The sequence below is a fragment of the Acinetobacter sp. UC24323 genome (assembly GCF_024151445.1).
Classification (GTDB): domain Bacteria; phylum Pseudomonadota; class Gammaproteobacteria; order Pseudomonadales; family Moraxellaceae; genus Acinetobacter; species Acinetobacter baumannii.
On record NZ_JAHIBY010000002.1, the window covers coordinates 340,080 to 397,750 of the forward strand.

Annotated in this window: 50 protein-coding genes (2 of these 50 cut by a window edge); 19 read left to right on the forward strand and 31 right to left on the reverse strand. The window is 39.0% G+C overall.

Going from position 1 to position 57,671, the window contains the following annotated elements; genetic code table 11:
- From pstA to KNQ97_RS04330, 5 genes are all read right to left on the reverse strand, one after another.
- Nucleotides 1–762, reverse strand: partial view of a phosphate ABC transporter permease PstA gene (pstA, locus tag KNQ97_RS04310; protein ID WP_000107954.1) — the 5' portion only. 636 nt of this gene lie to the left of the window's left edge; only the first 762 of its 1,398 coding nucleotides appear in the window; the start codon lies at nucleotides 760–762; its stop codon lies beyond the left edge, outside the window.
- Nucleotides 759–2,138 (reverse strand): phosphate ABC transporter permease subunit PstC, encoded by a 1,380-nt coding sequence (gene pstC, locus KNQ97_RS04315; RefSeq protein ID WP_001050725.1) that lies wholly within the window; start codon nucleotides 2,136–2,138, stop codon nucleotides 759–761. Before pstC ends, pstA begins: the two co-directional genes overlap by 4 nt.
- 100 nt (nucleotides 2,139–2,238) lie before the next feature.
- Nucleotides 2,239–3,270, reverse strand: a complete 1,032-nt coding sequence (locus tag KNQ97_RS04320) for a substrate-binding domain-containing protein (RefSeq protein ID WP_001238909.1) — start codon at nucleotides 3,268–3,270, stop codon at nucleotides 2,239–2,241.
- Nucleotides 3,271–3,725: 455 nt separating this feature from the next.
- Nucleotides 3,726–5,105, reverse strand: a complete 1,380-nt coding sequence (locus KNQ97_RS04325; RefSeq protein WP_000339843.1) for an amino acid permease — start codon at nucleotides 5,103–5,105, stop codon at nucleotides 3,726–3,728.
- 140 nt (nucleotides 5,106–5,245) lie between these two features.
- Entirely contained in the window at nucleotides 5,246–6,967 is a 1,722-nt protein-coding gene (locus KNQ97_RS04330; RefSeq protein ID WP_000469459.1) for an alpha-keto acid decarboxylase family protein, read from the reverse strand.
- Between the two features lie 134 nt (nucleotides 6,968–7,101).
- Here KNQ97_RS04330 and KNQ97_RS04335 point away from each other — a divergent pair, with 134 nt between their 5' ends.
- Nucleotides 7,102–7,587, forward strand: coding sequence for an Lrp/AsnC family transcriptional regulator (locus tag KNQ97_RS04335; protein WP_000357090.1), 486 nt, complete (start codon nucleotides 7,102–7,104; stop codon nucleotides 7,585–7,587).
- A 71-nt stretch (nucleotides 7,588–7,658) separates the two neighbouring features.
- Here KNQ97_RS04335 and KNQ97_RS04340 read toward each other — a convergent pair whose 3' ends face one another.
- The 3 genes from KNQ97_RS04340 to KNQ97_RS04350 form a co-directional block, all read right to left on the reverse strand.
- On the reverse strand, nucleotides 7,659–9,089 hold the full coding sequence (locus KNQ97_RS04340; protein ID WP_253611920.1) for an aldehyde dehydrogenase family protein: 1,431 nt from the start codon (nucleotides 9,087–9,089) through the stop codon (nucleotides 7,659–7,661).
- Between the two features lie 276 nt (nucleotides 9,090–9,365).
- Nucleotides 9,366–10,898: an aspartate aminotransferase family protein gene (locus KNQ97_RS04345; protein ID WP_000227395.1), complete on the reverse strand. Its 1,533-nt coding sequence runs from the start codon at nucleotides 10,896–10,898 to the stop codon at nucleotides 9,366–9,368.
- Between the two features lie 2 nt (nucleotides 10,899–10,900).
- Nucleotides 10,901–12,274, reverse strand: a complete 1,374-nt coding sequence (locus KNQ97_RS04350) for a diaminobutyrate--2-oxoglutarate transaminase (protein ID WP_000117540.1) — start codon at nucleotides 12,272–12,274, stop codon at nucleotides 10,901–10,903.
- 467 nt (nucleotides 12,275–12,741) lie between these two features.
- Here KNQ97_RS04350 and KNQ97_RS04355 point away from each other — a divergent pair, with 467 nt between their 5' ends.
- Nucleotides 12,742–13,443: an SIMPL domain-containing protein gene (locus KNQ97_RS04355; RefSeq protein ID WP_075400021.1), complete on the forward strand. Its 702-nt coding sequence runs from the start codon at nucleotides 12,742–12,744 to the stop codon at nucleotides 13,441–13,443.
- 54 nt (nucleotides 13,444–13,497) lie between these two features.
- Here KNQ97_RS04355 and KNQ97_RS04360 read toward each other — a convergent pair whose 3' ends face one another.
- On the reverse strand, nucleotides 13,498–14,130 hold the full coding sequence (locus KNQ97_RS04360; protein ID WP_031987760.1) for a TetR/AcrR family transcriptional regulator: 633 nt from the start codon (nucleotides 14,128–14,130) through the stop codon (nucleotides 13,498–13,500).
- Nucleotides 14,131–14,251: 121 nt separating this feature from the next.
- On the opposite strand from KNQ97_RS04360, the gene KNQ97_RS04365 reads away from it, so the two are divergent.
- The gene (locus KNQ97_RS04365) at nucleotides 14,252–14,716 is read left to right on the forward strand and encodes a hotdog fold domain-containing protein (RefSeq protein WP_000246244.1); all 465 of its coding nucleotides are present in this window, start codon (nucleotides 14,252–14,254) and stop codon (nucleotides 14,714–14,716) included.
- A 32-nt stretch (nucleotides 14,717–14,748) separates the two neighbouring features.
- Here the strand turns inward: KNQ97_RS04365 and KNQ97_RS04370 are convergent, their stop codons facing one another.
- Both KNQ97_RS04370 and KNQ97_RS04375 read right to left on the reverse strand, forming a co-directional pair.
- Nucleotides 14,749–15,843, reverse strand: a complete 1,095-nt coding sequence (locus KNQ97_RS04370) for an acyl-CoA desaturase (RefSeq protein ID WP_001057073.1) — start codon at nucleotides 15,841–15,843, stop codon at nucleotides 14,749–14,751.
- Between the two features lie 12 nt (nucleotides 15,844–15,855).
- On the reverse strand, nucleotides 15,856–16,926 hold the full coding sequence (locus tag KNQ97_RS04375; protein ID WP_103236176.1) for a ferredoxin reductase: 1,071 nt from the start codon (nucleotides 16,924–16,926) through the stop codon (nucleotides 15,856–15,858).
- A gap of 140 nt (nucleotides 16,927–17,066) precedes the next feature.
- Between KNQ97_RS04375 and fabR the strand changes: the two genes are divergently transcribed.
- Nucleotides 17,067–17,762: an HTH-type transcriptional repressor FabR gene (fabR, locus tag KNQ97_RS04380; protein WP_021511048.1), complete on the forward strand. Its 696-nt coding sequence runs from the start codon at nucleotides 17,067–17,069 to the stop codon at nucleotides 17,760–17,762.
- Nucleotides 17,763–17,928: 166 nt separating this feature from the next.
- Nucleotides 17,929–18,945: an AI-2E family transporter gene (locus tag KNQ97_RS04385; protein WP_001191208.1), complete on the forward strand. Its 1,017-nt coding sequence runs from the start codon at nucleotides 17,929–17,931 to the stop codon at nucleotides 18,943–18,945.
- 56 nt (nucleotides 18,946–19,001) lie between these two features.
- On the opposite strand, the gene rapA is transcribed toward KNQ97_RS04385, so the two are convergent.
- From rapA to KNQ97_RS04415, 6 genes are all read right to left on the reverse strand, one after another.
- Nucleotides 19,002–21,839, reverse strand: a complete 2,838-nt coding sequence (rapA, locus tag KNQ97_RS04390) for an RNA polymerase-associated protein RapA (RefSeq protein ID WP_025467756.1) — start codon at nucleotides 21,837–21,839, stop codon at nucleotides 19,002–19,004.
- A gap of 144 nt (nucleotides 21,840–21,983) precedes the next feature.
- Nucleotides 21,984–22,622 carry an RluA family pseudouridine synthase gene (locus tag KNQ97_RS04395; RefSeq protein WP_001279315.1) on the reverse strand — a complete coding sequence of 213 codons (639 nt, stop codon included), beginning with the start codon at nucleotides 22,620–22,622 and terminating at the stop codon, nucleotides 21,984–21,986.
- Nucleotides 22,623–22,754: 132 nt separating this feature from the next.
- The gene (locus tag KNQ97_RS04400) at nucleotides 22,755–23,459 is read right to left on the reverse strand and encodes an acyl carrier protein (protein ID WP_253611921.1); all 705 of its coding nucleotides are present in this window, start codon (nucleotides 23,457–23,459) and stop codon (nucleotides 22,755–22,757) included.
- 61 nt (nucleotides 23,460–23,520) lie between these two features.
- Nucleotides 23,521–24,819, reverse strand: coding sequence for a glutamate-1-semialdehyde 2,1-aminomutase (gene hemL / locus KNQ97_RS04405; RefSeq protein ID WP_000059226.1), 1,299 nt, complete (start codon nucleotides 24,817–24,819; stop codon nucleotides 23,521–23,523).
- Nucleotides 24,820–24,861: 42 nt separating this feature from the next.
- A complete protein-coding gene (thiE, locus tag KNQ97_RS04410; RefSeq protein ID WP_001214807.1) occupies nucleotides 24,862–25,473 on the reverse strand; it encodes a thiamine phosphate synthase in 612 nt (203 codons plus the stop codon).
- 115 nt (nucleotides 25,474–25,588) lie between these two features.
- The gene (locus tag KNQ97_RS04415) at nucleotides 25,589–25,972 is read right to left on the reverse strand and encodes a DUF962 domain-containing protein (RefSeq protein ID WP_086321423.1); all 384 of its coding nucleotides are present in this window, start codon (nucleotides 25,970–25,972) and stop codon (nucleotides 25,589–25,591) included.
- Between the two features lie 165 nt (nucleotides 25,973–26,137).
- Here KNQ97_RS04415 and KNQ97_RS04420 point away from each other — a divergent pair, with 165 nt between their 5' ends.
- Complete coding sequence (locus KNQ97_RS04420; protein ID WP_253611922.1) at nucleotides 26,138–27,601, forward strand: CYTH and CHAD domain-containing protein; 1,464 nt, start codon at nucleotides 26,138–26,140, stop codon at nucleotides 27,599–27,601.
- A 35-nt stretch (nucleotides 27,602–27,636) separates the two neighbouring features.
- On the opposite strand, the gene KNQ97_RS04425 is transcribed toward KNQ97_RS04420, so the two are convergent.
- Nucleotides 27,637–28,269 carry a hypothetical protein gene (locus KNQ97_RS04425; RefSeq protein WP_001149998.1) on the reverse strand — a complete coding sequence of 211 codons (633 nt, stop codon included), beginning with the start codon at nucleotides 28,267–28,269 and terminating at the stop codon, nucleotides 27,637–27,639.
- A gap of 103 nt (nucleotides 28,270–28,372) precedes the next feature.
- On the opposite strand from KNQ97_RS04425, the gene KNQ97_RS04430 reads away from it, so the two are divergent.
- A complete protein-coding gene (locus tag KNQ97_RS04430; protein WP_000078676.1) occupies nucleotides 28,373–28,756 on the forward strand; it encodes a DUF3144 domain-containing protein in 384 nt (127 codons plus the stop codon).
- Nucleotides 28,757–28,813: 57 nt separating this feature from the next.
- Here the strand turns inward: KNQ97_RS04430 and KNQ97_RS04435 are convergent, their stop codons facing one another.
- From KNQ97_RS04435 to KNQ97_RS04450, 4 genes are all read right to left on the reverse strand, one after another.
- A complete protein-coding gene (locus KNQ97_RS04435) occupies nucleotides 28,814–31,576 on the reverse strand; it encodes a pitrilysin family protein (RefSeq protein ID WP_000480983.1) in 2,763 nt (920 codons plus the stop codon).
- A 122-nt stretch (nucleotides 31,577–31,698) separates the two neighbouring features.
- Nucleotides 31,699–32,514, reverse strand: a complete 816-nt coding sequence (locus tag KNQ97_RS04440) for a PhzF family phenazine biosynthesis protein (protein WP_218666850.1) — start codon at nucleotides 32,512–32,514, stop codon at nucleotides 31,699–31,701.
- 148 nt (nucleotides 32,515–32,662) lie between these two features.
- Nucleotides 32,663–34,057, reverse strand: a complete 1,395-nt coding sequence (locus KNQ97_RS04445; protein ID WP_253611923.1) for an L-cystine transporter — start codon at nucleotides 34,055–34,057, stop codon at nucleotides 32,663–32,665.
- A gap of 197 nt (nucleotides 34,058–34,254) precedes the next feature.
- Nucleotides 34,255–35,136, reverse strand: a complete 882-nt coding sequence (locus tag KNQ97_RS04450; RefSeq protein ID WP_000925116.1) for a LysR family transcriptional regulator — start codon at nucleotides 35,134–35,136, stop codon at nucleotides 34,255–34,257.
- Between the two features lie 96 nt (nucleotides 35,137–35,232).
- Here KNQ97_RS04450 and KNQ97_RS04455 point away from each other — a divergent pair, with 96 nt between their 5' ends.
- From KNQ97_RS04455 to KNQ97_RS04470, 4 genes are all read left to right on the forward strand, one after another.
- A complete protein-coding gene (locus KNQ97_RS04455) occupies nucleotides 35,233–36,411 on the forward strand; it encodes a YbfB/YjiJ family MFS transporter (protein WP_253611924.1) in 1,179 nt (392 codons plus the stop codon).
- Nucleotides 36,408–36,533, forward strand: coding sequence for a hypothetical protein (locus KNQ97_RS04460; protein WP_253611925.1), 126 nt, complete (start codon nucleotides 36,408–36,410; stop codon nucleotides 36,531–36,533). The genes KNQ97_RS04455 and KNQ97_RS04460 overlap by 4 nt, the downstream gene beginning before the upstream one ends.
- Before the next feature lie 226 nt (nucleotides 36,534–36,759).
- Nucleotides 36,760–37,170 (forward strand): hypothetical protein, encoded by a 411-nt coding sequence (locus KNQ97_RS04465; protein ID WP_000069664.1) that lies wholly within the window; start codon nucleotides 36,760–36,762, stop codon nucleotides 37,168–37,170.
- Nucleotides 37,171–37,662: a hypothetical protein gene (locus KNQ97_RS04470; protein ID WP_001218088.1), complete on the forward strand. Its 492-nt coding sequence runs from the start codon at nucleotides 37,171–37,173 to the stop codon at nucleotides 37,660–37,662.
- 100 nt (nucleotides 37,663–37,762) lie between these two features.
- On the opposite strand, the gene icd is transcribed toward KNQ97_RS04470, so the two are convergent.
- Nucleotides 37,763–39,019 carry an NADP-dependent isocitrate dehydrogenase gene (gene icd / locus KNQ97_RS04475; protein ID WP_000542119.1) on the reverse strand — a complete coding sequence of 419 codons (1,257 nt, stop codon included), beginning with the start codon at nucleotides 39,017–39,019 and terminating at the stop codon, nucleotides 37,763–37,765.
- Nucleotides 39,020–39,219: 200 nt separating this feature from the next.
- On the opposite strand from icd, the gene KNQ97_RS04480 reads away from it, so the two are divergent.
- A complete protein-coding gene (locus KNQ97_RS04480; RefSeq protein ID WP_253611926.1) occupies nucleotides 39,220–40,008 on the forward strand; it encodes an rRNA large subunit pseudouridine synthase E in 789 nt (262 codons plus the stop codon).
- Between the two features lie 117 nt (nucleotides 40,009–40,125).
- On the opposite strand, the gene KNQ97_RS04485 is transcribed toward KNQ97_RS04480, so the two are convergent.
- On the reverse strand, nucleotides 40,126–42,363 hold the full coding sequence (locus KNQ97_RS04485) for an NADP-dependent isocitrate dehydrogenase (RefSeq protein WP_000896679.1): 2,238 nt from the start codon (nucleotides 42,361–42,363) through the stop codon (nucleotides 40,126–40,128).
- A 400-nt stretch (nucleotides 42,364–42,763) separates the two neighbouring features.
- Complete coding sequence (locus KNQ97_RS04490) at nucleotides 42,764–44,467, reverse strand: M61 family metallopeptidase (protein ID WP_253611927.1); 1,704 nt, start codon at nucleotides 44,465–44,467, stop codon at nucleotides 42,764–42,766.
- Nucleotides 44,468–44,639: 172 nt separating this feature from the next.
- Here KNQ97_RS04490 and KNQ97_RS04495 point away from each other — a divergent pair, with 172 nt between their 5' ends.
- The 5 genes from KNQ97_RS04495 (at nucleotide 44,640) to KNQ97_RS04515 (ending at nucleotide 50,003) form a co-directional block, all read left to right on the forward strand.
- Nucleotides 44,640–45,959: a D-alanyl-D-alanine carboxypeptidase PBP6B gene (locus tag KNQ97_RS04495; protein ID WP_000667902.1), complete on the forward strand. Its 1,320-nt coding sequence runs from the start codon at nucleotides 44,640–44,642 to the stop codon at nucleotides 45,957–45,959.
- Nucleotides 45,960–46,057: 98 nt separating this feature from the next.
- A complete protein-coding gene (locus KNQ97_RS04500; protein ID WP_000193143.1) occupies nucleotides 46,058–47,344 on the forward strand; it encodes an NAD(P)/FAD-dependent oxidoreductase in 1,287 nt (428 codons plus the stop codon).
- A gap of 135 nt (nucleotides 47,345–47,479) precedes the next feature.
- The gene (locus tag KNQ97_RS04505) at nucleotides 47,480–47,962 is read left to right on the forward strand and encodes a peptidylprolyl isomerase (RefSeq protein ID WP_000123995.1); all 483 of its coding nucleotides are present in this window, start codon (nucleotides 47,480–47,482) and stop codon (nucleotides 47,960–47,962) included.
- A gap of 182 nt (nucleotides 47,963–48,144) precedes the next feature.
- Nucleotides 48,145–48,846, forward strand: a complete 702-nt coding sequence (locus tag KNQ97_RS04510; protein ID WP_000885360.1) for a VIT family protein — start codon at nucleotides 48,145–48,147, stop codon at nucleotides 48,844–48,846.
- Between the two features lie 110 nt (nucleotides 48,847–48,956).
- Nucleotides 48,957–50,003 (forward strand): nitronate monooxygenase family protein, encoded by a 1,047-nt coding sequence (locus tag KNQ97_RS04515; protein ID WP_000055195.1) that lies wholly within the window; start codon nucleotides 48,957–48,959, stop codon nucleotides 50,001–50,003.
- Between the two features lie 43 nt (nucleotides 50,004–50,046).
- On the opposite strand, the gene dusB is transcribed toward KNQ97_RS04515, so the two are convergent.
- Complete coding sequence (dusB, locus tag KNQ97_RS04520) at nucleotides 50,047–51,072, reverse strand: tRNA dihydrouridine synthase DusB (protein ID WP_000275423.1); 1,026 nt, start codon at nucleotides 51,070–51,072, stop codon at nucleotides 50,047–50,049.
- A gap of 83 nt (nucleotides 51,073–51,155) precedes the next feature.
- Between dusB and KNQ97_RS04525 the strand changes: the two genes are divergently transcribed.
- Nucleotides 51,156–52,364, forward strand: coding sequence for a DUF1615 domain-containing protein (locus KNQ97_RS04525; protein ID WP_001039856.1), 1,209 nt, complete (start codon nucleotides 51,156–51,158; stop codon nucleotides 52,362–52,364).
- Nucleotides 52,331–52,987: an HAD-IB family hydrolase gene (locus tag KNQ97_RS04530; protein ID WP_000271367.1), complete on the forward strand. Its 657-nt coding sequence runs from the start codon at nucleotides 52,331–52,333 to the stop codon at nucleotides 52,985–52,987. Before KNQ97_RS04525 ends, KNQ97_RS04530 begins: the two co-directional genes overlap by 34 nt.
- 26 nt (nucleotides 52,988–53,013) lie before the next feature.
- On the opposite strand, the gene proB is transcribed toward KNQ97_RS04530, so the two are convergent.
- The 5 genes from proB to KNQ97_RS04555 form a co-directional block, all read right to left on the reverse strand.
- Nucleotides 53,014–54,147, reverse strand: a complete 1,134-nt coding sequence (gene proB, locus KNQ97_RS04535) for a glutamate 5-kinase (protein WP_000573844.1) — start codon at nucleotides 54,145–54,147, stop codon at nucleotides 53,014–53,016.
- A gap of 15 nt (nucleotides 54,148–54,162) precedes the next feature.
- The gene (gene cgtA, locus KNQ97_RS04540) at nucleotides 54,163–55,383 is read right to left on the reverse strand and encodes an Obg family GTPase CgtA (RefSeq protein WP_005128131.1); all 1,221 of its coding nucleotides are present in this window, start codon (nucleotides 55,381–55,383) and stop codon (nucleotides 54,163–54,165) included.
- A 164-nt stretch (nucleotides 55,384–55,547) separates the two neighbouring features.
- Nucleotides 55,548–56,222 carry a hypothetical protein gene (locus KNQ97_RS04545; protein ID WP_000468065.1) on the reverse strand — a complete coding sequence of 225 codons (675 nt, stop codon included), beginning with the start codon at nucleotides 56,220–56,222 and terminating at the stop codon, nucleotides 55,548–55,550.
- An 11-nt stretch (nucleotides 56,223–56,233) separates the two neighbouring features.
- The gene (locus KNQ97_RS04550) at nucleotides 56,234–56,968 is read right to left on the reverse strand and encodes a hypothetical protein (protein WP_031945601.1); all 735 of its coding nucleotides are present in this window, start codon (nucleotides 56,966–56,968) and stop codon (nucleotides 56,234–56,236) included.
- 149 nt (nucleotides 56,969–57,117) lie between these two features.
- Nucleotides 57,118–57,671 carry the 3' portion of a glyceraldehyde-3-phosphate dehydrogenase gene (locus tag KNQ97_RS04555; protein ID WP_000031228.1) on the reverse strand. It continues 904 nt past the right edge of the window, so only the last 554 of its 1,458 coding nucleotides appear in the window; its start codon lies off the right edge, out of view; it ends in the stop codon at nucleotides 57,118–57,120.

Genomic DNA, 57,671 nt, shown 5'->3' on the forward strand with positions numbered 1-57,671 from the left:
CAGCATCATGAATAATGAACCCATGAATGCGCCTGCAAGACCACTAATCGCTGGTGAACTACGAGAGTCAGGATTCTTAAATAAAGTCGTATTAAAGGTATTTTCAAGTACACCTTTTGCTTTAAGGTCATCTGCCAGCTTGCGGATTTCCGGATCAAGTTGCTGCTGGTCATCTGGTAATGAGCGGTCAATATTACCCTTCAGCCATACATCTACATTGGCATCACCCAAGAAAGTTAGGTTCTCTTTTTTCCCAATGAGTGATGGGTCAGCAAACACCATATCACGTAAGCGATAAGCTTCAGAACTTGCATAAAGGCTACTTAAATAATCGCGTTGTGATGCAAGTGAAGGATCTTTAGCAATCATGCCATTTACGATCAGGCTATCCCAATCGACCATACCCATTTTCGTTTGCCAATCGACATAACGCTCTTGGTAATGTGCAGGTGTTTCACCTTGTGTACGTACCGGCACTGGACCTGCATCAATTACTTTAGGATCGAAGTAGACCGGTACATTCATACTGGTTTGCCAGAATGCCGGTAACCCTTTTGCCAAAATACTGCCAAACAGTAGCGCAACGAATGCAAGGCCAATAACAACTGCTGACAAACCTGCAAAGCGGAAAGCTTTTTCTTTGCGGTGACGTTTAGCCAGTGATTTTTCAATCACTTTTTTACGGCGATCACGTGCCTGAGCAGCGGCTTGTGGATCAAATACGTTCTGATCCATAGGAGACGATGTATTTGATGTACTCATTCGTATTGCTCACGGTATTTACGCACAATGTACAGTGCAACAATGTTTAATCCTAAAGTGATCACAAAGAGTGTTAAACCCAGTGCAAATGCCACCAAGGCCTGTGGGCTCGCAAAATCAGTATCACCCGTTAACTGTTTTACAATGGTTACGGTAACTGTCGAAACAGCTTCAAACGGATTTGCATGTAGAAGTGGGCTGTTCCCTGCTGCCAAAACCACAATCATGGTTTCCCCTACGGCACGCGAAACAGCCAATAAAAATGCCCCTGTAATACCCGGTAAAGCTGCCGGTAAAACCACTTGGCGAATCGTTTCTGATTTGGTTGCGCCCAGTCCTAACGAACCATCACGAAGTGCACGAGGAACTTGAGTAATAATGTCATCAGACAAAGATGAAACGAATGGGATAATCATAATTCCCATTACAAAACCGGCAGTCAAAGCACTGGTTGCATTAATTTCAATACCGACATACGCACCAGCAGCTTTAAAGAATGGCCCAATAATCATCATGGCAAAAACACCATAAACAATTGTTGGAATACCCGCTAAAACTTCAATGGTAGGTTTTGCCCATGAGCGTAACCACGGCGAAGCATACTCAGCTAAATAAATAGCAATCATTAAGCCAACAGGTACAGCAACTAATAAGGCAATACCACTGACCATGAGCGTGCCCCATAGTAATGGTAATAAACCATAACTACCTTCTGCATTACCTGAAGTACTAAAGCCAGGGTTCCATTCTGTACCAAAGAAAAAGTCGATTGGACTTACAAAATGGAAGAAGTGCATTGCCTCACCAAACATCGACATTACAATGCCGATCGTGGTTAAAATTGCAACGCCAGAACATAAGATCAAACCAACATTAATTGCACGCTCAACTTGGTTACGTGCGCGATATTCTTGGCTGATTTTTTTCTTTGCCCACACTAAGCCCAACAAAGCGGCACAGACAACAACAGCAAATTTGGCAAAAGAGCCAATGGTTTGAAATTTTGCATATTGCTGAGCAGCAGCCAACTCATAAGCCGTTGGATGATCACTTACCCCAAAACCAGAAGCGATCGCTTGAACTCGATCAACAAGTACACTTCTTGCTGCTTCATCTAGAGAAGCTGTCACAGAAGCAGGTACGTTGTTAAAGATAATATGATTTAAAATACTTGGCTCAACCAAGTTCCAAATGATCAAAATTAAAAAAGCAGGGATACCGCACCAAAGCCCAACCAGTGCGCCATAATAACCAGGACGAGAATGTAATGTCGCCGAGTTGCTTCCCTTACCTGCTAGGTGGCGGCTCTTTCTCAGCCCAAGTTGATATGCAATTGCCACAAGGGCTAACAACACACCGATAAGTAGCAGATTCATGTATTCTCCACTGTTTTCTCAATTGTCATAATTTGGGAAAAACGTGTTAGACAAAAAGGCTGATGATCGCTTGAGATCACCAGCCCCTATTCAAACCAACTTATTTAACAGTTTTACCTGCTTTAAAGTCAGCTAAAACTTTAGCGCGTTCTGCATCAGACATCGCGATTAAACCATCACGCTCAGCTTTAGAACCTTTACCAGTCGCTTTTTTGCTTAGGAAGTATTCTACGTATTGTGGTAAACCTTTAACTGATTTTAAGTGCTCGCCTTTTACATAGAAGTATAGTGGACGAGATACAGGGTATGTACCATTTAACACAGTTTTCTCAGAAGGAACTACGTTGTTTACTGTCGCTACACGTAACTTGTCACGGTTCATGTCATAGAAACTCAAACCAAATACGCCTACTGCACTTGGAGAAGTTTTTAAGCGAGCTAGAGTTTCTGTATAGTCACCAGCAATTTCAATTACACGACCGTCTTTACGGAAAGTAGAACATGCTTTCTTTTGAGCGTCCTTGTCTAGGCTCTTGAAGTATTCATACGCTTCGCAACCAGCTTCAACCATTTTCTCTTGGAAAACTTCACGCGTACCGTGGTTAGACGCAGGAATAACAAGCGTAATAGGCTCATTAGGAAGTGATTTGTCAATTTGGTTCCAGTTTGTATAAGGGTTTGGAACCAATTTACCTTTTGAAGGTAACTGTGCAGCTAAAGCAGCAAACACATGGTAAGGTTTTAATTTATAAGCTGCTTTGCTTGAGCTAGACGCAAATACAATACCGTCATAACCAATTTTGATTTCTTGAATTTGTTTTACACCAGCTTTGTTACAAGCTTCGATTTCAGTGCTTTTAATTTTACGAGAAGCGTTTGCAACGTCGATTGTGTTGTCACCAACACCTTGACAGAACTGTTTTAAACCAGCAGAAGAACCACCAGAACCTACAACAGGAGTTTTAAATTGAGGGAATGTATTACCAAACTCTTCAGCTACAACGCTGGCAAATGGTAATACAGTTGAAGAACCAGCAATTTGAATCGTATCACGAGCTGCATTTGCAGTCGTTGTTACAGCGGCCCCAGTTACTGCTAATGCAATTGCGATTTGACGTGGATTTAAGCGCATTCTGTTCTCTCTCATTAATGCAATAGGTTGTACGTCACTTTTTGTTGAGTGCTTGTACGCTCTTCGATAGCTGCATTGTGAATAGAAAATATGACAAATAAGTTACAGTATTATGACGCTTTCATGATTTTTATAATGTTCATTGTCATATTTTTAAATCTATTTTATATCAAATATTTAAGATGATTTTATAAATACTTTGCTATTTAGATTTAATGGGAAATATGACAAATGCTCAAAATGATAAAATTATAATTATGCTTAAATTATAAAAACTTAAGTAATTTAATGAATTGATGTTACAAAATTATTTTATTGACACAATTCTCAATTTTTTACGTGTCACCTTTATTTTTAAAAAATTATTTCGCCCGAACATGAAAATATTATGACAAAACAAAAACGGTTACCTGCCTTATGTCAGATAACCGCAATATGACTGTAAATTTAGCTTATTAGTTTGATTGTACTTCCGGCATTGCGACCATTTTTTTACGATACTTAAAGAAATACATAATCGCTAAAACAGCAAGCCAGATAGGCCCCAAAATAACAGCGAGCCTCATATCTGGTGTCATCGCCATAATAATGAGAATGAAACATACAAAGCTAATGGTTAAATAATTACTCCATGGACTAAGAATACTTTGGAATTTGGTTTGACGCTTTTGCAATTTCATTGCTTTGGTAAATTTCAAATGCGTGACTGAAATCATAAGCCAGTTAATAACAAGCGCAGCCACAACTAACATCATAAAGAGCTGAAAAGCTTGACCTGGAATTAAATAGTTGACCACTACACAGACTGCTGTAATTGAAGCAGACACAATTGCTGCAGGGACCGGAATACCGCGGCTGTTCACTTTTTTCAAAATTGCTGGCGCATTGCCCTGCTCTGCTAAACCATGCAACATACGACTATTACAGTAAATACAACTGTTATAAACCGAAATAGCAGCAATCAAGACCACAAAGTTCAGAACATTCGCAACGCCATTACTATTGAGGGACTGGAAAATTAAGACAAACGGGCTACCGCCTTCTGCCACCATATTCCATGGATAAAGACATAAAAGAATACCGATTGCACCAATGTAAAAAATCAAAATGCGATAAACAATCTGGTTTACTGCCTTTGGAATTGTTGTTTCAGGTTTTTTCGTTTCAGCTGCTGCAATACCGATAAGCTCTAGACCACCGAATGCAAACATAATGACAGCCAAGGCCATAATAAAGCCATGAATACCATGCGGGAAGAAACCACCGTGTTGCCATAAATTTGCAACACCCGCTTGCGGACCTGCTGAGCCTGAAAGTAAAAGATAAGCACCGAAGCCAATCATACTTAAAATCGCAACAATTTTAATGCAGGAAAATAAGAACTCCGATTCCCCAAAAAAGCGGACATTTACCAAGTTAATGCCGTTAATTAAAATAAAGAAAAATAAAGCAGTGAGCCATGTCGGAATTTCTGGCCACCAAAACTGAATAAAAGTACCGATTGCACTCAGTTCAGCCATACTCACCAGTACATACAAAACCCAGTAGTTCCAGCCAGACATAAAACCAGCCATTTTGCCCCAGTATTTGTTCGCAAAATAACTAAAAGAACCACTTACCGGTTCTTCAACAACCATTTCACCTAAATGACGCATAATCAAAAAGGCAATAATTCCTGCAATTGCATATCCCAATAAAATTGAAGGACCTGCCAGTTTAATTGTTTGTGATAGACCTAAGAATAACCCTGTTCCGATCGCCCCTCCGAGTGCGATGAGTTGAATATGCCGATTGGATAAGCCTTGTTTTAACTCGTGCTTATTGTTTGCATCCATAACATTATCTCCAATGTTGGTGTCACTTCCTGTACACCTTTATTCAGCACCATATCCGAAGGTCAGAAACCGACCTTCGGACATAAGTTGCTTTAGTATGAGTCCATTTAATTTTTGAGAAGACGTGTCCTATCTTCTATTTAAAAAGAGATTGCATCCTTACATTTAACTGGTTGGGAACGCTCCTTTAAAATTTCATAGCCGCGATCACCGTAGTCAAAACGTGCAATCACAGAAGCAAATTTTTTCAAACTCACCGGTGCATCCATTGCTGGTAGTTTCAATTCAATAAAGGTTAACTGATCATTTTGCTGAACGTTGTCTAAAACGCTCTTCAGCTGTCCAGCAGTCTCAACCACATAAGTTGTATGGCCTTTTTTACCGTTAAATACTGCTGGGATTTCAGTGTATTTCCAGTTTTGCACGTCGTTATAGGCAGCGTTTTCACCCATAATTAAACGTTCAATGGTGTAGCCGCCATTGTTCAACAAGAAAATAATTGGTTTTAAACCATGGCGGATAATCGTAGAGAGCTCTTGTACCGTAAGCTGGAATGAACCGTCACCAATAAACAAAATTTGACGACGCTCAGGAGCAGCTAACAAACTACCAAGCAAAGCTGGCAAGGTATAACCAATAGAACCCCAAAGCGGCTGAGCAATATATTTAGCTGTAGCAGGAAGTTTGATACCTGACAAAGCAGAGTTTGATGTTCCTACTTCACCAATAATCACATCATCTTCTTTTAAGAACCCTGAAATATAGTTCCAAAGCACATCTTGGCTAAGCTTCTGTTGAGCTGGCGCTTCAATTACTTTCTGAGGTTGTTTTTCAAGAAGAGGTATTGACGATTTACGTGGCGCAACTTTTTTATTTAGCTCGACAAGTAATTGTCCGATTTCAATACCCGGAAAATCCTGACCAAAAATATTTAAGCCATAAGATTTAATTTCGATGTAGTTCTTGGTCTCAATTTGATGCGTAAATACAGCTGAGCCTACATCGGTAAAGCGTGCGCCAACACCAATTAAACAGTCAGACTGTTCAATGATATTTTTCACATGCGGTTGGCTTGCCCCACCCACATAAGTGCCAATGTAGCGTGGTGAGCCTTCATCCATAATATTTTTTGCAGTATTCATACCTGCAAATGGAATTGAGCATTTTTGAGATAAATCATTTAAAAGTGACGTTACACCAAACACTGAGGCTTCATTATCAATTAAAAGCGCTGGACTTTGAGCATTCTCAATAATGTCACAAAGTTTACTTACCACACTTTGCAATAATTCAGGTTCAACAGCTGGGTAGCTTAGGTCGAGCGGACGCTCAGACACTTCAATTTTAACGTGAGTAATATCACCAGGTAGTTGGATATGTACAGGACGGCGTTCAAGAAAACACTGACGCAATACACGGTCAATTTCAGAAGCTGCATTTGCAGGAGTTAAACGAGTTTGGGCAACTGTGAACTCTTTCATACAGTTCATAATATTGTCGTAGTTACCATCAACTAACGTATGATGTATGAGAGTACCCTTTTGAACTGCATGTAAAGGTGGAATACCTGAGATATGAATAAGAGGTACATTTTCTGCATAGGCACCTGCAATACCATTAATGGCACTTAAGTCACCTACACCATAAGTGGTTGCCAAGGCAGAAAAACCGTTAATTCGTGCATAACCGTCTGCTGCATAGGCAGCATTTAATTCATTACAATTTCCAATAAATTCGAGTTGTGGGTCTGCTTCAACTTGTTCTAGATATGAGAGGTTAAAATCACCAGGTACACCAAAAAGATGTTGGATACCCATTTGTTTTAGACGAAGATTTAAAAATTCACCAATTTCTATGAACATTGCTCTATATCCTTTGAGACCAATTTTTATTCCATAGAAAAATAATATTTCATCTATCTTTTAGATTTCGTGCATAATGAAAACGCATTTTAATAAAAATACATGATTTGTGTATCATAAAAGGATTTTATGCAATGGATAAGTTCGACTGGCAAATCATTCAGGCACTACAAAAGAATGGACGACTCACCAATCAGGAAATTGGAGATTTAATCGGTTTATCTGCTTCTCAATGTTCAAGACGACGTCAATTGCTTGAACAAAAGGGCGTGATTCTTGGCTACACGGCACGCATCCAGCAACAGGCGCTAGGGCTGGAAGTTACAGCGATGATTCACATAAACTTAAGAACACACGAGGCGAAATCACAGCAGGCTTTCCAAGAGCTGATTGAAGCTGAAGATAACATTCAGGATGCATTTTCAATTAGTGGTGATGCAGATTTTATTTTAAAAGTCGTTGCTGAAAATTTAGAACAGCTTTCACAATTTGTGACTGAAAGATTACTTTCTTATAATTTTATAGGCCACATAAAGTCTTACATTGTTCTGAAAAAAATTAAAGAACAGAATCATTTTTTAATCAAGCCTAAAAGCATGAGCTATCATCACTCTCAATAAAATAACTCAGCTTTTCACTCTTAAAAGTGAAAATAAAAAGGCGGATACTAAATCCGCCTTAAAATTAATATTTAGACTTTACTAATATGGACCGTTTGTCCAATCGTATTTTCAAGCAAACCTTCCAAACCAAACTCAGCGCCTAAGCCAGACATTTTCCAGCCTCCGAAAGGTGCATGAGGCAGTACTTCTGCATGGGTATTAATCCAGACCGTTCCGCATTGAAGCTGTGTAGCATAGGTCTGTGCAGCTTTAAGATCAGAAGACCAAATTGAACCACCCAAACCAAACTCACTGTCATTGGCACGAGCAATAGCATCGTTGATATCGGTATATTTTAAAACAGGCAACACTGGACCAAATTGCTCTTCTTGCACCACACGGCAAGAGTCAGAAACTTCAGTCAAAATAGTTGGTGCAATAAAGTAGCCCTGCTCTGGTAGCTGTTGTTGTCCAGAAAGTGCTTTTGCACCTTGTGCAATCGCTTCAGTAATCAGAGCTTTTACCTTGTTATATTGCATTTGGTTTTGTACTGGTCCAAATGTTGTAGAAGATGCCATACCATCCCCCACAACTTGAGCGTTGGCAATATCAGCTAACTTTTGAGATAAAGCTTCATATTGGCTTTCATGCACATATAAACGCTTTAACGCCGCACATGTTTGACCAGCATTCAAGAACGCCATATTAAAAATCTTAGCAGCAATTTCATCGATATTTGCATCTGGTAATACAATACCAGCATCATTACCACCAAGCTCTAAAGTTAAGTGTTTTAGCTGCTGTGCTGCACCAGCCATAATGTGTTGACCTGTTCGAGTTGATCCCGTAAACACGACTTTTTGCACATCTGGATGAGAAGATAATGCTTCACCAATCTCACCAGCACCAACCACAATTGAGATTACACCTGCTGGAACTTCTTGCTGAATGATTTCACATAAACGTAAAGTCGATAATGGTGTGTATTCAGAAGGTTTGCTAATGACAACGTTACCTGCACGTAAAGCAGGCATGATATGCCAAACTGCAATCATGAGTGGCCAGTTCCATGGCGTAATTGAAGCCACTACACCCAGTGGTTGGCGATGGCGCTCAATACGCTTAGTTTCACTGTCTTCAATTACTTCTACCGGTAAATCCATAGAAGCCGCATAACGCGTCCAGCCAATTGCACCCTGCACTTCCATTTGTGCCAGTGCGAGTGGTTTACCTTGTTCAAGCACCACCAGCTCTGCAAGCATTTCAGCGTGCTTTTCAATACCGTCTGCAATCTTGTTTAAAATTGATTTACGCTCATCATGCGAGACAAGCTGCCAAGCTTTAGAAGCCTGTTTAGCTGCACTAATAGCTTGATTCACTTGTGCAACTGATGCTTTTGCACAATGTGCCGCAGTTAAGCCTGTAGCAGGATTAATAATTTCCAGTTCACCTTGTTCACCTGAACAAAGTTGACCGCCAATAATAAGTTTAAATTCATTAAGCATATTCGCTTGTTGCATTTCTTCTTCCTTGTCTTAATTGTAATTACGACTTCTTACTTTATGCAAAATGGTTTAAAGCAAGTGCCGTATTGATATATCAATGCGACCAAAAAATCGGGAACATACCAATACAATAAGAAATTTGCTCACTATAAATCATGCATAATTATTTTTGTTTTTTGAAAATATGCATGTTTTGTGCATATACCCTTCTTGTGATACACACTTTTAATAAAAATAATATGTAATAAAAAAGCCCGGCAATAAACCGAGCTTTTTAGGGTATCAACTCAATTAGTCGATTGGTGGTACGTAGTTACCAGAAGCAATCGCATCTTTAATGCGTTCAGCTTCAGCCAATACTTGAGCTAAAAGGTTCTTAACGTTGTCGACAGTTACTACAGGGCTTAATGTTGTCATCTTCAATGACTGTACATTACCAACTTTTGTTACACCAATATTTGCTTCACCACGTGCAAACAATTCATCTGCTACGTTTTGGTTCAAGCTATCGATAAACTCAACTGGGTAACCTTCCGGAACAACACGGAACAATACCGAAGCAAATTGTGGTTCAACTAAAAGCTCTAAACCTTCAGTTACCTTGATGTAATCTGCAACTTCACGAGTCAGTTTTACACCATGGTCAATCATTGAACCATATAGCTCTTCGCCGAGTGATTCAATGGTCATCCACAATTTTAAAGCATCAAAACGACGAGTCGTTTGTAATGATTTAGACACAAGGTTAGGTACGCCATGCTCTTCATCATAAGCAGAGTTCAAGTACTCAGCTTCATAATGCATGAAACGATAGTTCGCTTCATCTTTTAACAAGAACGCGCCACAACTGATGCTTTGGAAGTAATGCTTATGGAAGTCGAGAGTGATCGAATCAGACAACTCAATACCATCAAGCATTGCACGATAGTCATTTGATAAGATCAGTGCACCGCCCCACGCAGCATCGATATGCATCCATGAACCATACTTATTAGTAATTTCACGGATTTTTTTCAATGGATCAATTGCACCAGCATCGGTTGTACCTGCTGTCGCAACGACACAAGCAACAACTTTACCTTCAGCTTGAAGATGCGCCATTGTTTTTTCAAGAGCATCAACATCCATCTGTGCATTTTCATTCACAGGAACAGTCACAACTGACTGGAAGCCCATGCCCATCATTGCCATGTTCTTTTGCACAGAGAAATGCGCATTTTCAGAACAGATGACTTTGACGTTTTTCATTGCTTCAGCTGGAATACCATCACGCTGTACAGACCATGGGTTACCATTTTCGTCTTTCCAGTTTTTCGAGATACACCAGTCACGAGCAAGTAATACACCCATCAAGTTAGATTGAGTACCGCCAGAAGTGAAAACACCTGCCTGACCAGAACCGTAACCTACTTTTTGACGCAACCAATCAATAAGCTGCACTTCCATTAATGAACCTGCCGGGCTTTGATCCCATGAGTCCATAGACTGGTTAGTTGCATTGATTAACACTTCCGCGATCTGGCTCATCACCATGGTTGGGCAGTGTAAATGTGCTAATGAATGTGGATGATGTACTTTCAAGCTTTTATTCAAGAAAAGCTCAATCATACGTTGAAGAGATTGTTGTACACCCATACCTTCTTTTGAAGGTTGGAAAGAAATTGCTGAACGCAACTCTTTAATGCTACCGCCTGTGTACATTTTTTCATTTTGCAACCATGCTGAAACGGCTTTTACCGCTTCGCCCATTGCTGACTCATAGTCAGCAATGGATTGTGCATCATTGCAGAGTAACGCTTTACGATGTTCTGCAAAATCCACCATACTTACGCGCCTCGCACTGCAACCAATGCTTCTGCAACTGCTTTCTTAAAGCGAGCAATTACTTCTACACACTCTTCTTGAGTAATGATGAGTGGGCAAAGTAAACGAATTACTGTACCGTTACGACCACCTTTTTCAAGCAATAACTTGTTGTTAAAGCAAGCAGTCTGGATCGCAGCCGCTAACTGAGAGTCAGCAGGGTGAGAACCGATACGGTCAGCAGGTTTACGCTCGTCAACGATTTCAACACCAATCATTAAACCGCGGCCACGTACATTACCGATACATGGGAATTCAGTAGCTAATTTTTTCAATTCAGCTTGTAAGAATTCACCACGCTCTTGTGCATTTTGAGCAAGGTTTTGTTCCTTGATCGTTTCTAATACAACAAGTCCTGTACCCATAGCAAGTTGGTTACCACGGAAAGTACCAGTGTGACCAGCAGGCTGCCAAGCATCAAATTTACGCTTAATACCTAATACTGCAAGTGGTAAACCACCACCTACTGCTTTAGACATTACAACGACATCAGGTTCAATACCGGCATGTTCAAATGCAAACATTTTGCCTGAACGAGCAAAGCCTGCTTGAACTTCGTCTAAAATTAAAACGATGTTGTGCTTTTCAGTCACTTCACGGATTTTTTGCAACCATTTTACTGGAGCTGTAACAACACCGCCTTCACCTTGAATTGCTTCAAGAATAACAGCAGCAGGCTTAGTTACACCGCTTTCAACATCTTCAATAAAGTTTTCGAAATAGTAAGTTAAAGCGTCAACACCAGCTTCACCACCTAGACCAAGTGGGCAGCGATATTCATGCGGATATGGCATGAATTGTACGCCTGGCATTAAGCCATTCACTGCATTTTTTGCACTTAAGTTACCAGTCATTGCAAGTGAACCATGAGTCATACCATGGTAACCACCAGAGAAACTGATCACTGAGCTACGGCCAGTGTAAGTTTTAGCAAGTTTAATTGCTGCCTCAGTCGCATCTGCACCAGAAGGACCACAGAACTGTAAGCAATATTCTTCTTTACCACCTGGTAAATATGCTAACAACGCTTCAGTAAACGCATCTTTTAAAGGTGTGGTTAAGTCTAAAGTATGCAATGGCAAACCACTTGCCAATGTGTCTTGAATACTTTGAATCACCGCAGGATGATTATGACCTAAAGCCAATGTACCTGCCCCAGCTAAACAATCAAGGTACTGTGTACCTTCAACATCAGTAACCCAGCAACCTTGTGCTTTCGCTATCGCTAACGGTAATTTACGTGGATAGCTACGAACATTCGATTCCATTTGACTTTGGCGAGTCAAATAATATTCGTTGGTAGCATTAGTGGCAGGGTTGACAGAAGTAACGCTCATATCGGATTACCATCTCTGATAAGGGTAGAAAGAAATAAGTCTGGTGACTTTTGGTCCTTTGACTCGGTGCTTTATAGAACTAGCGAAGACACATATTTTATATCTTGTAACTAGGAGCGCGATGATACCTAATTTTGCAAGAAAAAAAACGTCTTTTGTGTACTTTACTCATCTAATCTTATTGAAAAATTGTATTATCCCAATAGTTATGATGAATTATCATCATACTATGTGACAACCTAAAGAAAATATTCTTTTTTTATATTCGTGTGATTTTTTAAGTTACATTGAAACACTTTAATTCTAAGCTTTTTATTTTTAAAGAATTTTATTCTTACCAAAAATTAAAAAACTTGATTTAAATATTACAAATACCCCACAAAATCTGCAAAAGTTATGCATAACTTATGTTTAACATTTCTTAATGAAAAAAATTAAATTTATATTAATTTTTAAAGGATAAATTTATGCGTACTTTAGCAATATCTACTCTTCTCCTTGGTACGGTACTCAGCCCTATGGTTTTTGCCCAAGATGATAATGCCCTTCACTACAATATTGTAAATGTTCAAGCAGAAGCTTCTCGCCAAGTTTCAAACGATGAAATGCATGCAACTTTATATATTGAAAAAAGCAATAAGCAGCCTGCAGAGCTTTCAAATCAAATTAACCAGTTAATGAACCAAGCACTCGCGACTTCGCGTAAATATCCACAAGTGAAAGTGGAAACTGGTGCTCAAAGCACTTATCCAATTTATGACAATGACAGTAATAAATTAAAAGAATGGCGTGGCCGCGCGGAAGTTCGTCTAGAAAGTAAAGATTTCAAAGCTGCTAGCCAATTAATTAATGAGTTACAACAAAGCTTTCAAACTCAATCCATTAATTTTAGCGTTTCAGATGAGCAACGTAAAAAAGTTGAGAATGAATTGATGGTAGAAGCGTCTAAAAACTTTCAACAGCGTGCGCAAATGTTGACTCAAGCATGGAATAAAAGCCAATATTCTTTGGTCACTCTAAACCTGAACACGAATAACTATTTTCCTCAACCTGTAATGCGTGCCAGCCTAGCTAAGTTCGCTACTGCTGAAGCGGCACCAGCTCAAGACATGGCTGCTGGTGAGTCTAAAATTACTGTAAATGCAAACGGTTCAATCCAGTTTAAATAATTCATTTTTCAATCTAAAAACCGCATTCTTCATGCGGTTTTTTATTGCTCGCTATTAATGTTCTAAACGCAAATCCTGTAATGAATTCCAAGCTGCTTTTGCCAGAATTTCTCTATAGTCTTTGGGGTCAGCTTTTACACGTTGTGATAACCACGCACGGCAATAGCTCTCTGTAGAACCAATCACTAATGAAAGCAAAAGTTCATGTGGAATTAAACTAAATGCTTTAAATTCTTCAAAGTTTGAAATCAAGCTAAATATCTTTTGGTTTCTACTCTTATTTTTTTGTGCAAGTTGCTGCTGTTCCTCCCCCTCTATAATGTTAAAACGTGCAGTAATTAAGAATTTTGCAAATTCCGGTTGCTCACTTACCCAGTCCACATAACTATAAATTAGAGCTTCTACAACATCTTTTAATGTTTTGGACTGTTTTAAATATTCATCTCTCAGAGCTGTTTGATCATCTAAAGCTGAAAAAAATAAGGCCGCAACTATACCCTCTTTATTTTTAAAATGATGATAAATCGCCCCAACGCTACTTTCTGATTTGGCACGAATCATTTCAATTCTAGTCGTTTCAATGCCCTGCTCTAAAAAACAATCTAAAGCATCTAATAATATTTGTCGTTTTAAAGCAGCTCTTCTTCCAGGATATAAGCGTTCTAATAAATTTTGAGCAGATACCATTTTGTATTCTCTGACCAGTCATCGGAGATATTTTGAATGACTTGACGCATATTTGTAAACAGAACTATATTCCTAAACAGAATAATATTCTGTATTTTTTAAAATTAAAGGAAGTCAAATCATGGCAACCACATTAGAACTCTGGAATAAAGTAACGGCTTTTCCTAAAGGCAAGTGGACTTTCTCTCGTATGCTGTGCTTAAAAGCACCTTATTTCGGCAGTATTTCCCCTCTTTTTATTGAGTTAAAACCGAATTATTGCGAAATTTCTATTAAGAAGAAGCGTTCTGTGCTTAACCACATTGGAACAGTCCATGCGATTGCGATGTGTAATATGGCTGAACTGGCGGGTGGAACAATGACAGAAGTTACTGTCCCGTCTACCCATCGCTGGATTCCAAAAGGAATGACTGTTGAATATTTAAAAAAAGCTGAAACAGACTTAATTGCAATTGCTACACCAGTGGAAGCTGATTATAACTGGGAAAAAGCTGGAGAATATTTAGTCAACGTAGATATTTACGACACTCACAAAGATAAAGTATTTCATGCCACAATTACCATGTGGATTTCTAAAAAGAAATAAAAAAAGCCCTGAATTCTCAGGGCTCTTTTATCTTATTTTTTAAATGGGAACGCATATTTCACAATACGTCCAACCACTTGTCCAAACTGCTTAACAAAGCTGGCATTGTTATAGTTCAAGCCATATTTCTTACAAACCGCCTCAACTTTTGGAGCCATTTGGCGATAACGACGAGCAGGAATATCTGGGAATAAGTGATGTTCAATTTGATGACTTAAGTGACCAGACAAAATATGGAATGCTTCTGAACCTGTTAAGTTAGAAGAACCACGAATTTGGCGCATATACCAGTGTCCACGGCTTTCTTCTTGTAAAACAGATTTTGGAAACACTTCTGCATCTTTCGTGAAATGACCACAGAAAATAATACTAAAGGTCCAGATATTACGAAGACCATTTGCGACCAAGTTACCTGTAAATACTGGTAATGCTGCCGGCCCTGCAATAAGAGGGAAGAAAACATAATCTTTAAAGAGTTGCTTGCCAATCTTTTTATTAACTGGTTTTAACTCTTCTAAAAATTGTGCCTTAGTTTTACGCTTGTAAAGTACACGCCCAATTTCAAGATTCTGAATTGCTACGCCCCACTGGAACAATAAGCAAAATGGAATACTGTAAATAGGCTGCAATAAGAACCCAGGCTTCCAACGTTGCTCAGGGAATAAGCGAAGTAAGCCATAACCAATGTCATCATCAATACCTTTAATATTGGTATAAGTATGATGTTTATAGTTATGGGTTTGACGCCAGTTATCAGAGGTACCTACAGTATCCCATTCATAAGTTTGACCATTAAATTTCGGGTCATTCATCCAGTCATATTGACCGTGCATAACATTATGGCCGAGCTCCATGTTCTCCATAATTTTAGAGAAACCTAATAAACCCGTACCTAAAATCCACGCTGGCGGGAACCAACCTGCAAATAAACAAGCCCGGCCTAAAAAGCTACTATAACGAATAGCAGCATAGACACGGCGGATATATTTAGCGTCTTTTTCACCCAAATCATCCAATACTTCTTGTTTGATCTGATCAAGCTCTTTTGCAAATGCTTCAAGTTCTGCTGGAGTCAAATCTCGATTTTTAGGATTTTTAAAATATTCGACTTTCACTGGCATATTCATAAGAGTTCTCTCTTAAAGATCAATAACTAGATCGGATTGTGCTGAGTTCACACAAATTTTAAGTAATTGGCTTGGTTCCGTATTTTGGCTACCGTTTAGTAAATTACGTGTAGAACCTTGCGTTTTACTACAAACACATTTATTACAAATTCCCATACGACAGCCATGTGTCGGCTTAAGGCCTTCATGCTCAAGGCTGACCAAAATGGATTGGCCTTTAGGAATTGCAATCACTTTATTAGACTGGGTTAATGTGACATTCACATAACCAATGTCATCCGCAGAACTTTCATTAGTTAAACTAAATGCTTCAGTAAGTACAGTTAGTGCTTTTTCAAAAAGCTGTTCAACAGTTGAAACAAAACCCGATGGACCACATGCATAAACTGTGCTGTTTTCAATACCTTCAACCAGTGCAAGATGTTCGGCATTTAAACGTTCATCATTTGGCGTTTCTTGTGTGTAAAACACCTGATAGCTAAAGTTTGGGTTTTGTTCAGCCACTTGTTCAAAGTACTCTGTAAAAGCAGCATCAGAACGTTGTTTGACCCAATATAAAAGCTGAACCTGCGTTTTTTCTAACTGTTGGCTTTGCTTAATTGCTGTGATTAAGCTCAACATTGGTGTAATACCACTACCAGCAGCCAACATAATTAATTTCGGTGTCTGAATGTTTTGTTGCATGTCACCATAAGGCTGCCCAAGCTCAAAAACATCACCAATTTTGCTTTCTGCAATAAACCAGTTACTGACAATACCATCAGCAACTTTTTTAACTGTTAAACGTAAGTGCTCTGCATCAATTTGCGTCAAGCTATAAGTACGTTCATAACGACGGCCCGCAATTTCAACAATCACTGGATGATGTTGACCTGCCGCGCCCATTTTCACCAAGCGGTTGCATTTTAATGTCAGGCTCACAGTGTCATGAGCTACGAATTCTTTTTTTACAATTTGAACTAGTCCATGCTGCACAGACCATAAAGGATTTATTTTTTGTAGCCAGAAGTTCGCCATATTTTTGTCAAATACAGCTTGTGTTAATGAATTGAATAGAGAATTTCTCTTTTCGATTGCTTGCATAACTGAGGGCTCTGTCGCTCTTTTTTAATTATTATACACATGTATATATATTTGTATATACACTCGTACTTTTAATTACAATTTCACAAGTTCCCTGTCTAACGCTATAATCCAGACAGTTTATGAATATATTGAAAAACATGACCCAAACCTCACTTTCTCAGAGCCCAAATGACACAACCTCATCACAAGATGTCATTGAAATAAAAACAGTAACGCGTTCTGTTGGAAGAAAAGCGACGATTACGAAAGAAGAACTTTTTCAGGCAGCTCTTAACCTGATTGGTCCACAAAAAAGTATTGCCTCACTCAGCTTACGAGAAGTTGCAAGAGAAGCTGGTATTGCCCCAAACAGTTTTTATCGTCACTTTAAAGATATTGATGAGTTAGCTATTTCACTCATTGACCGTGCCGGTATCGTTTTACGTAAAATTATTCGTCAAGCTCGCCTTCGTGCATCTTTGCAAGACAGCATTATTCGTAGTTCTGTAGAAATTTTTCTGCAACAGCTGGATGCTGATGAAGGTAATTTAAGTTTATTGTTGCGAGAAGGTTTTACAGGTTCCGCTTCTTATAAAGCTGCTGTAGATCGACAGCTCAACTTCTTTCAGCAAGAGCTACAAGAAGATTTAATTCGCTTAGAACGCCTCAATAACAATCATCTATACCATCCTGAACTTGTTGCAAAAGCAATTACACAACTTGTTTTTCACATGGGTGCCAAAGTGATTGACCTTCCTATTGATCAGCGTGCGGAAGTCGCAGAACAAACAATGGTTATGATCAGAATGATTTTAGAAGGTGCCCGTCATCTAGACGAAGCAAAAATAAGATAGATTCCACATAAAATGGTTTGTGATTTTACAAGCCATTTTTTATACACCTGTGCCTGCTGATTAATAAAAATATAAACCATAGATTGAAGCAGCTTAGATGCAAGAGTATAAGTAAATAATTCTAGCAATACATATCAATACTTCCCCACGTTATTCAGGGATTCACATGCAAAGTTTGAGTAATCGTCAAAGCCTGATTGCAAGCTATATTCTGATGGGCATTTTTTTGCTTTCGGTTATCCCCTTGCATCTCTTAGCAAGTTTTTTTGCAGGCTTTCTCATTTATGAAATTATTATTAGTTTAAGCTCTATTGTTGAACGTTATATTGATGGTCAAAGAGCCCGCATTTTTATTAGTATTTTATTAAGTATTATTACTATTTCTCTTCTTGCCTTTTTCATTACAAGTTTAATTAGCTTTGTAGTTTATGATTTAAAAGGAGTCGGTTTACATAGTATTAACGGTAAAGTCGACCAAACACTACTGCACTTACAAGCGGAGATTGGGAAATATTTACCGGGCTATATTCCAGATAGCGTTACAGAACTGAAAGATGAAATATTCGCGTTTATGAAAGATAACGTGACTACATTAAAAAATGCCAGTTCCGATATTTTGCATAATCTAGTGACTATGGTGATGGGTCTTATTATCGGTATATTGGTTGCTATTCACGGCTTTCACCGACGTACACCCCAACCTGTTTTCAAATCCTTACTGATCCAACGTATTCAAAAATTATCAATTTCTTTTAGAAATGTAGTTTTTGCACAAATTAAAATTTCAGCGATTAATACGCTACTCTTTATATTATTTGCTTTTGTACTATTGCCGATCTGGGGTGTTCACTTACCTTTCGCCAAAACCTTAACCATTCTTACCTTTATGTTTGGCTTAATTCCAATTTTAGGGAATTTAATTTCAAATACTTTAACTTTTATTGCGGCTCTTACAATTTCACTCGGTCTAGCAGGTGTTGCTCTACTCTACCTCGTATTAGTTCACAAGTTAGAATACTTTATTAATGCCAAAATTATTGGTCATAAAATTAATGCCAATGCATGGGAAATTTTATTGGCCATGTTAATTTTCGAGTCAATCTTTGGCTTAAGTGGCTTAATTGCAGCACCGATTTTCTATGCTTATTTAAAACTAGAATTAAAAGATGCCAGATTGATTTAACTTAAATTTACTCAATAAAAAAAGCGCCTGTGTGGCGCTTTTTTATTACTTATTGCTTATGGTTTAACTACTACAAGCACTTGAATCGCTTCAGGTGTTACGGTTAAGCCATCAAGCAAGCTTAAACCTTCTTTTTGCAACTTCTGTAAGCGCTCAATTTCGTCTTGGCGAATGCTCGGGTTGAACTGTTTTAAGTAAGTTAAACGATCAATCTCATATTGCCATTTATTACCATAATGCTCTTTTGCCTGCTGTTGAAGCTGAGGTAAACCTTCTTTAGCAATATCAAGCGCTTGTTTATAACGCTCTTCAATCACTTCACGGCGGGCTTTAACCACTTGGCGGCAACTATTGCCATCTAAGTGATGCAAATAAGGTTTTAAAATGGTTGGATCAATCTTTTCAGATAAGTCCTGACCATTCTCACTTAACAATACGCGAATAAGTTGTTTTGGTAAGCTTGATGGCAAGTTCAAGGATTTTGGTGCCACCACATCAACTTTAAACCAGACTTCAAGTAAAACCGAACCTTGCTTTAATGCATTGGACTTAAGCACAGCAACATTGGTACTACCAAATGATTGTGTGCGGATCATTTCCATGACACTTTCAATAAACGGATGTTCCAAAGTTAGATACTGAGCGTCTTCACGCATTTGCGCTTGGTCACGATAGAAAGTCGCAGTCATACCTTCTTCGTCTAATGCCAAACCTTGCACTTGCATCTGGTCGGTTGGACGAATAATGACTGTACCGTTACTTTGCTCATCAAAGTCAATATTAGTTGAAGACATGAAACGCTTCACAAACATAGGCAGCGTTGTGTTGTCATCATAGTCTTCTAACGCTTGAACAATTTCTTGTGCAACGATAGGACGGCATGAATTGTACTCAAGCAGACGATCTCGACCAGCTTGTAACTCTGCTTCTAAAGCTTGGCGTTGAACATTAACTTCTTCAAGTAAATCTTCAAATGTTTGACCTTGGTCGGCAAGCAAGCAATCTTTTAATTCAACAATAAAGTTTTCTTGTAGCGTTTGAGCCGTTGGAGAAATATTGCTGAAAATATTTAATGCTTCATTATACCAACGGAACATACGCTCTTGAGCGGTGCCCATTAAATACGGTACATGAATCTGGATACGGTTTTCTTGACCAATACGGTCTAAACGACCAATACGTTGTTCTAAAACGTCAGGGTTTGCAGGCAAATCAAATAAAATTAAATCACTCGCAAACTGGAAGTTACGGCCTTCTGAACCAATTTCTGAACAAAGTAAGATTTGAGCACCGTAGCTTTCTTCTGCAAAGTAAGCAGCCGCTTGGTCACGCTCAAGCAAACTCATACCTTCATGGAACATGGCTGTACGAATACCTGCATGCAAACGAAGCGCACTTTCTAAAGACTCGACAACAGGACCACTACGGGCAATTAAAAGAACTTTTTTATGCTTAAGTTCTTTACGTAGAATTTCCATTAACCACGGTACACGCGGATCATTTTGCATCCATGAGCCATCAATTTGTGCTTCTTCTGGCCACATTTGTTCGCGTAATTTACCGTCTTTTGACCAATCTGCTGGCGCAGGTAAAGGCGCAGGTTGGCAATCACGGCCAGGGAAGCCTTGAATCGCTTCACGCGTATTACGGAATAAAATACGACCTGTACCGTGACGGTCTAACAACTCATGAATCGCTCTGAAACGTTGCTCAGGTTGGTCTTCAATTGAATGACCTAACAAACCTTCTAAAGCAGATAAATGCTCTTGAGTTAAAGGCTCATCCGACATAAGCACTTCTGCAACTTGCGCAGTTTGCTGATATTGAGCTTCTTCATCCAAGAAACGCTCTAAACTGCTAAAGCGCTGTGGATCTAACAAACGTAAACGCGCAAAGTGACTTTCCACACCCAGCTGTTCAGGCGTTGCAGTAAGCAACAATACACCTGCCGTATTTTCAGCAAGCTCTTCAACCAAGTCGTAACGATCGTTACCACCCTCTTCTTCGCTCCACATCAAGTGATGTGCTTCATCGACGACGAGTAAATCGAAACCAGCTTCTAATGCTTGCTCACGCAAATCGTCATGGTCCACCATCAAGTCGACGCTGGCAATAATGCATTGCTCAGTTAAGAACGGGTTAAGTTCTGGATCATGTTCTTTGATAGATGCAGTACGGGTTAAATCAAACAGAGAAAATTGCAAATTGAAACGGCGTCGCATTTCAATCATCCACTGATACTGAAGAGAATCAGGGACTAAAATCAGGATACGTTCAGAACGGCCGGTTTTAAGCTGTTGGTGGATAATTAAACCAGCTTCAATTGTTTTACCTAAACCTACTTCATCAGCAAGTAAAACACGCGGTGCGAAACGTTTACCGACTTCATGTGCAATATAGAGCTGATGCGGAATTAAACCTACACGCGCCCCAACCAAGCCGCGTAATGGGCTGGTTTGCATTTGCGCCTGCATCAGCATTGCTTCAATGCGTAGGTCATACCACTCTTTATAATCAATCTGGCTTGCCAGCAAACGATCTAAAGGTTTTGATAATTGAATTTGTGCACCAATACGTGTTTCGTTTAGCGCTTTACGTTCTTGCTCGCCATTTTCTAAAGTACGAACCACGTTATAACGCAAAACACCATGACGGTCTTCAACCGACTCAACAATCCACTTCTGACCTTCTTGGTCTTGAACCTCATCATTTGTGTTAAAGATGATGCGAGAAAGCGGTGCATTGTTGCGTGCATAAACACGCGTTTCATCACTTTTGGGGAATAAAATGCTGACAGATCTTTCATCTACATCAATAAGAACGCCTAAACCGAGCTCAGTCTCTGTATCTGATAGCCAACGTTGACCAATAGCATACTGCTGCAATTTTTCCACCTTTTTCTCAAGTTCGCACTACATATTGTACGATGCAAAGTAGCTTATTTTTGCATCTTTTTATGTAGTCTTTAAAGCAAAATTTTGCAGCAAAAACCAATTAAATTGTTTCGCTACAAAAATTACTCATCGAAAGTTTTTACATTAAAACGGTACAGGACAGTTAAAAGTTAATGATTCCCCTGTGACAGGATGATTAAAGCTTAACTGTTTAGCATGCAAGCACAGACGAGGAACAAGTAATTGTTCCGGTGTTGCATACAATGTATCACCTACAATTGGATGTCCCAGATATTGCATGTGTACACGGAGTTGATGAGAACGACCGGTAATCGGTGTTAATTTGACACGCGTAACCGGTTGTCCTTGAATCTGGAAATGTTCAATTGCCTGCCAATGTGTTAAAGCAGGTTTGTTATGAGAAGCATCGACAATATGTAAAGGTGGTCGACTCGGGTCATAGACGACAGGGATATCAACTGTCCCTTCACCCTCTAAATGACCAGCAACTAGCGCTTCATATATTTTCGAAGTTTGACGGTCTTGAAATTGGCGTGCAATCGCACTCTGTCCACGCTTAGATAACCCAAAAACCAAAATACCCGAAGTATCACGGTCAAGGCGGTGAATGAGCAAAGTTCGTGGTTCTATTGCCACCAGTCTTGTCAAAACGCTGTCATGTAAATCACCTTTCCCTGGCACACTCAAGATGTCCGAAGGTTTATGAATCACCATAAAATCATCATCACGATAGATCAGATGTTCACTTAGAAAATCACTCAAAGTTGTATTCCCAAGGCAAGATGAAAAACAAGCGGGCAATAATAAAAAGCTTACGTCCGAATTACAATGCCGTTCGGGTAAATTAACGACAGAATTTGCAAATATTATGAATCACATTACGGCTAAAGCCGATTAGCGCTTCAATAACTGCATAATATGTTGCAATGTAGGAGTTTGCATCAACTCATCAACAGTTAGGCTCGCACCATTAGCACGCCATAATTCCACCAAATAATTGACTCCCGAAGCGTCTAGACCATAGTTTCTTAAATCTATTTCGGGATGAATTTCCATTGGATGTCGCCCTACCTGTTCAGCAACTGCCAATAAAATTCCTTTATCGGACAACACCTGTGACGACGGTGCACTTAAAGACCATAAGCGCATTAAAGTCTGCGTGTTTATATGTTGAATATGGTCAAAACTTATTTTTTCAATCCATTGTATATGCTGCTCTAAACTACTCGCCAAGATTGCATCATTTACAACAGCTACATAATCGGTAATGGATAAAACAAGCTGCATGACTTGCTTAAATAGCGGTGATAAATTCCCCGCCATAATTACCTGTGCCTGAGTGTTTGATGACAAGTGCTGCCCAAGCTGTAACATGGCCTGTTGAAGTTGAGATGACTGAATCATCATGACCGGAATTTCGAGTGCTTGTGCTCTTTTACTTAGTATTTCTAAATGATCGGCTAATGGCTGATGCGCCCAATCAGATATATTTTCAAGATCATCTAGCCCGACTAGGAGCAATATGCTTTGAGTAGATTCAATAGGCCAATTTGAAGTACTTGCGGCTAACTGGATTTTTCGAGGTAAGGGATAAAACATTGTTCTCTACAAATAAAAAATAGCTCAAATTAAAAAGCCCGTTTAAAACGGGCCTTTTTGCTTACTTCATTTCGGCGAAGGTTTCTTTTGCAGCCTGAATGGTAAATTCGATATCTTCATCAGAATGAGCAGATGAAATAAAGCCTGCTTCAAATGCTGACGGTGCCAAGTTTACGCCACGCTTTAACATGCCATGGAAGAACTTTTTGAAAGCTTCAATATCACATGCCAACATTGAGTCAAAGCTTGTGATGTCTTCTTGGTCAGTAAAGTAAAGCCCAAACATTGCGCCAGCTTGCTGAGTTTTAAATGGAATACCCGCTTCATCTGCTGCTGCTTGTAAACCTGCAAGTAACTTTTCAAGTTGAGCAGATAACTTGCTGTAAAAGTCCGGTTGACGTAAATGTTTAAACATTTCAATACCAGCACGCATAGCAAGTGGGTTACCAGATAAAGTCCCCGCTTGGTACACACCACCTAAAGGTGCGATGCACTCCATGATTTCACGCTTACCGCCAAAGGCACCTACAGGTAAGCCCGCACCAATAATTTTACCCAAAGTCGTTAAGTCAGGTTTAACGTTATAAACTGACTGAGCACCACCTAAAGCAACGCGGAAACCTGTCATTACTTCGTCAATAATAAATACAGATTTGTATTCATCACACACATCACGAATCGCTTGTAAGAAACCTTCAATTGGTTTCACCATATTCATGTTACCTGCGACAGGTTCAATAATGACGCCTGCAATTTCATGACCAAATTTAGCAAAGCATTCTTTTAATGCTGCAATATCGTTATATGGCAGTGTTAAAGTGTGTTTAGCGAAATCAGCTGGTACACCTTTTGATGTTGGTTCGCCCTCACCTTTAGTTAATAAACCAGAACCTGCTTTTACTAACAATGAGTCAGAGTGTCCGTGGTAACAACCTTCAAACTTCACGATTTTGTCACGGCCAGTATACCCACGTGCTAAACGAATAGCAGTCATGGTCGCTTCTGTACCAGAGTTGGTCATACGTACCAATTCAATAGATGGCATGATTTCACAAATAATATCTGCCAACGTTGTTTCGTGTACGGTTGGTGCACCAAAACTTAAGCCATCTTCTGCTGCTGTTTGCACAGCCTTAATAATATCCGGATGAGCATGGCCCAAAATCATTGGTCCCCAAGAGCCAACATAATCTACATAGCGCTTACCATCTACATCCCACAAATACGCACCTTTGGCTTTCTCAATGAAAACCGGTGTGCCTCCAACGCCATTAAAGGCACGTACCGGAGAGTTCACACCACCTGGAATGTGTTTGCTGGCTTGTTTAAATAACTGTTCTTGCTTTGGAGATAAACTCATGGAAATGCTCGTCTTAAATATCTAAAAAATAATTTTGAAAGCTTAAGAAAATAATTGTGCCCACGCTTGTACACGGGCAGGAATTTCAGCAGTTGATCGACCTAATATATCACTAATGACTGCACAGAGGTCAGCTCCGGCCTCAATCACAGGTTTTGAATTTTCAACAGTCAAACCACCAATTGCACAAATAGGTAAATCATATTGAGCTGCTGCTTGCTTAATCACTTCTATACCTACATTGCCAGCTTCCGGTTTAGTGGCAGTTGCATAAACCGCACCAAAGGCAACATAAGTTGCGCCATCGGCAATTGCTTTTTGAGCAAGCTCTAAAGAGTTTAAGCAAGTACGGCCAATAATGACACCTTCTGGTAACTGCGATTTTGCATCAGTGATTTCACCATCGCTCTGACCTAAATGCACACCTAAACCAAACTGAGCAGCCAGTTTTAGGTCATCATTAATGACAAAAGGAACCTGATATTTTTCACATAACTGTTTGATCTGTTCGACTTCAGCAGGCTGGTCGGCTTTGTCTACTTTTTTACGGCGGTACTGTAAAATTGCGATTTGACGGGTTGCGAGTGCGGCGTCTAATTTTTCTAATAATAATTGGATTGGGTCATCATTGGTAATGAGATATAAACCGCGCATACTCTACTCTCGCTTTTAAAAACTTCGCTAGTATAACGGATTTATAAGTCATCATAAGTACCGATTGATATAGGCTTACCAGTACCAATCGGTGTATTAAGAATAGAAATAAAAATTAACTCGGAATTTTATCGTGCTTGCGATCAATTAAACTTAATCGACCAGTCGCAACATCAGAGAGCATTCGCCAATCAGAAATAAAGCTATAAAGTGGCTGTTTAAAGCTCGCAGGTTTATTTTTCTCAAACATAAAATGTCCAACCCATGCACATGCATAGCCAGAAACTAAACCATAGAGTGCGTATTTGGCCTGTTTCTTACGAATAGCTTTTAAAAAAAAGTATAGACCAATGCTACTGCCCACCGCATGTAAGCGCCTACTCATAATGTTACGGTGTTCAGTTAAATAAAAACGATAAAATTCCTGATAGTTTTTAATAGGTAATTCAAACTCTGGCTGAGTTTCATGATTAAAATTTACGGGTGCATTCACGATCATCTTCCTGATTTTTATTTGATCAAAACATCACCTGATTGTACACCTAAATAAAAGTGTAGCGTCATATGTTTGATTGTAACTTTCTCTATCAAAAACATTATTTTTAGCGCTAAGCTATTATACTTATTCAAGATAGTTTAAATACCTGATTCAGGGAGATCTGTTATGGTTGAAGTTGAGCTTAAGTTTCAGTTACCTGAATCGAAGAAAAAGACCGTCCAGCAATATTTAAAAAAACATAAAGCACAGCATATTCATTTACAGGCCAAGTATTACGATACGCCAGACCGCCTACTTGCAAAAAATGGTATGGCCTTACGCTTACGTAAAGAAAATGATCTGTGGGTACAAACCTTTAAGGCTGCCGGCCAAAGTCATTTACATCGTGTCGAAGAAGAAGTTTTTTTAGGAAAATGCGATCAAGAACCTGACTTAAACCTTGAGTTATATAAAGACAATAAAGCCGTCACAGATTTGATTACTCAAGCTTTAGGCTCTGAAGTCGAAAAGCTAAGCTTACAGTTTGAGACTGATGTACAACGTACCTATCATGTTTTTGAAGCAGATGACACGGCAATTGAAGTCTGTCTCGATGACGGCGTCGTAAAAACAGCAACAGCACAAAGCAAAATTTGCGAAGTTGAGTTCGAACTTAAACAAGGTGCAGTTAAAACACTTATTCAATTTGCTCAGCAATGGATTAATCGTTATGAACTTTGGCTCGATGTTAGAAGTAAAGCCGAGCGCGGTAATTTACTCGCATTGGGGCAAGCTACTTCACCGGCTGTTCACGCAAAAAAACTGAACTTAGATAAAAACATTTCAGCAGAACAGGCACTCAAAAAGATTGTAGAAAACTGTTTGGGACAATTCTTGCCTAACATGGCCGCAATTGCCGATGGAGTTGCCGAGGCTGAGCACATTCATCAGGCACGCGTAAGCTTACGCCGTTTACGTAGTGCACTAAAACATTTTTCAGCATGGTCAGACGAGTTAAACCCTGTGTGGGAAGAGCAAATTGCCGAACTGTTCCGTCAGCTTGGGGACACGCGAGATGAAGATGCTATTCGTACCGAAATTTTACCTATGATTGTGCAGCATGGTTCACCTGAGCTTTTACTTCCGATCTCTGAACAGCCATTAAAAGACCTTGCCACACTGTTTAAATCAGCAGACACCATTAAGCTTATACTTGCCTTATTAGCATTTGCCTATTCAGAAGAAGACAATCAAAATGCCAAAGGAAAATTGAAAAAACAGATAGGAAAAAGCTTAGATAAGTTACATCATCAAGTGGTGAGTAATGCCGATCATTTCACTGAGATTGAAGTCACCGAACAGCACAGAACGCGCAAGAAAGCCAAACAGCTTCGTTACTGTATTGAGTTTATATCGAGCTTATATCCTCGTAAAAATGTTCAGCAGTTTTTAAAACAATTACAGCCTGTGCAAAATACTTTAGGACTTTATAACGACTTATTTATTGCCGAAGATCTATTTAATAAAGCGGTTGAACACGACCCACATTTTTGGTTTGCATTAGGATGGGTTAAAGCCAAACAACCTTATTTACAAAATCAATCTGCCGAAGCTTTGCAAAAATTTAAACAGGCAAAAACATTTTGGTAAGAATCTTGAAGTCGCGGCAAATATGCCGCGACTTTTTATCTATATTTACCAAATACTTTCCATACACCGTTATCTGCTAATGGATCGCTATAGCTATCACTACGCTGTTTTCTTGGCTTATCACGAGCATCGACGAGTTTAAAGTGTGGCTCTACCCCTAACACAATACCATTGGTATAAAACCGTGAACGCGTATATTCACTTTGACCATGCTGGAATACATACGTCCGTAAGTCAATAAATTCACGGTGTGCAACTAGCGCTGCGGTGTCATCACTCTGCAACCATTCTTGCATGGTAAATATCTGATCTGTTTCAAACTGCCCACATTTTTCAATAAGACTTGCAACACCTCGGAAAGTTTTTGATTCTTTTGCGCGTGTTTTATTAATCCGGATTCGGTCTACATGAAAAAAGAATAAGGGTAAGTTTAGATGGCTTGGTAAATGAATTGCATCTGGTAATTCATCTTCCATAAAAGGTTGAAAAAGCTCTTGTGCCCTTTCTATTAAATCTTTCCATTGTTGGTAATAGGCCAAGACTTCTTCTTGCAAACCATAATAAATTGGCAGCCCTTCTACATGCTCCAAATATTGGGGTGGAAAAATATGCTGGCGTAATAAAGCAATGTCTGTTTTTAGACTTTGAACGGCAATTGCATCTTGCATATTATAACTCCCAATACTTAGGCTATTTACAGACTAAGGCAAAGGTTTTGTTTCCGCAAGGCTTTGCCTATAATAAGCAGCTCTATTTTTGCGGGAATAAGTCATGTCTCAAAAGATTAATGCAACAGATATTACTGAAGAAGAAGCGTTAAATGCTGTTTTCTTTGAGCGTGCGGATGAATTCATTAAACAAGCAAATGATTTTTGTCGCCCGCCAAAAGGCCAAAAGCCAGACCCGGCCGAGCTTCGTGGTCAAGTGAGCGCAGCCATGTTATTTGCAACTGCTCGTTTTAATACATGGGTGGCTGCCAATAATTTTAAAGATGGTAATGAAATGCGTGATGCAAAAGATCAGGTGATGTCTTACCTTCTTCAACAGTTCCAAATGATGCTTGAAGATAACTTTGATGAGTATTGTGAACAGTTCGATAACTACTTACGTTTCCGTAAGAATGAAGATTTTCATACTCACAAACACGACCATTAAAATATTTTACCACTCAAATAAAAAGCCACTTCATGTGGCTTTTTATTTGGCAATTATTTACTGCTTTTGGGCTTGACCATACTGGTCAGCCATAACTTCAACAAGATTTGAAGGTTTAATATATTTTTTAATAACTGCGTTCACATCAGCAACCGTTAACTTTGTTAACTCTTGGTCATGTTTAACACGGTCAAGTAATGTTTTACCTGACTCAAGCTCTAGATTCAACATACCATGAATATTACGTTCATCTTCTAAGGCAGTAACACGTTTCTTCATGATATCCGCCTTCGCTGCTGCAAGCTCTTGCTCTGTAATACCATGAGTAATTAAGTCATTTAGAACCTTATGAACTGAAGCAGAAACTTGTGCCGAGCGACCAGCCGTATAATTTGCACTAATGCTTAACGCACCTACATTCGTGTCTCGATCTAATTGCAAACCAGTACCAAAACCATATACCAGTGCATTTTTTTCACGAAGCTCTTGAGCCAAACGTGATGAAATTTGAGATTCACCCAAAATGTAATTCATTAAAATTAATGCAGAAGCGTCAGGATGGTTTTTCCCAACTGGTAAGGCAAGTACACTTTGATAACTACCAAACTCACGCTGCTCAGATAAGACATGTACTTGCTGAGCAGGGAAATCAACGTGCTGAATCAAGATTTTTTCATACGGTTGTTTGCTATTCCAGCTTCCAAATTCTTGATTCAATAGCTTTTTCATTTTTTGGGCATCAAATGCACCTGTAATCGCAATTTGCGCATGATTCATGGCAAAGAAATGCTGATAAAGCTCTTTCACTTGTTCTTGAGTCACATTCTTTAATTGTTTTTTAGCCAGCTCCGGTTCAAAGTGATAACGCAAATCACCCGGCTGGTATTCTTCTACCAAGCGAGATAATGTTAGACCTGCTACCACATCCGGTTCTGTATAAGGACGATCAAGACTAGATAAGCTTTGAGATTTAATTAAGTCAAATTGAGATTGTTCAAATTTAGGATTTTTCATGACCTCTAGAACAAACTTGAAAAACTCATCAAACTTTTCAGTTTTAGATTGAATATTAATGGTCATGCCATTGCCATCGGCACTCGCATAAGCCGCGCCACCTGCATCAATCGATTTATCGGCAATATCTTGCAAGCTATATTTATCAGAACCGCGAAGCAATAAATATGAAGTTAAATCAACAACCGTACCTTTATCGAATAAAGATTTTTCAGTACCAAAATCCATAGTAATGGTGGCATAGGTACGATCATCACGGGTTTCTACAGGGAATAAAGCATACTTCATTCCATTTTTAAGTTTTCCGCGAATGATCTTTTTCTCATTACTTTCGGCATATTGCTTAGACGTTTTTAAAAACTCGGCAACTTCTTGTTGATAAACTTTCGGATCTTTTAAAGGCTCTGCTTTAACATCTGTTTGATCTAATGTTTTAGGCTTATCTTTTGCGTCGAGTTGTAATGCTTTCTTTTGGTCTTCTGGTGTTGGCAAAATATCGCCATCAATACGATGACCTGCAACAAGGAACTGTTTTAAGGTTTGATTTACCTCATTGAGCTTCACTTTATCAATTGAATCTAAATCTTTAAAATATTGGTCCCATTGCCCATCCGCTACAGTGTAATCACTTAAACGGGAACCCAAAGCAACGGCATCTTTATTGACTAACTCACCTTGCGTTTTCATTAAGCTTTTTACACGATTTAGCTCAGTCTCTGTAAAAGGTTTACCCTTTTCAATTCCAGAGAGCAAAGCGCTTTCAACTTTTTTAGGGTCATTTTTTGGTGAATAAATAGCACCTAAAAATACGACGTTAAAATCTTGATCTAGCCATGTTGATGCCTGAACGTCTGTACTAACACCTGTTTCAACCATATTTTGGTACAAATGACCACTTGGCTGCATGGTATACAACATAGGTGCGAAAGCCAGTTCCGGTTGAATTTTTGTGTTTTTACCATCCATATAGATATGGAATTTGGCCAAATCACTGCCCTTTTTCACCACAAACTCACGGTTTTTGAGTTTTGTAGAATCTAACACAGGCACTTGAACAGGCTTAGGCACAGCTCGCGCAGGAATTGGGCTAAAATATTGGTCTATCGTTTTCAAAACATCAGTTTTATCAAACTTGCCTGAAATCACCATGACCGCATTATTAGGCGCATACCAACTGCGATAGAACTGGTTCAACTCAGGCATTTTAATTGACTTAAGCTCAGGTAAATCACCAATCGGTAATCGACCTAGATATTGATTACCATAAGCCGACTTCCACATTTGATCCATCAAGACAGCAAAAGGCTGATCCATACGGACTTCACGTTCACGCTTTACGATTTCAATTTCAGAAGGCACAAATTTTTCTTGTAGAACTAATTTGTCCATGCGCTCAGATTCAAGGTACAGTACTTGATCGAGTGCTGTTTTTTCTGGACGGACAATATTGGTGTATTTGGTTGAATAGTAATCCGTGCTCGCATTCGTCATTAACGTATATTGATCTAAACGGCGTTGGAATTCTTCACCTTTTACATTTTGCGTGCCTTTAAATGCTAAATGTTCGAGTAAATGTGCTAAACCACTTTTACCCTGTGGATCATTTAAAGAACCCGTTAAATAAATGGTATTAATAAAGATTTTATTTTCTTTGTCATTCGGCGCAAGCACTACCCGAAAACCATTATCTAATTTATATTCCTCAACATTTTGCTTACTTTTTACTAATGTTGTTTGTGCAAAAGAGGCAGCACTTAAACCAAAAATACATAGGGAGAGAGTCAGTTGTTTAAACTGCATAAACATATAAATACCAATTAATTTGAATAATAAAAAATCAATAGTTGTGTGACTATAGTAGGAAATTTGAGCTGACTTTCATAGTAAAGATTTGAAAAAAAAGCCGTTTATTTAAACGGCCTTATATTTTAAGGAAAAATTTCGGCTTGCATATAAAGTTTGCCATATCCCGAAATTTCAATACGTTCCTGATTTAAGACATTACAATACAATATGCCTCCACGGCTAGAAGCCTGATAGGCCACAATATTATTTTTAGCGAGTTTCTCTGCCCATAGTGGCGCTATTGCGGTATGAATTGAACCAGTAACCGGGTCTTCATCAATGCCTGCGACAGGTGCAAAATAACGAGAAACACAGTCATATTGATGGTCAGCTTTTGAAGTTATTGCAACATCCATTGCTGTAGTTGTAATTGCAGTCCGTTTACCTAAGGCTTTAAGTAAGTTCATGTCAGGTTGCTCATCTAACACATCTTGCACTGACTCATATTCAACAATGTAGGCTTGAATATTTTGATAAACCGCTTTAAAAGGTTTTGTTAATGCTTGACGTAAAATAGCCGGATAATCTTCAACTTGCTGAGCTTTACGAATTGGAAAATCCATTCTGATTTTGCCGTCTTCATCTTGATGAACTACAAACAAACCTAAGTTTCGTACATGAAAATTAAGAGTCTTTTTCTCAGTAAAATCTTTAAATAATACGAAAGCACTCGCAAGAGTCGCATGCCCGCAAAAATCCACCTCAACCGTTGGAGTAAACCAACGTATTTCATAATTTTCAGAGTCTATAATTTTTACAAAAGCAGTCTCAGATAAGTTATTTTCAAGTGCTATCTTTTGCATTAAATCTGCATCTGGCCACTCTTTTCCAACAATCACAGCAGCCGGATTTCCACGAAATAGCTCTTTGGTAAAAGCATCGACTTGATACATTTTCATGTTAGTGCTCTCTTTCTTAATAGGCTCATTTTCGAAAATTATTTAAAAGAAAAATAGATACAGTTTTTTAAAAATTAACATCACAGTTGCAAGTTACACATATAAAAAAACGGCTCATCCAGAGTGGAGAGCCGTTTAATATTAACTCTTAATGATGTTGAGTTAATTCAATTTCATCTTCGCTATTCATTATAGCTTTGTCGGTCTGCCCCATAAATTGGCTTGTAACTACACCAGCAGTCATCGAACCATTTACGTTTAACGCAGTACGTCCCATATCAATGAGTGGTTCAATTGAAATAAGAAGAGCAACCAATGTTACAGGTAAGCCCATAGCAGGAAGTACGATCAATGCTGCGAAAGTTGCACCACCACCAACACCTGCTACGCCAATTGAACTTAAAGTCACAATACCCACTAACGAAGCAATCCACATTGGGTCTAGGGTGTTAATACCCATAGTTGGCGCAACCATGACTGCGAGCATTGCAGGATACAAACCCGCACAACCATTTTGTCCAATAGTGGCACCAAAAGAAGCAGAGAAACTTGCAATAGACTCAGGCACACCCAAACGACGAGTTTGCACTTCAATGCTCAGTGGAATACTTGCAGCACTTGAACGACTCGTAAACGCGAATGTTAGAACCGGAGCAACTTTCTTGAAGAACTTAAGTGGAGAAACACCGGTCAGAGTCAAAATAATGGCATGCACGACGAACATAATCGCCAAACCTAAATAAGACGCCACCAAGAAACCACCTAGGTTCAAGATATCTGCGACATTTGAACTTGCCACAACTTTCGTCATTAGGGCAAAAACACCATATGGTGTAAGTGTCATCACTAAACGAACAAGCTTCATTACCCAAGACTGTAATGTTTGAATAGCCGTCAGAATACGTTGACCTTTTTCTGCGTCATCTTTCATTAGGTTGAGTGCTGCTATCCCTAAAAAGACAGCAAAGATAACCACGCTAATAATTGAAGTCGGATTTGCACCCGTTAACTCAGCAAAAGGGTTACTCGGAATAAAAGAAAGAATAAATTGCGGTACGCTTAAGTCTGTTACTTTACCCACATAGTCGGTCTGAATTGCAGTAAGTCGAGCTGTTTCAGCCGCTCCTTGTACCAAACCTTTGGCAGTTAAACCAAACAAGTTCGTCACAAATACCCCAACCAGCGCAGCGATGAGTGTGGTAAATAACAAAGTCCCGATGGTGTAGAAGCTGATTTTTCCTAAAGAAGAAGCTTGGTGTAGCTTCGCTACCGCACCTAAAATCGAAACAAAGACCAAAGGCATCACGACCATTTGTAAAAGTTTTACATAGCCGTTACCAACAATATTAAACCAGCTAATAGATTCAGCAAGAATCGGATGGCCACCGCCATAAATCAAATGTAGTCCTAAACCAAACACTACACCTAAAATTAAGCCAGCTAGAACTTTTTTAGATAAGCTCCAGTCCGTTTTACGTGTTTGGGCGAGTAAAAATATTAACCCGACAAAAACCACAATATTGATGATTAAGGGTATATTCATTCCCAAACTCCAAATTATTGCTTGTGTCATCTTTTAAGGGGGCATATTTGACCATAGCCGGCCTATATAAACTACCCTTTTCAACAATTTTCTAGCATGCAAATCATTACCGATCTGAATGAGAATATAAAATGACTTTTAAATACATATATATCACTTTTAAAACATAAGTTACGTTAGATATTTATGTATAAAAATTAAGCGCATTTCTGTATAAATTGTTGCTCAATAAAACAAATAAATTGCTTTAAATTACTGCCCCATGTTTCAGGAGGCTGGGCGACCAAATAAGTAGTGAAATGTGCAGATTCAGTGTTAATTTCAAAACAACTTAATGAGACTTTATCGGCTACTTTATTCAGATATGACTTTGGCAATAAAGCAAAACCGACACCTAATTCCACACAGCTTACAATGCCATCCAGACTGCCCATTTCCATAATTTGCGAAGGTGGCACACTGTGATCATTTAAAAACAACTCAATTGCATGCCGATAGGAACATCCTTGTCGAAATGCAATAAATCGAGTCTTTGCGAGGGTGGCAATGTCGGGAAAATCAATTTGTTGTTTTGGGCAAACCAAAACCAGTTGTTCTTGCCACACCGGAAAACTATATAGCTCTGGAATCACATATTTAGAAGCGACAAAAGCACAATCGACTTCTCCTTGTTGCACAGCATTTAACAAATATCCTGTCGGGTGAGTTTGAAGTTCAAGCGGCAGATTCGGATGTTGCTGCATACATTCATTAAGCAATTGAGGAAGTCGTATTGCTGCTGTCGTTTCCATACTGCCCAAACGAATAGTTTCATTCGGGTCAATATCACCTTCTCGGAAGATTGTCTTCGCTTTATTATGCAGTGCGATCATTTGCACAGCATAACTATGTAGCTGGTGTCCTGCATTGGTTAATGTAACGGGGTTATGACGATTTAATAAAATCACACCTAACTCTTCTTCAAGCTTTTTCACGTGGCTCGTGATATTGGATTGAACCGTACACATTTTTTGTGCAGCCAATGAAAAACTTCCACTCTCTGCAACCGCTAAAAAAAACTCTAAAGACTTAAGCAACATGCCACTATCTCAAAACAAGATAATTAATATCATATTAAATCATTTCTAATGATAAATAAACTCGCTTTTAATAATAAAAAAATTGAGAGATTTCTCATGTCTACGTTCTATCGAATGAGCCTGCTTGTCTTTTTAGCGACTTGCCTAGGAATTGGTATTTTTAGATTTTCCTATACCGCACTCATGCCTATTATGATTGTGCAATATGGATGGACTCACGACTTTGCAAGCTACTTAGGAAGTGCAAATTTATTGGGCTATCTGGTTGGCGCACTATTGGCCCTGTTTAGCATTAAAGAAAAATCTATACCTGCTTTGATTATGACTTCGGCGGTTTTAGGCAGCTTAAGCCTACTCTGCTGTTCGTTTATACACATGTCTCTGGCTTGGTTTATTCTCTGGCGCACCATTTCAGGTATCGCAGGTGGCCTACTCATGATTTTAGCGCCCAGCTTTGCCATGAAAAATATTGCAATTAGCCAAAGGCTCAAAGTCAATTTTTTAGGGTTTAGTGGTATTGGCGCAGGCGTGTTATCTGCCACTCTCATTATTCCTGCACTTAAAAATATGCCTGTTCAATATGTCTGGGAAATTTTTGCCGTCATTTCCATTATTGGCAGTTTGGTACTTTTACAGTTATTAAGGCACCCACCTACCGAGTCCGTTCAAACGGCCAATCACGCTCCTCAAAACTTCAAACATTCACGTTTAGGACTGGTCATTATTATTGCTTATATGTGCAGTGCTTTTGCATATATCCCTCACTCTTTGTTTTGGATGGACTATTTATCGGGGACCCTACATTTTCCATTGCAACAACGAAACTTATTTTGGGTTCTTTATGGGGTCGGAAGTTGTGTTGGCGCCTTTGTGGCGTATTGTTTAAGCCGCCTTATTGGATATTTGCAGGCAATTAAATGTCTATACGGTGTCTATTGCTTGGCAGTTGCCCTACCATTTTTTTCACATGCTACTACTTTGCTCACTTTATCGTCCTTTCTTACAGGTTTACTCACACCTGCCACCGTATTTATTAGCTCTTACAGCCTGCTACAGATTTATGAACAGCGTTATCAAAAAATCTGGAGCCTTGCCACCATTGGGTTTGCCAGCACTCAGTTATTAGGTGGCGTTGTTATTAGTACTTTACATCACTTGCATTGGTCTTATGCCCATCTGTTTTTAATGGGCGGCATTGTTTTGTTATTTGCATTGAGCCTTTTAATTCCTATCCGTTCTTCCCTGCCGAACACTCTCGGAGAAACCAAATCGTGAAAACTTTATTCTTTCCTCTCTTTTTGATTGTTTTCGTACTCATTATTCAGGCTTTAGACCAAAGCTATCAAAAGAAAATTGGTATCTCTAAGCCCCAGAAGCATCCGGAATTTATGCAATAAAAAAAGCCCCTATATATAAGGGGCTTTTCCATTGAATAATCGTATATTGTCAAAATAAAAATTAATGAATAGATCAGTAGAACAAACCGCATAACAGCTATTTTAGTACGCTTATTAAAAACGCTTAACTGACAAAAAATGTCATATTATGTCAATGTAGAGAGCTATTTTCTAATCTATATTCAGTCAAAATTTATAATTTTTAATACTTAAAATTGAGCAAAACATGAGCAATAACAATTATATTGATGAGCTTTTAAAGCTCTTGGCGATGTTCGCTTTTATCGGTGTTTTATTACTGGCATTTAAATGTCAGACCATCTTTGCACTGGATATGACAACATCATACGAAGTCTCGGTAAGGATTATTATCTATATTGTCACAGCAGCTATTTTGGGCTTTTTAACACGCAATCATATTGAGTTTACAACACAATTTTTAATTGCTGTTCCATTTGCATACTTTTGGCTAGAGCCAATTCTTGACTACAAGGCCATTCAAACTATCCCAGATGTTCCGTTTTATCTCTCGGGTCATGGTCAAAGTTTAGGGCTACTCATCGTGATCATATTTTGTTTTGCCCTATGGGTATTTAAAGAAACAAGCTCAAACTCGCTTGAGTCTCAAAATGTCTAAATGAGGATTTTTAGGGAGTTTTATAAAGTTAAAAATCGTCACTGTACTCTATGTTTTTATAATATATATTTTAAGCAAATTAATTTATATCAATTAAAAACTCTAAAAATGTTCAATGTATCAAACCCAGCAAATGCTGTTGTTGTAGGTATTATCGCAATAATTGCTACAATTAGTCTTCTGATATGGAAGTTTAATTTTTATCTCGGTATAGATATATACACCAGTGGAGAGGTGCTATTTAAAACATTATTGTATGCCGCCCTAATAGGACTATTTAGTTACTATTTTCGCCATACAATTAAAATTAGTAATACAGTGATTTTATCATTACCGCTTTTTTTCTTTTGTATTCGGCCTATTCTAAACTACAAAATGACGCATACGATTGGAAATGTACCACTGTATGCAACACATCATGGGCAAGGCTTAATATTACTGAGTTTAACGATATTAGCATGTATATTGTGGGCATATACGGCTAATTCCTAGCTAAAATTTTAACGTTTTAAATTCTTATTTTTTATTACTTTTCAATATTATAAATCTAAAGACTTTAAAAGCCCTCAATTGAGGGCTTTTCTATGAAAGTTTAATCTTCCATATGTTGAATTATGGCATCGCCAAATTCTGAGCAACGTAACAAGGTCGCTCCTGGCATTAAACGCTCAAAATCATAAGTTACGGTTTTAGCTGCAATCGCCCCTGAAATACCTTTAATAATCAGGTCCGCTGCTTCTGTCCACCCCATATCACGGAGCATCATTTCAGCAGAGAGAATAATTGAACCCGGGTTGACTTTATCTTGCCCAGCATATTTAGGTGCAGTGCCATGCGTTGCTTCATACACTGCAATAGCTCCACCAATATTCGCACCTGGCGCAATCCCGATTCCCCCTACTTCTGCTGCTAAAGCATCTGAAATATAGTCACCATTTAAATTAAGGGTTGCAATTACAGAGTAGTCAGCAGGACGCATCAAGATTTGTTGCAAGAAAGCATCTGCAATCACGTCTTTAATAATGATGTCTTTACCATTTTTAGGGTTCTTAATTTTAACCCATGGGCCACCATCGATTAATTCACCACCGAAACGATCTAGCGCTAACTCATACCCCCATTCTTTAAAGGCACCTTCGGTATATTTCATAATGTTGCCTTTATGAACAAGAGTCACTGAAGGTTTGTCATTATCTATTGCAAACTGAATGGCCTTACGAACTAAGCGCTGTGTTCCTTCTTTGGAAACGGGTTTAATACCAATACCACATCCTTCAGGGAATCGAATTTTTGTGACCCCCATTTCTTCTTGAAGGAATTTAATAACTTTTTTAGCTTCTTCAGAATCTGCTTTCCATTCAATACCTGCATAAATATCTTCCGAGTTTTCACGGAAAATCACCATGTCAGTTAACTCAGGATGTTGAACGGGTGAAGGGACGCCTTGGAACCAACGCACAGGACGTACACATACATACAAATCCAGTTCTTGACGTAGTGCAACGTTGAGTGAACGAATACCACCACCGACTGGTGTAGTTAAAGGGCCTTTAATTGAAACTACAAATTCACGCAGCGCTTCAAAGGTTTCTTCCGGCATATAAGTACCGTAAATTTTATTGGCCTTTTCACCGCAATACACTTCCATCCATTCAATAGAGCGTTTGCCGCCATAGGCTTTTAAAATTGCCGCATCAACAACTTTTTTCATTGCCGGTGTAATATCTACACCAATACCGTCACCCTCAATGAAAGGAATAATTGGATGATTTGGTACATTCAGTGACAGGTCTGCTTTTACTGTAATTTTATCACCGTCGGCAGGAACCACGATCTTCTGATAACCCATTATGTAGATTCTCCCTTTTATAATATTTAACTAACCAAACAAAAATAATTATCGATAAACAATACTTTCAACTTTTATTAACGCATAATAGCTTAATCGAATTTAACCCTTTTTGAGATTTATGTGGGAAATAAGCAAATTTCGCACTTAAATATAGCTCAATGTTTTTACCGCTTATTTGAAAGAAGAAGTCATTTTTTATGAAAATCGTCATTCTCAACAAACCATATGACGTTCTCTCCCAGTTTCGTAAAGACGAAGCACACATGACGGTCTCTGACTTTGTAGATGACCCGACTTTGCGCATAGCAGGCCGTCTTGATATGGACTCTGAGGGTTTAGTTTTCTTAACTGATCATGGTGGTTTGAATCAGTTCATTACCAACCCTGCGAATAAAAAATACAAAACGTATTTAGTTCAAGTTGATGGCGATGTAACCGAAGAAGCACTCGAGCAGCTTCGTAAGGGTGTAGAGCTTAATGATGGTATGACTTTACCAGCTAAAGCAATTAAGGTAAGTGAGCCTGAATGGTTATGGGACCGCGATCCTCCTGTACGTTACCGTGCCAGCATTCCAACATCTTGGATTGAAATCTCTATTTGTGAAGGTCGTAACCGCCAAGTTCGTCGCATGACCTCTGCGGTAGGTTTTCCGACTTTACGTCTCATTCGTACAAAAATTGGTACGATTGACTTAGTTCAATTGGGATTACAACTGGGCGAAACCAAAGAAATTGAGCCTCTACTCTACCCAGACTTTAAAGATGTTCCGGCTGAACAACCTTATCGTTCACGTTCATATGTGAAAAAACCGGGTGGCACTGGCGGTAAGCCAATGGTTCGCAAGAACAAAGATGGTTCTGCGAAAAAATCTGGTACAAAGCGTATTTGGCAAATGGATGAAAGTGAAAAACCGCGTCGTAAGACTAACGGTACAACACGTCCAAATACCAAAGCACCACGTGGTCGTAGCCGCAATAGCCGATAAAAATATTTAAGTTTTAAAGCTCACGTTAGTGGGCTTTTTTTAATGACTTTTATTTTATAAAAATAAAAAGCCGGTGCTTATGCACCGGCTTTTAGCTATGTACTAACGAATTAGTAGTTAAGCCTGAACAGTTGAAAGCGCTGCATTGAATGTAGCACTTGGACGCATTACAGCGCTTACTTTCGCTGGGTCAACTGCATAGTAACCACCGATATCAGCCGGTTTACCTTGTACTTGAGCAAGCTCAGCAACGATCTTCTGTTCGTTTTCAGCTAATGCTTTTGCAAGTGGAGCAAATTTAGCTTTCAACTCAGCATCTTCGTTCTGTGCAGCAAGTGCTTCTGCCCAGTAAAGTGACAAATAGAAGTGACTGCCACGGTTGTCAAGTTCACCTGTACGACGTGATGGAGACTTGTCATTGTCAAGCAATTTACCAGTCGCTTCATCAAGTGTCTTCGCAAGTAACTTGGCACGAGCATTATTTTCTTTAATACCCATTTCTTCTAGAGAAACTGCAAGCGCAAGGAACTCACCAAGCGAATCCCAACGTAAGTGGTTTTCTTCAACAAGTTGTTGTACATGTTTAGGTGCTGAACCACCCGCACCAGTTTCGTACATGCCACCACCCGCCATAAGCGGAACGATAGACAACATTTTCGCAGAAGTACCAAGTTCCATAATTGGGAACAAGTCAGTTAAGTAGTCGCGTAAGATGTTACCAGTTACAGAAATTGTATCGAGGCCACGAACTACACGCTCAAGTGTGTAACGCATTGCACGTACTTGAGACATGATCTGGATATCAAGACCAGTCGTATCGTGATCTTTTAAGTACTTCTGTACTTTCTTGATCAATTCATTTTCGTGTGGACGGTATGGGTCAAGCCAGAAGATCGCAGGCATGCCTGAGTTACGTGCACGAGTTACTGCAAGTTTTACCCAGTCACGAATCGGAGCGTCTTTCACCTGACACATACGCCAGATATCGCCTTCTTCAACATTTTGAGTCAATAACACTTCACCAGTGTCAAGATCAGTAATGTTTGCAATACCTGCTTCAGGAATTTCAAAAGTCTTGTCGTGAGAACCGTATTCTTCAGCTTTTTGAGCCATCAAACCAACGTTTGGTACTGTACCCATTGTTTTTGGATCAAAGTTACCATGCCATTTACAGAAATTGATCATTTCTTGGTAAATACGGGCAAATGTTGATTCTGGCATTACTGCCTTAGCATCGTATTGCTTACCATCAGCACCCCACATTTTACCACCAGCACGGATCATTGCAGGCATAGAAGCATCTACGATGATGTCATTAGGTGAATGGAAGTTAGTGATACCTTTTGCTGAGTCGACCATCGCAAGTGCAGGACGGTGTTCTTGGCAAGCATGTAAATCTTCAATGATTTCTTCACGTAATGAGGTTGGAAGAGTTTCAATTTTCTCGTATAACCCAGCCATACCGTTATTTACGTTAATGCCTAATTCGTCAAACAACTTACCGTGTTTTTCGAAAGCTTCTTTATAGTAGATTTTCACACAGTGACCGAAAACGATCGGGTGTGAAACTTTCATCATTGTCGCTTTTACGTGTAATGAGAATAAAATTCCTGCTTCACGGCAGTCATCAAGTTGTTTCTCGTAGAAGTCACAAAGCGCTTTTTTGCTCATGAACATTGAGTCAATGATTTCGCCTTCTTGAAGCGCAACTTTTGGCTTAAGAACAATGCTCTTACCACTGTTTGTGATAAGTTCCATTTTTACATTGCGTGGACGGTCAAGTGTCATTGACTTTTCACCGTGGTAGAAGTCACCTTCTTCCATGTGTGAAACGTGAGTTTGCGACCATTGTTTCCACTCGCTCATTGAGTGAGGGTGTTTCTTAGCGTAATTTTTAACGGCAGCAGGAGCACGACGGTCAGAGTTACCTTCACGAAGAACAGGGTTTACTGCTGAACCTAGGCATTTGCCATAACGAGCTTTGATTGTTTTTTCTTCTTCAGTCGCTGGGTTTTCCGGATAGTCAGGAATTGCATAACCTTTAGATTGAAGTTCTTTAATACATGCTGTCAATTGCGCAACAGAGGCACTAATATTTGGGAGTTTGATAATGTTAGTATCTGGATCTTGTGTAAGACGACCTAGCTCAGCAAGGTTGTCGGATACCTTTTGCTCTTCACTTAGGTAGTCAGCGAATTCTGCGAGCACACGTGCAGCTACAGAGATGTCACTTTTAACAATCTCGATACCAGCTGGCTTAGTAAAGGTCTCAATGATCGGCAGTAGCGAATAAGTCGCCAATAATGGCGCCTCGTCAGTCAGTGTGTAAATGATGGTTGACTTTTCACCAGCCATATATAGCCCCTTCCGTTGAATTGAGTTTTGAGGACCGAGCTTTTGGCCCAGTGCCTACGAACCGATATGCTTAAATAAAACCCTGAGAGTATCGGCTCTCATTGGCTTTCAGTCAACGAAATATCCAGTGATAACGACATTTCGCAGCGAAATAATACATAATTTAAATCTATCGATAATAATCTTATACCTAACTTATGGTAATAAATGTGCTTTTACCAACTTTTTAGGTATAGAACAGTCTTAAATTACATGAGATATCTTTCAGAGTTCTGACAATTATTATACTTTTCATTCAAAACAAACTCAAAGATAAAGACTCTTTCTATGTTTTGAAGTTAGGAAAAAACAAAAACCGATGCACGAAACATCGGTTTTTTATAAATTAATTAACGGTTATTTAGGCTATTAACCATTTGTCAGCTTTACTTTGATCTTCAATAATAAGTTCAACTTCAGTTAAGTTTATGCTGTCACCTGTAACTTCAAACGACAATAACTCATCACGGCGGAAAGCCAAGACTGAGTAATTACCCTTTTGTTTAGCATATTTCTCAATAAGTTTTGTGGTCGCTTTTAGTCCATCAATTGCAATAATGACATCATTAGCAGAAATACCCGCTTTAGCACCAGCTCCCTCACGGTGAGCATTTTGTACTAACACACCTTCAGGCTTATCAGCTAGCTTTAAACCATAAGCTAAAGTCTTATCATTTTTAAGCGTATAGCTCAAACCAAACTCAGGGAATAACTGATCGAGTGGTAACTCTTCAGTAGTATTAATCAAATGATTGATTTGCTCTACCCAACTATCGCCTGTTAGCTCTTCACATAAATCAAAAATTGTACGCTCATTAACCTGAACACCGTTTTGCGTATTTTCATACAATCGACGCATTAAGGCATCAAGGCTAGAACCACGTAAACGTAAGCCTAAGTCCAAACATAAGGCAACTAATGCACCTTTGTTATAATAGCTCGTGCCTGCATTATTCGAATTTTCATCTTGACGATAAAATTTAATCCAAGCATCAAAACTTGATTCTGCTACTGTTTGAACAAAACGTCCCGGGTTTTGCAAATAGCGATCAATTTGTGATTTCAACAAATCTAAATAAGACTTTTGGGAAATCACGCCACTGCGCAATAAAATTAAATCATCGTAATACGAAGTAAACCCTTCAAAAATCCACAGTAGTGAGGTATAGCCTTCTTGATGCAGGTTGTAGTTCGCAAAATTTTCTGGACGGATAAACTTTACTAACCAAGAATGGAAATATTCATGACTGCATAAACCTAAGAAACGTTGATAATCTTTTGAAGGTTCAGTAGGTTCATTCGATTTCGGTAAATCATCTCGTGGAGTAATCAGACTTGTGCTATTGCAATGCTCTAGCCCACCATAACTATTCCCTGTTGCCATGGTCATGAAGGTATAGTTTTTAAACGGTGCCGAACCAAACAGATCAATTTCGGCTGCACAAATTTTTTCAATATCCGTTTTTAAACGATCAACATTCGTAGCGTGAGTACCTGAAATTACAAACTCATGTTCAATTCCATGCGTTTCGAAGCTAAAACGCGTTTGATCAGCCAGTTCAAATGGACTATCAATGAGTTGATCATAATGATCAGCTTTTAAAGTAAAACGTCCTTTTACTAAACTTTTTGAAGCTAATCCTGTTGCTAACTGAAAGTGTTTTAATTCATCCGGCAAAAAGATTTCTAATTCACATGCAGATTGTTCTTGGCCTTCTAAGCCTAAACACACACAGGCAGGGTTAATATATAAACGCGTTTGATCTACATAAGCACCACGTACTGATAAATCATATGCATAAACATCATATTCAACAGTAATTAACTCGTGATCGGTGTTAAATAAACGCCAGCGATTTTTTTCAGTCTTTTTAATATTGAGCATGCGTCCAGCTTCATCATAGGCCTTTACTGCCTCGATGTGCTTAGAAAACTCTCGAATGAGATAACTGCCCGGAATCCACGTTGGTAACCATAGTTCCTGATTTGGATTCGCTAAAAAGCGAATTGTCACGTGAACAAGGTGTTGTTTGTAATCATCGAACTCAATTTGATAATGCAACATAAATTCTTCAATTTAAAAATAAGAACGGTTTCACATTAGATTATCACTTTTTTGTATCGACTTGCGTAGATGTATTTTTTGGCAACAATTCACACTAGCCTTCTACAAAAAAAAGGCATAGCATGCTGGGCATCTGTGTTCCGTATTTGCCAGTAAACGTCAAGGTCACCTAGTGAAATTCTTCCTATCTCTTTTTACGCTGTTTAGTATTTTCTGTACTACTCTTACCAATGCTGCTCTACTTAATATTGCTCCTGAAAGTGTTGAAGCCGCTGCATGGACAATTGTAGATACCCAATCTGGTCAAATTATTGCTGAGCATAATAGTCATGTACAACGTGCGCCAGCATCTTTAACCAAAATGATGGTGGCCTATATTGCATTAAAAGAGATTAAGGCTGGAAAGTTAAAACTGAACGAAGTCATTACTGCAACACCAGTCGTAAGCGTGGTGCAGTGGGATGAATCACAAATGTACCTCAAAGCGGGCGAGCAAATTTCAGTTGATCAGCTCTTGGCTGGTTTAATTGTTATGTCTGCAAATGATGCAGCTGTGACTTTGGCTGAAAAAATTTCTGGTGATGTGCCTCATTTCGTAAAGCGTATGAATCAAGAAGCACAAGCGCTGGGTATGAAAGACACGCACTTTAGTAACCCTGCTGGCATTACAATGCCGGATCATTACACGACAGCTCATGATTTAAGCTTATTAAGTCAGGCAGTGATTCACCAGACCCCTGAATATTTACATTATTCGAAAATGCCGAGCTTTAGCTACAATCAACGTTTTCACCACGCGACGAACCTTGCTTTAAAATATGACCCATCTGTAGATGGCTTAAAAACTGGCTATACCAAAGCAGCAGGTTATAACTTGGCTCTAACAGCTTCACGCCCTTCATTTTCACCGAACTTACCGCAAAGACGTTTACTGGTAATTGTCTTAGGTACACCAAGTGCTGTGAAACGTGCTGAAATTGCAGATAAATTAATGAATCTTGCTTATGCTTATACACGTGATGAAGTGGTTATTCCTGAGCAAAAATTAATTGCTGAATTGCCTGTTATTAAATCAACTTTAAAAATGTTTAAAGTAGAAACTAAGCAGCCAACCATTGTTACGACTTCTTTATATGCTGAGCCAACACCAATTGATTTAAATACGTTTGATTATGCTACACAGCGTATTCAGGTTCTTGATAGTAATCAACAACCTAAAGTTATTGCTCCACTTGAAACAACTCAAACACGTGTAAATATTCAGTTAAATGAGCAAAAGTTAACAGCACCGTTAATGAAAGCGATGAATTTGGCAACAGTTTCAATTTATCAAAACAACCAGCTCATTCGCAGTCTTCAAATTGAAAATGATGTACACATTGAAGAAGCAAATATTTTTCAAAGAATTATGATGTGGTTCTCAAGCCTATTCTCAATCTTTTCATCAAGTGAGCACAGTGCAGCAAAACTCTACCCTATAGATTCGCACTAAAAACATCAAATTGTGCACAGATGCACAATAAATTTTATAAAGAAAAGATGGCATAATTCAGCCATCTTTTTTTATAGAAAAATAATTAGGTGATAAAAATGACCCAAAACTTACATCATATTGTTATTGTCGGTGGTGGTGCTGGTGGTTTAGAACTCGCCACACAACTTGGTGAAACTTTTGGGAAAAATGGTAAAGCCAAAATTACATTGGTTGACCAAAATCTAACTCATATCTGGAAACCATTACTTCATGAAATTGCGGCGGGTTCTTTAAATCCTCACGAAGAGCAAACCAATTATTTTGCCCATGCAGAAAAACACCACTATGAATTTGTGTTGGGAACATTCATAGCAGTAAATAAAGATAAGAAAATAATTGATTTAATTCCCCCTCAAGTCTCTAAAGAACAAAATACCCATATTCAACAACTCAGTTACGATACGCTGGTTTTAGCGCTTGGTTCAGTATCAAATGATTTCAATACACCCGGTGTTCGTGAAAACTGCCATTTCCTCGATAGCCGTAAACAGGCGGATATTTTCCAGCAAGATCTTTTACATTTATATATCGAAGCGCAAAATCAACCCGATCAACGTACATTAAATATTGGAATTATTGGTGCGGGGGCAACAGGTGTCGAACTTGCGGCTGAACTGATTGAAACGACCAAAAACTTTTATCGCTATGGTTTAAAAAAGATCCATCCGAATCAAGTCAAAATTACACTCATTGAGGCCTCAGAACGCATCCTCCCTGCTCTAAGTGAAAAAACAGCTGAACATAGCGCAAAACAGCTTCAAAAAATGGGTGTTGAAATTTTAACTAAACACCGGGTTGAAAAAATTGATGAACACTGTATCTATTTTAGTAATGGTAACCAACTCAACAGTGATATTACGGTATGGGCAGCTGGGGTAAAAGCACCAAAAGTACTTGAAAGTCTTAGCGATTTCGAACGTGACAATATTAACCGCTTAATGGTCTATGCAACGCTGCAGACCTATTCCGATCCTAATGTATTTGCATTTGGTGATTGTGCCCATTGCCAACTTGATGCAAGACACCCGCCTCTCGGACCACGCGCTCAAGTTGCTAGTCAACAAGCAAGCTTTTTAGTCGATGCTATGGCTGCTAGGCTAAATGGCCGATCACAACCGATGTTTACTTTTAATGACAAAGGTTCACTTGTGTCTTTAAGTCGTAATAAAGCGGTTGGAGAATTACTGGGGGATGTCAGTGTCCAAGGATATATTGCCAAAACGATGTATGTATCTTTATATCGTTTACATCAAGCAACAATTCACGGATACACTCAAGCTGGACTACTCACAATGAAAGATTTACTTACAAGACGAGTACGACCAAAAATTAAGCTGTATTGAGTTGAATTTTTTAAGTTCATCCCTATTTAGATAAAAACGCATTAGAAAAAGTGTTAAAGATTGAGATTTTGTAGTCTACAAAATTTATTTTTCACTTTATGATGTACGCTTTAATTGATTGAATGGATCAAAAACATGACTGCAATTGCAAATAACCACGTGGTTTCATTCCACTATAAATTAACAAACGCTGAGGGTGAAACACTTGATCAATCTCAAGGTGAACCACTTGCCTATTTGCATGGCGCAGGCAACATCATTCCTGGTTTAGAAAATGCATTAACTGGTAAGACTGTTGGTGATAAATTCACTGTTAACGTACCAGCTGCTGAAGGTTATGGCGAATACAACCCAGACCTAGTACAAGAAGTTCCTGCTCAAATGTTCCAAGGCGTTGATAACATTCAACCTGGTATGCAATTCCAAGCTCAAACAGATGACGGCGTTCAAATCGTTACTGTTAAAGCGGTTGAAGGTGACAACGTTATCGTTGATGCAAACTTCCCACTTGCTGGTCAAGATTTAACTTTTGAAGTTGAAATCGTAGAAATCCGTGAAGCTTCTCAAGAAGAATTAGATCACGGTCACGTACACGGTGCAGGTGGTCATCACCACTAAGTCTTCTTTTAGAAGATAATAAAAGGCAAAGCTTCGGCTTTGCTTTTTTTTATGTCTTTAATTTAATGCATTTGAAAACTTTATTTTATCTTTAATTTATATACCTCAAAAAAAGAAATCGTATTAATCAATAAAATTTTATAGGATAAAAATCTATAAGTAGAATGAAATAGGCTAAACACATGGCTTTTCCACATCATACAGAGCATCATGCCATTCAACGCTCAGGTTGGCTAAGAGCCTCAGTATTAGGCGCTAATGATGGCATTATTTCAGTGACTAGCTTAATTATGGGGATGGCTGCAAGTGGGGCAAGCTCACATACTCTATTTATCACTTGTGTTGCCGGGCTCATTTCAGGCGCAACCTCAATGGCTGCCGGAGAATATATTTCTGTTAAATCTCAAGAAGATATTGAAAAATCAGATTTAGCTATTGAGGCAAAAGAATTAAAAAAATACCCTCAAAAAGAATTGGATGAATTAACTCAAATCTATATTTCTAGGGGACTTTCAAAAGAACTAGCAAAGGAGGTAGCTATTCAGCTTACAACTCATGATGCTTTGGGTGCACATGCCCGAGATGAAATCGGTATTCATGAAAATACGGCGGCAAACCCAATTCAAGCAGCACTCTCCTCAGCAGCTTCATTTTCATTTGGGGCATTTTTCCCCATGCTTGCCATTTTGTTTAGCCCAGAGCATTTAATTATGCCAAGTGTGCTTATTACAGGTATCGCGGCATTAGCAATTTTAGGTGCCCTTTCGAGTTATTTTGCAGGCACTTCTAAAATCAAAGGTAGTTTACGTATTACCTTATGGGGTATTTTAGCGATGGCTTTTTCAAGCTGGATTGGTTCCTTATTTAATGTCACTCCTTTATAAGAGAGTTTTTTAAATAAGACTCTTAATATTTAAAAATTAAATAGCCAATATTATTTGCTCTTCATTCTATTTTCACGTTATGGTGAAGAGAAAGAATTGAGGTGAATAAAATGAGCCTATTACAACAACTTGCAATCAAACATCCAATTTTTCTGGCTCCAATGGCGGGCGTCTCTACTCCTGAATTAGCAGCCGAGGTTTCAAATCAAGGAGGCCTTGGATCATTAGGCTTAGGAGCAAACACACCGCAAAGTGCACGTGAACAAATTTTAAAAACTCAAGCGCTCACGGAAAACCCATTTCAAGTTAATTTTTTCTGTCATCAATCGACTGAGCTTAATGTAGAAAAAGCAAAACAATGGCTTGAGTACCTACGTCCTCATTTTGAAAAATTCGGTGCTCAACCGCCCCAAGAATTACACTGTATCTATCCAAGTTTTTTAGACAATGATGATTTTTTAAATGTTGTTTTAGAAACTAAGCCAAAAGCAGTAAGTTTTCACTTTGGTATTCCGCATCCGCATCAAATTAAAGCTTTAAAAGAGGCTGGTATTTTGACTATGGTTTCGGCAACTAATTTGATCGAAGCTCAAGCTATTGAGGCAGCGGGCATCGATATTATTATTGCCCAAGGGATTGAGGCAGGTGGGCATAGAGGAATTTTCAACCAAACTTTTGATGGGGCAATTAAAACTAGTGACTTGGTTCAACTGATTGTGCAGCACTGTACACTTCCGGTTGTAGCCGCAGGTGGCATAATGACTGGCTTACAAGCCAAACATATGTTGGGCTTAGGCGCAGCCGCAGTCCAATTAGGGACAGCATTTGTTCAATGCCAAACTTCAAATGCTTCTGCCGAATATCGCAAAGCCCTATTTAGTAAACCTGTAACACAGATTAGTGCTAGTCTTTCTGGACGCCCTGCTCGGGGGATACTCAACCATTGGCATACAAAAATTGATTCACCTACTCGCCCTGTACAACCCGAATATCCTTATACCTATGATTTAGCAAAGCAACTAAATGCTCTTGCAAGCAAACACCAAGATTACGGTTTTGGTGCTTTTTGGGCAGGAAGTAACGTTGCACAAATACGTGAACTTGAAGCACCTGATCTGGTTAATCAACTGGTCGTTGAAATGCTAGACAGTGAATAGATAAAAATTCCAAGCAACCAGTCTCTGTACTGGTTGCTTTATTTTAGTGAGTATCTAATAAATTAACCTGTTCAACCTGAACATCGCTCATCAAATTACCTTCAGCAAGCAATTGATTAAAATAGCTCTCAACAACTAAAGCTTGTTCAGCAGTCGTTTCAACTTTATACATGTTTTGTCGAAACTCATTACTTGAGCGTAAACCTTTGGTGTACCAAGCAATATGCTTACGGGCAATACGACAACCGGAGTATTCACCATAAAACTGATATAACTCAGACAAATGCCCTAAAAGCACTTCTTTAACTTCTTCAATATTCGGAGCAGCAAGGTGTTCACCAGTTTTTAAGTAATGGGCAATTTCACGAAAAATCCACGGTCGACCTTGTGCAGCCCGCCCAATCATAATTGCATCCGCCCCAGTATAGTCCAGCACATATTTTGCTTTCTCAGGACTATCAATATCACCATTAGCAATCACAGGAATATGAATTAATTCTTTAACATGCTTAATCAATTCATAACGAGCGGTATTTAGATACATATCTTCACGCGTACGGCCGTGTAATGCTAATGCAGCGATGCCTGCCTCTTCGGCACGCTTAGCCACCCGTAGAATATTCTCTTGGCCATTTAAAAATCCCAAACGGGTTTTTAAAGTTACCGGAACATCAACTGCTGCAACGACTGCATCTAATATTCGAGCTACCAAATCTTCATCTTGTAATAATGCTGAACCCGCTAATTTATTACATACTTTCTTTGCAGGACATCCCATATTGATATCAACAATTTGCGCGCCATTTGCGACTTGGTAACGAGCCGCTTCAGCCAACTGTTCTGGATCAGAACCAGCAATCTGTGCAGAAATTGGAGCTAACTCTCCATCAAAATTAGCACGATAAAGACTTTTTTTAGTCATACGTAAAGTCTTATCAGCAGTCATCATTTCACTGACTGCATGACCCGCACCAAAATACTTGCACAGCGTTCTAAATGGACGGTCAGTTACACCGGCCATAGGGGCAACAATTAAATTATTTGACAGTTGATAGGGACCAATATACATATATATTCATACAATTGATGATCGGCATAGTATACTTCATCCGCTTGATCAGCTCATCTTTTTATGCAGGTGTCCTCCTCTCCATGAACAAACCGTTGTCTTCCCGTTTTTTATTTAAATCATTCGGTATGGTTGCCGTATGCATGAGTTTAGCTGCTTGTGGAGATAAAGCCTGGTGGTCAAATAATGATGAGCCTGAATTAGAAAGCCAGCAAATCAAACGTCTCATCCCATCTCGTGTGCATGACCGTGAGTCATGGGCTAAAGATATTGATGACATTATGAAAGACTTAGACATTCCTAAAACCAAACAAAATGTCTGTAGTATTGTGGCGGTCGTTGATCAGGAATCCAATTTTGTTGCCAATCCTCAAGTGCCAGGATTAGGACAAAAAGCGGTTGAGGAAGTCAGTACACGTTTAAATGAAAAATTTGAAGATAAGCTTGGCAAAACTATTGGTGGAACAATTGCAGGTTACTTTGAAGAAGTACTAAGAACCCAACCCTCTCCTGACAATAACTATATGAGTCAGATGCGTAAAGTTAAAACCGAGAAAGACCTTGATTTACTTTACCGAGAAATTTTCGACTTTATGGCCAAACACTATCATGTAAGTGCTTTGACTGGCGCAGCTAAATTAGTTGGACAAGATATTGGCGAAAAAATGAATCCGATCACTACACTGGGTTCAATGCAAGTTCATATTAACTATGCTAAAGCAAACAAACGCTCGAGTATGAATACTGCTGCACTACGTGATGACTTATATACCGAGTATGGCGGCCTTTATTATGGAATTCACCGTTTAATGGTTTATCCGGCAGATTATGATAAAGCCATTTATCGTTTTGCAGATTACAACTCTGGTATGTACTCTAGTCGTAATGCAGCTTTTCAAAAAATGCTAAAAGAACTCACCGACAAGGATATAAGTCTTGATGGCGATTTACTCCTTTACACAAAAGATGGTGATCCACGCGCAACTCAAAGCGAGTCAGAAAAAGAACTAATTACCGTATTTGCTAGTAATAATGTTTTAGTTACACCAAGACAGATTCGTGATGATCTAAAATTAGAAAAAGAAAAAAAGTTTGAGAGTACTCAAACTTATATTGCGCTGACTAAACTTTATAAATCAAAAACTGGCAAAGATCCGCTCTATGCAATTATGCCGCAAGTGGTGATTTCTGGGCCTAAACTAAGTCGTGACTATAATACTAACTGGTATGCAACCCGCGTAAACGGACGATATGAAACATGTATGCAACGAGCGAAACGAATAAGACTATAAAAAATCTCGCCCTGTTCGATTTTGATGGAACCTTGTGCAGTAAAGACAGTTTTACAGGGTTCATCTTTTATGCGTTGTCTAAACGCCATATTGTGAAGCAAGGCTTGAAAATCCTGCCATGGATTCAAGCCTATTATCTTAACTTTTATCCAGCCCATGCGATGCGTGCTAAGCTATTTCGTAGCATGTTCAGAGATACTCCTGCAATTGAATTGCAAAGACTAGGCGAAGAATACGCACAAGAACTCGTCTCTGCACTTTCACCTGAAATTTTTGCACAATTACAGCAACACCAGCTATTAGGTGATCAGGTGGTATTAGTTTCTGCTTCCATTGATATCTATCTTGCTCCACTTTGCAAATTACTAGGTATCGAATTAATTTGTACTGAAACTCAAGTTAAAAATGGCATGATGACAGGTTACTACTCAACTCCGGATTGTAGTAGTGAGCAAAAGAAGTTAAGAATACATGAGCAATATTCTCTAAAGCATTATCAGCGAATCTATGCGTATGGAAATAGCTCAGAAGATTTAGACATGCTTAGTCTTGCTACACATCCTTTTATGGTCGGTGAAGATCGAATCTTGCCCTCATTAACCCCACAAAAAAAGCTCGCATGATGCGAGCTTTTTTAATTTAGAACAACTTAGTAAATTGCCATATGATCGCGATGAATCATTTCTAATGAACGGGCTTCACCAAGTACTTGGTAAACTTTGTCTGAAGAAAGACCTTTAATAATTTCAGCAGAACGAGAGCTAAAATTCACTCGCCCAACCGCAACACGTTTACCTTGTTTATCGACACATTCAACCACATCACCACGATCAAAATGTCCTTCAACAGTTTTTACCCCAACAGGCAATAAACTGCGATGTTTCAATTTAATCGCTTCAACTGCGCCATCATCAATTACAAGACGACCCGCTGTTTGTAAATGTGCAGCAAGCCATTGCTGATGCGCTGTCATACGGTCTTTATCAGTCGTAAACAACGTACCCAGCATCTCACCAGCCATCACTCGTGACAACACATTGTCGCTTTCACCACTAGCAATCAATGTCGGGCAACCTGACTTGGCAGCTAAACGTGCAGCACGAACTTTAGTGACCATGCCACCTCGTCCAAGCACACCGCCACCACCAGCCATTTCAAATAAAACATCATCCATGGCACGCACAGTTGATAACAATTTTGCATCAGGATTATGACGTGGGTCTGAATCAAACATACCTTGCTGATCTGTTAAAATAATTAATAAATCAGCATGTACTTGACCAGCAACCATAGCTGCTAATGTATCGTTATCACCAAAACGTATCTCATCGGTAGATACTGTATCGTTTTCATTAATGACCGGAATAACACGCCAATCAATCAAGTTCTGCAATGCATCACATGAATTTAAGTAACGACGGCGGTCTGCCAAATCATCATGTGTTAACAACACCTGAGCAGTTCGGATACTATGATTTTCAAGCACACTAGACCAAGTATGAATTAGGCCCATCTGCCCAATTGCGGCGCATGCTTGAAGACTGGGTAGATCGGTGGGTCGACTCGCAAGCTTCATACGAACCATACCTTCTGCCACAGCTCCTGAAGACACTAAAATAATTTCGTGTCCAGCATTGTGTAAATCTGCAATCTGTTTCGCCCAATGCGAAATAGCGTCCAGATCTAGACCCTGCCCATTTGCCGTGAGTAAAGATGATCCGATTTTAACAACGATTCGTTTACACTCACTGAGCTTACGTTGCCCATCGACCACTTCTATCATGTTTTCCTCGGTTTTTTAGTCACGAATGTAGATGCTTTCTACATCACCATCGTCTTCATCGTCATCGAAGTCATCGTCATCGTCCATCATGCTTTCAAGGCGTTGTGCCTTACGCATAGCACGATATGCTTCCTTCGCTGCAATGGTCTGTTCACGTGTTTCAGCTTCAAGCTGTTCACGGAATGCTCTTACTTCTGCTGCGTACTCAGGATCTTCAACTTCACGTTCACGTTGTTGTTCAATCTGATCCATGAGGTAATAAACAACTTCTTTGGTTCCTTCTTCGAGTAAACCCGAGGTCTTAAAGACAGGACCTGTCCATTGCAACTCATCTAGAATATGCTGACACCATTCTTCACGGCTTTCTTCAGCAATCTGATCAAGTTTATTGAGTACTAATACAATTGGTAACTTCGCCAAAGTAGGAGAAAACTTGGCAAGTTCATTCATAATTGCTTTAGCATTATGGGCCGGGTCTGAACCATCAATTGGTTGTACATCAATAATGTGCAAAAGAATACGTGTACGTGCTAAATGCTTAAGGAAACGAATACCTAAACCTGCACCTTCTGCTGCACCCTCAATAAGTCCCGGAATATCTGCCATCACAAACGAGCGGTGACGGTCAGCATCTACTACACCTAGGTTAGGAACCATAGTGGTAAATGGATAATCTGCTACTTTTGGTTTCGCGGCACTTACTGCACGAATAAATGTTGATTTACCAGCATTTGGCATACCTAATAAGCCAACATCTGCCAATACTTTCAACTCAAGGCGAATTTCACGGAACTCACCTTTTGTACCTGTCGTACATTTACGTGGAGCACGGTTGGTTGATGATTTAAAGTGAGTATTTCCTAAACCACCTTCACCACCGCTTGCAACCATGACTCTTTGGCCGTCTTCTACCAGATCGCCAATAATATCGCCTGAATCTGTATCAACAATTGTTGTACCAACGGGTACTTTTAAAACCACATCTTCACCACCACGTCCGGTACAGTTAGCACCTGCACCGTTTTTACCACGCTCAGCGCGGAATTTACGGGTGTAACGGTAATCGACTAGGGTACTTGTATCATCATCTGCTTGAATATAGATACTTCCACCACGTCCGCCATCACCACCATCTGGGCCACCAAATGGTACAAATTTTTCACGGCGAAAACTGGCTACGCCATTGCCACCGTCGCCAGCCTCTACGGTAATGACTGCTTCATCAACAAAGCGCATTTGCCAATCCTCTAAAAACTCTAAAACCGCCTATTCTGCCATATTTTCAGAAAATTCTCGAATAGAAAATCGAGAGAATTCTACTTTCCTGCTGCTTATTTTATTTCTTTTTATCAGGATATAAACCTACAGCAAGCCATGGTCTATTTTTATTGATTAATTACTTAAGGATGAACATTACGTAAAGGTAAATCCATCTTCATGTCCAAATTAGCTTTAGTGTGCTGAACAGAGTTATACATAATGGCATTAAAGCTTGAGATATTCCCCATTTCCATTGCATCGTTAACGTTCAAACTTGGGTTAAACTGATGTTTAATTGGCAAATTTATAGATTCATCAAACTCAAAATAAACCGGACCATTAAAAGCAATTTTAACCGGAATGGTATAACTACGTTTTAACTGAAATGGAATATCAAGTTTAATCGGGATATTTAATTTTAATGGAAACCTTGGTAATAACTTATTTTTGTAAATTAAATCAGTGGTTGTTTCTAAAGGCATCACCTGATCGACTTTTAATGTTGTCGCATAATCAACACTTACTGTAATTGGAGTCTCGACTTCAAACTCTAAATCAGCCAAGTATCTTCCTTTTAATGGAACTGAAATCTGACGGTCAATATCAATAGAGGTGTCTAATTTACCTATCGATTGGACCTGCAAATTATTACCAACATGTATTTTAGTTTCTAATGATTCTGGTAATCGAATATCTGACTCATGTGCTGAAACCACAACTGAAGCCTGTATGTTTAAATAAAACCAAAATAAGATTGCCGTGAGTATCATAATCAGAAAGAAACTGATTAATATACTTTTTAATGAGCCAAACATAAGCCATTCACCTATTTTGACTGGTTCTGAACAGGTGAAGAGTGATCTTCGCCAGATTTAACGCGATTCAGGCTCATGCTCGATAGTGGTATTTTTAACTCACCATGCTCGATTTTAACTGGCAAGGTATTTTTTACATCTACCGACGCATTTAAAGCTGTTTTCACAGGGACATTCAAACTTCCCTGAATGGGAATATTTGTTTTTAATTGAGCATTTAATGGAATATGAAGATTTTCTTTTAAGACCGTTTTTACCGGCGCATCAAACTTCAAATGAACTTTTTGATCAAGTGGAACTTGAATATCAATAGGTACATCCAACTGTAAAGGAATATTACCTTTTAATGGCAAAGTAATATCTTTACCAAGTACTCTCACCTGAACTTTCGTGTCAATTGGCAAACTTTGGTCAACTTTTAAAGTTTCTTTAACTGGAATAACTGTACTAATCGGCACCATATTATCGAAATAGACACGTGGTGTTAAAGTCTGTGTCAAAGGAATATTTAACTTCTCATTAATAGGAATATTAGCATTCACTCGCCCTTTTACATCGACATTTAAAGCATCTTTTACTTTAACCTGTACTTGTAATGGTTCTTGTAAATCGATCGCTACTGCTTGGTTTTTCAACGGAATATAAATATTAAAATGTTTAAACACCCAAATGGCGATAAGTACACCACATATATTCGCGATGATAATAAAAAAGAAGACGATCAATAATCTTTTAAACTGCTGCAATTCCAATCCCTTACTATTTCTTTTTGTTCCTTAAACCGTATTCTCATTGATTTCTAAAAAATAATCAGCATATATTTTGTACGGTTGTAAAAAAACCCAGTCTAAACTGGGTCTTTTTGTCACATTCTTTTATCTAACGTTAAAACAGATTAAGCGTTAGTTTCTGCAGGAATTTTTTTATAGCTTACGCCACACATTTGCTCAGCAATACGTAATACTTGGCAGCTATAACCTACTTCGTTATCGTACCAAACATATGCAGTTAAGCGGTTACCAGAAGTAATCGTTGCTTGAGCATCATATACACCAGCAGTACGAGAACCGATAAAGTCGCTTGATACCACTTCTGTAGAGTTGGTATAACCGATTTGGCCTTGAAGGTTAGAGTTGATTGAAATTTGACGAATGTATTCGTTCACTTCTTCACGATCAACTTCTTTATCAAGCGTTAAGTTTAAAATCGCAAGAGATACGTTTGGTGTTGGAACACGTACAGAGTTACCAGTTAACTTACCTTTTAACGCAGGCAATGCTTTAGCAACAGCTTTAGCAGCACCAGTTTCAGTAATAACCATGTTCAATGTAGCAGCACGACCACGACGATCAGCTTTGTGGTAGTTATCGATCAAGTTTTGGTCATTTGTAAATGAGTGAACTGTCTCAACGTGACCATTAAGAACTTTATATTTGTCATCCAATACTT

Bases quoted from the DNA above. Each gene is read 5' to 3' on its own strand.
- KNQ97_RS04400 (WP_253611921.1), bottom strand. From the start codon at position 23,459: ATGTTTTATCCCTTACCTCGAAAAATCCAGTTAGCCGCAAGTACTTCA.
- KNQ97_RS04360 (WP_031987760.1), bottom strand. From the start codon at position 14,130: ATGGTATCTGCTCAAAATTTATTAGAACGCTTATATCCTGGAAGAAGA.
- KNQ97_RS04420 (WP_253611922.1), top strand. From the start codon at position 26,138: ATGGTTGAAGTTGAGCTTAAGTTTCAGTTACCTGAATCGAAGAAAAAG.
- KNQ97_RS04510 (WP_000885360.1), top strand. From the start codon at position 48,145: ATGGCTTTTCCACATCATACAGAGCATCATGCCATTCAACGCTCAGGT.
- KNQ97_RS04385 (WP_001191208.1), top strand. From the start codon at position 17,929: ATGCAAAGTTTGAGTAATCGTCAAAGCCTGATTGCAAGCTATATTCTG.
- KNQ97_RS04435 (WP_000480983.1), bottom strand. From the start codon at position 31,576: ATGTTTATGCAGTTTAAACAACTGACTCTCTCCCTATGTATTTTTGGT.
- KNQ97_RS04455 (WP_253611924.1), top strand. From the start codon at position 35,233: ATGTCTACGTTCTATCGAATGAGCCTGCTTGTCTTTTTAGCGACTTGC.
- KNQ97_RS04545 (WP_000468065.1), bottom strand. From the start codon at position 56,222: ATGTTTGGCTCATTAAAAAGTATATTAATCAGTTTCTTTCTGATTATG.
- KNQ97_RS04350 (WP_000117540.1), bottom strand. From the start codon at position 12,274: ATGAGCGTTACTTCTGTCAACCCTGCCACTAATGCTACCAACGAATAT.
- proB (WP_000573844.1), bottom strand. From the start codon at position 54,147: ATGATAGAAGTGGTCGATGGGCAACGTAAGCTCAGTGAGTGTAAACGA.
- KNQ97_RS04465 (WP_000069664.1), top strand. From the start codon at position 36,760: ATGAGCAATAACAATTATATTGATGAGCTTTTAAAGCTCTTGGCGATG.
- KNQ97_RS04430 (WP_000078676.1), top strand. From the start codon at position 28,373: ATGTCTCAAAAGATTAATGCAACAGATATTACTGAAGAAGAAGCGTTA.
- KNQ97_RS04500 (WP_000193143.1), top strand. From the start codon at position 46,058: ATGACCCAAAACTTACATCATATTGTTATTGTCGGTGGTGGTGCTGGT.
- KNQ97_RS04450 (WP_000925116.1), bottom strand. From the start codon at position 35,136: ATGTTGCTTAAGTCTTTAGAGTTTTTTTTAGCGGTTGCAGAGAGTGGA.
- KNQ97_RS04440 (WP_218666850.1), bottom strand. From the start codon at position 32,514: ATGAAAATGTATCAAGTCGATGCTTTTACCAAAGAGCTATTTCGTGGA.
- hemL (WP_000059226.1), bottom strand. From the start codon at position 24,819: ATGAGTTTATCTCCAAAGCAAGAACAGTTATTTAAACAAGCCAGCAAA.
- KNQ97_RS04330 (WP_000469459.1), bottom strand. From the start codon at position 6,967: ATGTTCATAGAAATTGGTGAATTTTTAAATCTTCGTCTAAAACAAATG.
- fabR (WP_021511048.1), top strand. From the start codon at position 17,067: ATGACCCAAACCTCACTTTCTCAGAGCCCAAATGACACAACCTCATCA.
- KNQ97_RS04505 (WP_000123995.1), top strand. From the start codon at position 47,480: ATGACTGCAATTGCAAATAACCACGTGGTTTCATTCCACTATAAATTA.
- pstC (WP_001050725.1), bottom strand. From the start codon at position 2,138: ATGAATCTGCTACTTATCGGTGTGTTGTTAGCCCTTGTGGCAATTGCA.
- KNQ97_RS04345 (WP_000227395.1), bottom strand. From the start codon at position 10,898: ATGGTGGATTTTGCAGAACATCGTAAAGCGTTACTCTGCAATGATGCA.
- KNQ97_RS04485 (WP_000896679.1), bottom strand. From the start codon at position 42,363: ATGGCTGGTGAAAAGTCAACCATCATTTACACACTGACTGACGAGGCG.
- KNQ97_RS04355 (WP_075400021.1), top strand. From the start codon at position 12,742: ATGCGTACTTTAGCAATATCTACTCTTCTCCTTGGTACGGTACTCAGC.
- icd (WP_000542119.1), bottom strand. From the start codon at position 39,019: ATGGGTTATCAGAAGATCGTGGTTCCTGCCGACGGTGATAAAATTACA.
- KNQ97_RS04445 (WP_253611923.1), bottom strand. From the start codon at position 34,057: ATGAATATACCCTTAATCATCAATATTGTGGTTTTTGTCGGGTTAATA.
- KNQ97_RS04425 (WP_001149998.1), bottom strand. From the start codon at position 28,269: ATGCAAGATGCAATTGCCGTTCAAAGTCTAAAAACAGACATTGCTTTA.
- KNQ97_RS04415 (WP_086321423.1), bottom strand. From the start codon at position 25,972: ATGATCGTGAATGCACCCGTAAATTTTAATCATGAAACTCAGCCAGAG.
- KNQ97_RS04365 (WP_000246244.1), top strand. From the start codon at position 14,252: ATGGCAACCACATTAGAACTCTGGAATAAAGTAACGGCTTTTCCTAAA.
- thiE (WP_001214807.1), bottom strand. From the start codon at position 25,473: ATGCGCGGTTTATATCTCATTACCAATGATGACCCAATCCAATTATTA.
- KNQ97_RS04340 (WP_253611920.1), bottom strand. From the start codon at position 9,089: ATGCAACAAGCGAATATGCTTAATGAATTTAAACTTATTATTGGCGGT.
- KNQ97_RS04375 (WP_103236176.1), bottom strand. From the start codon at position 16,926: ATGCAAGCAATCGAAAAGAGAAATTCTCTATTCAATTCATTAACACAA.
- KNQ97_RS04370 (WP_001057073.1), bottom strand. From the start codon at position 15,843: ATGAATATGCCAGTGAAAGTCGAATATTTTAAAAATCCTAAAAATCGA.
- dusB (WP_000275423.1), bottom strand. From the start codon at position 51,072: ATGTATATTGGTCCCTATCAACTGTCAAATAATTTAATTGTTGCCCCT.
- KNQ97_RS04515 (WP_000055195.1), top strand. From the start codon at position 48,957: ATGAGCCTATTACAACAACTTGCAATCAAACATCCAATTTTTCTGGCT.
- KNQ97_RS04490 (WP_253611927.1), bottom strand. From the start codon at position 44,467: ATGTTGCATTATCAAATTGAGTTCGATGATTACAAACAACACCTTGTT.
- KNQ97_RS04525 (WP_001039856.1), top strand. From the start codon at position 51,156: ATGAACAAACCGTTGTCTTCCCGTTTTTTATTTAAATCATTCGGTATG.
- KNQ97_RS04335 (WP_000357090.1), top strand. From the start codon at position 7,102: ATGGATAAGTTCGACTGGCAAATCATTCAGGCACTACAAAAGAATGGA.
- cgtA (WP_005128131.1), bottom strand. From the start codon at position 55,383: ATGCGCTTTGTTGATGAAGCAGTCATTACCGTAGAGGCTGGCGACGGT.
- KNQ97_RS04470 (WP_001218088.1), top strand. From the start codon at position 37,171: ATGAGGATTTTTAGGGAGTTTTATAAAGTTAAAAATCGTCACTGTACT.
- KNQ97_RS04325 (WP_000339843.1), bottom strand. From the start codon at position 5,105: ATGGATGCAAACAATAAGCACGAGTTAAAACAAGGCTTATCCAATCGG.
- KNQ97_RS04320 (WP_001238909.1), bottom strand. From the start codon at position 3,270: ATGCGCTTAAATCCACGTCAAATCGCAATTGCATTAGCAGTAACTGGG.
- KNQ97_RS04530 (WP_000271367.1), top strand. From the start codon at position 52,331: ATGTATGCAACGAGCGAAACGAATAAGACTATAAAAAATCTCGCCCTG.
- KNQ97_RS04480 (WP_253611926.1), top strand. From the start codon at position 39,220: ATGAAAATCGTCATTCTCAACAAACCATATGACGTTCTCTCCCAGTTT.